This is a genomic window from Stenotrophomonas bentonitica (assembly GCF_002887735.1).
GTDB classification, from domain to species: Bacteria; Pseudomonadota; Gammaproteobacteria; order Xanthomonadales; family Xanthomonadaceae; genus Stenotrophomonas; species Stenotrophomonas bentonitica_A.
The window spans coordinates 57,672-114,818 of the sequence record NZ_PKQP01000007.1 but is presented as its reverse complement, the minus strand read 5'-3'; the positions used below and the strand labels follow the sequence as shown (position 1 = coordinate 114,818).

The 57,147-nt window shown below is 67.6% G+C and carries 52 protein-coding genes and 1 pseudogene (2 of these 53 running past the window's edge); 33 read left to right on the top strand and 20 right to left on the bottom strand.

From position 1 onward, the window contains the following. From C0R07_RS13930 to C0R07_RS13855, 16 genes are all read left to right on the top strand, one after another. Positions 1–244: the end of a GGDEF domain-containing protein gene (locus tag C0R07_RS13930; protein WP_070473279.1), read on the top strand. 1,256 nt of this gene lie to the left of the window's left edge; only the last 244 of its 1,500 coding nucleotides appear in the window; the start codon falls outside the window, past its left edge; it ends in the stop codon at positions 242–244. A 133-nt stretch (positions 245–377) separates the two neighbouring features. Then, positions 378–1,106, top strand: coding sequence for a UMP kinase (gene pyrH / locus C0R07_RS13925; protein ID WP_019184398.1), 729 nt, complete (start codon positions 378–380; stop codon positions 1,104–1,106). 99 nt (positions 1,107–1,205) lie between these two features. Continuing rightward, entirely contained in the window at positions 1,206–1,763 is a 558-nt protein-coding gene (gene frr / locus C0R07_RS13920) for a ribosome recycling factor (RefSeq protein ID WP_046272044.1), read from the top strand. Positions 1,764–1,804: 41 nt separating this feature from the next. Further along, entirely contained in the window at positions 1,805–2,539 is a 735-nt protein-coding gene (uppS, locus tag C0R07_RS13915) for a polyprenyl diphosphate synthase (protein WP_087947514.1), read from the top strand. Continuing rightward, positions 2,536–3,360, top strand: a complete 825-nt coding sequence (locus C0R07_RS13910) for a phosphatidate cytidylyltransferase (protein ID WP_070473281.1) — start codon at positions 2,536–2,538, stop codon at positions 3,358–3,360. Before uppS ends, C0R07_RS13910 begins: the two co-directional genes overlap by 4 nt. A gap of 2 nt (positions 3,361–3,362) precedes the next feature. Beyond that, entirely contained in the window at positions 3,363–4,553 is a 1,191-nt protein-coding gene (locus tag C0R07_RS13905; RefSeq protein ID WP_102789181.1) for a 1-deoxy-D-xylulose-5-phosphate reductoisomerase, read from the top strand. Between the two features lie 34 nt (positions 4,554–4,587). Next, positions 4,588–5,946 carry an RIP metalloprotease RseP gene (gene rseP, locus C0R07_RS13900; protein WP_102789229.1) on the top strand — a complete coding sequence of 453 codons (1,359 nt, stop codon included), beginning with the start codon at positions 4,588–4,590 and terminating at the stop codon, positions 5,944–5,946. A gap of 73 nt (positions 5,947–6,019) precedes the next feature. Further along, positions 6,020–8,386 carry an outer membrane protein assembly factor BamA gene (gene bamA / locus C0R07_RS13895; protein WP_070426936.1) on the top strand — a complete coding sequence of 789 codons (2,367 nt, stop codon included), beginning with the start codon at positions 6,020–6,022 and terminating at the stop codon, positions 8,384–8,386. A 482-nt stretch (positions 8,387–8,868) separates the two neighbouring features. Next, a complete protein-coding gene (gene lpxD / locus C0R07_RS13890; protein WP_046272048.1) occupies positions 8,869–9,891 on the top strand; it encodes a UDP-3-O-(3-hydroxymyristoyl)glucosamine N-acyltransferase in 1,023 nt (340 codons plus the stop codon). Continuing rightward, positions 9,888–10,343, top strand: a complete 456-nt coding sequence (gene fabZ / locus C0R07_RS13885) for a 3-hydroxyacyl-ACP dehydratase FabZ (protein ID WP_019184406.1) — start codon at positions 9,888–9,890, stop codon at positions 10,341–10,343. The genes lpxD and fabZ overlap by 4 nt, the downstream gene beginning before the upstream one ends. 19 nt (positions 10,344–10,362) lie before the next feature. Continuing rightward, the gene (lpxA, locus tag C0R07_RS13880) at positions 10,363–11,154 is read left to right on the top strand and encodes an acyl-ACP--UDP-N-acetylglucosamine O-acyltransferase (RefSeq protein WP_102789180.1); all 792 of its coding nucleotides are present in this window, start codon (positions 10,363–10,365) and stop codon (positions 11,152–11,154) included. A 59-nt stretch (positions 11,155–11,213) separates the two neighbouring features. Then, the gene (gene lpxB, locus C0R07_RS13875; protein WP_428991910.1) at positions 11,214–12,431 is read left to right on the top strand and encodes a lipid-A-disaccharide synthase; all 1,218 of its coding nucleotides are present in this window, start codon (positions 11,214–11,216) and stop codon (positions 12,429–12,431) included. Further along, the gene (locus C0R07_RS13870) at positions 12,428–13,090 is read left to right on the top strand and encodes a ribonuclease HII (protein ID WP_070473288.1); all 663 of its coding nucleotides are present in this window, start codon (positions 12,428–12,430) and stop codon (positions 13,088–13,090) included. Before lpxB ends, C0R07_RS13870 begins: the two co-directional genes overlap by 4 nt. A 203-nt stretch (positions 13,091–13,293) precedes the next feature. Further along, the gene (gene dnaE / locus C0R07_RS13865; RefSeq protein ID WP_070473290.1) at positions 13,294–16,875 is read left to right on the top strand and encodes a DNA polymerase III subunit alpha; all 3,582 of its coding nucleotides are present in this window, start codon (positions 13,294–13,296) and stop codon (positions 16,873–16,875) included. A 35-nt stretch (positions 16,876–16,910) separates the two neighbouring features. Then, positions 16,911–17,783, top strand: coding sequence for a hypothetical protein (locus tag C0R07_RS13860; protein ID WP_102789178.1), 873 nt, complete (start codon positions 16,911–16,913; stop codon positions 17,781–17,783). A gap of 113 nt (positions 17,784–17,896) precedes the next feature. Continuing rightward, positions 17,897–18,856, top strand: coding sequence for an acetyl-CoA carboxylase carboxyltransferase subunit alpha (locus C0R07_RS13855; protein WP_019184412.1), 960 nt, complete (start codon positions 17,897–17,899; stop codon positions 18,854–18,856). Between the two features lie 222 nt (positions 18,857–19,078). Here C0R07_RS13855 and C0R07_RS13850 read toward each other — a convergent pair whose 3' ends face one another. Further along, positions 19,079–19,534 carry a CopD family protein gene (locus C0R07_RS13850; RefSeq protein WP_102789177.1) on the bottom strand — a complete coding sequence of 152 codons (456 nt, stop codon included), beginning with the start codon at positions 19,532–19,534 and terminating at the stop codon, positions 19,079–19,081. A gap of 160 nt (positions 19,535–19,694) precedes the next feature. On the opposite strand from C0R07_RS13850, the gene C0R07_RS13845 reads away from it, so the two are divergent. Together C0R07_RS13845 and C0R07_RS13840 are read left to right on the top strand one after the other, a co-directional pair. Beyond that, a complete protein-coding gene (locus C0R07_RS13845; RefSeq protein ID WP_046272054.1) occupies positions 19,695–20,291 on the top strand; it encodes a class I SAM-dependent DNA methyltransferase in 597 nt (198 codons plus the stop codon). Between the two features lie 57 nt (positions 20,292–20,348). Continuing rightward, entirely contained in the window at positions 20,349–21,704 is a 1,356-nt protein-coding gene (locus C0R07_RS13840; RefSeq protein ID WP_172838054.1) for a polyhydroxyalkanoate depolymerase, read from the top strand. 116 nt (positions 21,705–21,820) lie between these two features. Here C0R07_RS13840 and C0R07_RS13835 read toward each other — a convergent pair whose 3' ends face one another. After that, the gene (locus C0R07_RS13835) at positions 21,821–22,801 is read right to left on the bottom strand and encodes a sensor domain-containing protein (RefSeq protein WP_070426931.1); all 981 of its coding nucleotides are present in this window, start codon (positions 22,799–22,801) and stop codon (positions 21,821–21,823) included. Next, positions 22,798–23,163: a PadR family transcriptional regulator gene (locus C0R07_RS13830; RefSeq protein ID WP_102789176.1), complete on the bottom strand. Its 366-nt coding sequence runs from the start codon at positions 23,161–23,163 to the stop codon at positions 22,798–22,800. Before C0R07_RS13830 ends, C0R07_RS13835 begins: the two co-directional genes overlap by 4 nt. Before the next feature lie 149 nt (positions 23,164–23,312). Here C0R07_RS13830 and C0R07_RS13825 point away from each other — a divergent pair, with 149 nt between their 5' ends. Further along, positions 23,313–24,212 carry a peptidylprolyl isomerase gene (locus C0R07_RS13825; RefSeq protein WP_102789175.1) on the top strand — a complete coding sequence of 300 codons (900 nt, stop codon included), beginning with the start codon at positions 23,313–23,315 and terminating at the stop codon, positions 24,210–24,212. Between the two features lie 79 nt (positions 24,213–24,291). Here the strand turns inward: C0R07_RS13825 and C0R07_RS13820 are convergent, their stop codons facing one another. Beyond that, positions 24,292–25,170: a DMT family transporter gene (locus C0R07_RS13820; RefSeq protein ID WP_102789174.1), complete on the bottom strand. Its 879-nt coding sequence runs from the start codon at positions 25,168–25,170 to the stop codon at positions 24,292–24,294. A 159-nt stretch (positions 25,171–25,329) separates the two neighbouring features. On the opposite strand from C0R07_RS13820, the gene C0R07_RS13815 reads away from it, so the two are divergent. Together C0R07_RS13815 and C0R07_RS13810 are read left to right on the top strand one after the other, a co-directional pair. Then, complete coding sequence (locus tag C0R07_RS13815) at positions 25,330–26,280, top strand: LysR substrate-binding domain-containing protein (protein WP_102789228.1); 951 nt, start codon at positions 25,330–25,332, stop codon at positions 26,278–26,280. 87 nt (positions 26,281–26,367) lie between these two features. Continuing rightward, on the top strand, positions 26,368–26,661 hold the full coding sequence (locus C0R07_RS13810) for a hypothetical protein (protein WP_019184421.1): 294 nt from the start codon (positions 26,368–26,370) through the stop codon (positions 26,659–26,661). Positions 26,662–26,706: 45 nt separating this feature from the next. Here C0R07_RS13810 and C0R07_RS13805 read toward each other — a convergent pair whose 3' ends face one another. Continuing rightward, the gene (locus C0R07_RS13805) at positions 26,707–27,477 is read right to left on the bottom strand and encodes a DUF4349 domain-containing protein (RefSeq protein ID WP_083279873.1); all 771 of its coding nucleotides are present in this window, start codon (positions 27,475–27,477) and stop codon (positions 26,707–26,709) included. A 156-nt stretch (positions 27,478–27,633) separates the two neighbouring features. Between C0R07_RS13805 and C0R07_RS13800 the strand changes: the two genes are divergently transcribed. Continuing rightward, on the top strand, positions 27,634–29,442 hold the full coding sequence (locus C0R07_RS13800; protein ID WP_102789173.1) for a DUF885 domain-containing protein: 1,809 nt from the start codon (positions 27,634–27,636) through the stop codon (positions 29,440–29,442). Between the two features lie 128 nt (positions 29,443–29,570). On the opposite strand, the gene smrA is transcribed toward C0R07_RS13800, so the two are convergent. Next, complete coding sequence (smrA, locus tag C0R07_RS13795) at positions 29,571–31,403, bottom strand: multidrug efflux ABC transporter SmrA (protein WP_070473305.1); 1,833 nt, start codon at positions 31,401–31,403, stop codon at positions 29,571–29,573. Between the two features lie 89 nt (positions 31,404–31,492). After that, positions 31,493–33,070, bottom strand: coding sequence for a serine hydrolase (locus C0R07_RS13790; protein WP_070473307.1), 1,578 nt, complete (start codon positions 33,068–33,070; stop codon positions 31,493–31,495). Between the two features lie 111 nt (positions 33,071–33,181). Here C0R07_RS13790 and C0R07_RS13785 point away from each other — a divergent pair, with 111 nt between their 5' ends. Continuing rightward, positions 33,182–33,622 carry a VOC family protein gene (locus C0R07_RS13785; protein WP_019184426.1) on the top strand — a complete coding sequence of 147 codons (441 nt, stop codon included), beginning with the start codon at positions 33,182–33,184 and terminating at the stop codon, positions 33,620–33,622. Next, on the top strand, positions 33,619–34,437 hold the full coding sequence (locus C0R07_RS13780; RefSeq protein ID WP_102789172.1) for a DUF72 domain-containing protein: 819 nt from the start codon (positions 33,619–33,621) through the stop codon (positions 34,435–34,437). The genes C0R07_RS13785 and C0R07_RS13780 overlap by 4 nt, the downstream gene beginning before the upstream one ends. 4 nt (positions 34,438–34,441) lie before the next feature. On the opposite strand, the gene C0R07_RS13775 is transcribed toward C0R07_RS13780, so the two are convergent. Further along, positions 34,442–35,098 (bottom strand): Pr6Pr family membrane protein, encoded by a 657-nt coding sequence (locus C0R07_RS13775; RefSeq protein ID WP_070473311.1) that lies wholly within the window; start codon positions 35,096–35,098, stop codon positions 34,442–34,444. Between the two features lie 77 nt (positions 35,099–35,175). Between C0R07_RS13775 and C0R07_RS13770 the strand changes: the two genes are divergently transcribed. Next, positions 35,176–36,123: a DMT family transporter gene (locus tag C0R07_RS13770; protein ID WP_019184429.1), complete on the top strand. Its 948-nt coding sequence runs from the start codon at positions 35,176–35,178 to the stop codon at positions 36,121–36,123. A gap of 49 nt (positions 36,124–36,172) precedes the next feature. Here the strand turns inward: C0R07_RS13770 and C0R07_RS13765 are convergent, their stop codons facing one another. From C0R07_RS13765 to C0R07_RS13745, 5 genes and pseudogenes are all read right to left on the bottom strand, one after another. Next, positions 36,173–37,243, bottom strand: coding sequence for a GGDEF domain-containing protein (locus C0R07_RS13765; RefSeq protein ID WP_019184430.1), 1,071 nt, complete (start codon positions 37,241–37,243; stop codon positions 36,173–36,175). Between the two features lie 68 nt (positions 37,244–37,311). Further along, entirely contained in the window at positions 37,312–38,034 is a 723-nt protein-coding gene (locus C0R07_RS13760; protein ID WP_019184431.1) for a pseudouridine synthase, read from the bottom strand. A 56-nt stretch (positions 38,035–38,090) separates the two neighbouring features. Then, complete coding sequence (locus C0R07_RS13755; protein WP_102789171.1) at positions 38,091–39,725, bottom strand: sensor domain-containing diguanylate cyclase; 1,635 nt, start codon at positions 39,723–39,725, stop codon at positions 38,091–38,093. 102 nt (positions 39,726–39,827) lie between these two features. After that, a pseudogene (locus C0R07_RS20250) lies at positions 39,828–42,256 on the bottom strand (putative bifunctional diguanylate cyclase/phosphodiesterase). Positions 42,257–42,431: 175 nt separating this feature from the next. Next, positions 42,432–44,375 (bottom strand): DEAD/DEAH box helicase, encoded by a 1,944-nt coding sequence (locus C0R07_RS13745; RefSeq protein WP_070473318.1) that lies wholly within the window; start codon positions 44,373–44,375, stop codon positions 42,432–42,434. 268 nt (positions 44,376–44,643) lie between these two features. Here C0R07_RS13745 and C0R07_RS13740 point away from each other — a divergent pair, with 268 nt between their 5' ends. Continuing rightward, entirely contained in the window at positions 44,644–44,874 is a 231-nt protein-coding gene (locus C0R07_RS13740; RefSeq protein ID WP_019184435.1) for an RNA-binding S4 domain-containing protein, read from the top strand. 23 nt (positions 44,875–44,897) lie between these two features. Here the strand turns inward: C0R07_RS13740 and ubiM are convergent, their stop codons facing one another. The 4 genes from ubiM to C0R07_RS13720 all read right to left on the bottom strand — a co-directional run bounded on the left by ubiM (position 44,898) and on the right by C0R07_RS13720 (position 48,300). After that, entirely contained in the window at positions 44,898–46,070 is a 1,173-nt protein-coding gene (ubiM, locus tag C0R07_RS13735) for a 5-demethoxyubiquinol-8 5-hydroxylase UbiM (protein ID WP_102789170.1), read from the bottom strand. An 89-nt stretch (positions 46,071–46,159) separates the two neighbouring features. Next, positions 46,160–46,549, bottom strand: coding sequence for an MAPEG family protein (locus tag C0R07_RS13730; protein ID WP_019184437.1), 390 nt, complete (start codon positions 46,547–46,549; stop codon positions 46,160–46,162). An 18-nt stretch (positions 46,550–46,567) separates the two neighbouring features. After that, complete coding sequence (locus C0R07_RS13725) at positions 46,568–47,098, bottom strand: DUF4019 domain-containing protein (RefSeq protein WP_102789169.1); 531 nt, start codon at positions 47,096–47,098, stop codon at positions 46,568–46,570. Positions 47,099–47,157: 59 nt separating this feature from the next. Beyond that, positions 47,158–48,300: a hypothetical protein gene (locus C0R07_RS13720; protein WP_428991909.1), complete on the bottom strand. Its 1,143-nt coding sequence runs from the start codon at positions 48,298–48,300 to the stop codon at positions 47,158–47,160. Positions 48,301–48,477: 177 nt separating this feature from the next. On the opposite strand from C0R07_RS13720, the gene C0R07_RS13715 reads away from it, so the two are divergent. Further along, on the top strand, positions 48,478–49,944 hold the full coding sequence (locus C0R07_RS13715; RefSeq protein ID WP_102789168.1) for a DNA-3-methyladenine glycosylase 2: 1,467 nt from the start codon (positions 48,478–48,480) through the stop codon (positions 49,942–49,944). Then, a complete protein-coding gene (locus C0R07_RS13710) occupies positions 49,941–50,432 on the top strand; it encodes a methylated-DNA--[protein]-cysteine S-methyltransferase (RefSeq protein WP_102789167.1) in 492 nt (163 codons plus the stop codon). Before C0R07_RS13715 ends, C0R07_RS13710 begins: the two co-directional genes overlap by 4 nt. Positions 50,433–50,499: 67 nt before the next feature. On the opposite strand, the gene C0R07_RS20155 is transcribed toward C0R07_RS13710, so the two are convergent. Next, positions 50,500–50,658 (bottom strand): hypothetical protein, encoded by a 159-nt coding sequence (locus C0R07_RS20155; RefSeq protein WP_254427854.1) that lies wholly within the window; start codon positions 50,656–50,658, stop codon positions 50,500–50,502. Here C0R07_RS20155 and C0R07_RS13705 point away from each other — a divergent pair. Then, on the top strand, positions 50,642–51,772 hold the full coding sequence (locus C0R07_RS13705) for an ectonucleotide pyrophosphatase/phosphodiesterase (RefSeq protein ID WP_254427853.1): 1,131 nt from the start codon (positions 50,642–50,644) through the stop codon (positions 51,770–51,772). The genes C0R07_RS20155 and C0R07_RS13705 overlap by 17 nt on opposite strands. A 71-nt stretch (positions 51,773–51,843) precedes the next feature. Here the strand turns inward: C0R07_RS13705 and C0R07_RS13700 are convergent, their stop codons facing one another. Both C0R07_RS13700 and C0R07_RS13695 read right to left on the bottom strand, forming a co-directional pair. Continuing rightward, complete coding sequence (locus tag C0R07_RS13700) at positions 51,844–52,026, bottom strand: 30S ribosomal protein THX (protein ID WP_019184443.1); 183 nt, start codon at positions 52,024–52,026, stop codon at positions 51,844–51,846. 118 nt (positions 52,027–52,144) lie between these two features. Next, positions 52,145–52,558 carry a MerC domain-containing protein gene (locus tag C0R07_RS13695; protein WP_019184444.1) on the bottom strand — a complete coding sequence of 138 codons (414 nt, stop codon included), beginning with the start codon at positions 52,556–52,558 and terminating at the stop codon, positions 52,145–52,147. Between the two features lie 157 nt (positions 52,559–52,715). Between C0R07_RS13695 and C0R07_RS13690 the strand changes: the two genes are divergently transcribed. The 4 genes from C0R07_RS13690 to C0R07_RS13675 form a co-directional block, all read left to right on the top strand. Further along, on the top strand, positions 52,716–54,929 hold the full coding sequence (locus C0R07_RS13690; RefSeq protein ID WP_102789165.1) for a TonB-dependent receptor: 2,214 nt from the start codon (positions 52,716–52,718) through the stop codon (positions 54,927–54,929). 151 nt (positions 54,930–55,080) lie between these two features. Beyond that, a complete protein-coding gene (locus C0R07_RS13685) occupies positions 55,081–56,319 on the top strand; it encodes an MFS transporter (protein ID WP_102789164.1) in 1,239 nt (412 codons plus the stop codon). A gap of 100 nt (positions 56,320–56,419) precedes the next feature. Continuing rightward, positions 56,420–56,986 carry a TetR/AcrR family transcriptional regulator gene (locus C0R07_RS13680; protein ID WP_102789163.1) on the top strand — a complete coding sequence of 189 codons (567 nt, stop codon included), beginning with the start codon at positions 56,420–56,422 and terminating at the stop codon, positions 56,984–56,986. Further along, positions 56,983–57,147, top strand: partial view of an MFS transporter gene (locus tag C0R07_RS13675; RefSeq protein ID WP_102789162.1) — the 5' end (the start) only. It continues 1,521 nt past the right edge of the window; 165 of the gene's 1,686 nt are visible here — the first part of the coding sequence; the start codon lies at positions 56,983–56,985; the stop codon falls past the right edge of the window. The genes C0R07_RS13680 and C0R07_RS13675 overlap by 4 nt, the downstream gene beginning before the upstream one ends.

Sequence of the window (57,147 nt, the reverse complement as noted above, 5' to 3'; positions counted from 1 at the left end):
CGAGCCGGTCGCGCTGGAAGTGGTGCGCCGGGTCCTGGCCAGCATCGTCAACACGCCGATGGCCGAAGTCGCCAGCGGCCCGCTGTTCGTGACCTTCTCGGCAGGCGTGGCGACCCAGGGGGGCTATGAGCGTTTCGCCGATGTCCAGGATCTGCTCAAGGCCGCCGACGACGTGCTGTACCGCTCCAAGAACCTGGGCCGCAACCGGGTCATCGCGCGCTCGCCCAGCACCGCACCGGCCTGAGCGTTACCCCCGCGCGGGGCCGTCATCACGGCCCCCACAGCGCCCCCATGCGCCGCACCGCAGCAAATTTATGCTGCCCGATGGCCCGGCTTCCAGTAGAATCCGGGCGTTTTCCACGCACCCAGAGATCGCCATGTCAAAGCTCGCCTATCGCCGCATCCTGTTGAAAGTTTCCGGGGAGGCGCTGATGGGAGACGAGGACTACGGCATCGACCCCAAGGTGATCCACCGCCTCGCCCGTGAGGTGATGGAAGCCCAGGCGGCCGGCGCCGAAGTGGCCCTGGTGATCGGCGGCGGCAATATCTTCCGCGGCGCCGGCCTGGCCGCAGGCGGCATGGACCGGGTCACCGGCGACCAGATGGGCATGCTCGCCACGGTGATCAACGCGCTGGCCATGCAGGACGCCCTGGAAAAGCTGGGCGCCAAGGCCCGCGTGATGAGCGCGATCAAGATCAACGACGTCTGCGAGGATTACATCCGCCGCCGCGCCATCCGCCACCTGGAAAAGGGCCGCCTGGTGATCTTCGCCGCCGGCGTCGGCAGCCCGTTCTTCACCACCGATTCCGGCGCTGCCCTGCGCGCGATCGAGATCGGCGCGGACCTGCTGCTGAAGGCCACCAAGGTCGACGGCGTGTACGACAAGGACCCGAACAAGTACAGCGACGCGGTCCGTTTCGACAGCCTGACCTACGACGAAGTGATCCGCCGGGGCCTGGAAGTGATGGATACCGCCGCCTTCGCGCTGGCCCGCGACAGCGACCTGCCGCTGCGCGTGTTCGACATGGGCCAGCCGGGCGAGCTGCTCAAGATCCTGCACGGCGACAACATCGGCACCCTGGTCCAGGGCCGCGACAACGCCTGAGCCTGAGCGGCGCCCCACGCCGGGCGCCCTGAACGGCCCGGAAAGGGTCGGTATTCGCCTATAATCGCCCGATTCCCAGTTACATCCAGGATTCGGGCGATGCTCAACGAAATCAAGCAGGACGCGCAGACGCGCATGGCAAAGAGCATCGATGCTCTGAAGCACACCCTCACCTCCATCCGCACCGGCCGTGCTTCCCCGGCCCTGCTGGACCGCATCACCGTCAAGGCCTACGGCACCGACACCCCCCTGAACCAGGTCGCCTCGATCAGCGTTTCCGAGGGCCACTCGCTGGTCATCACGCTGTTCGACAAGGGCATGATCAAGGACGTCGAGAAGGCGATCTACGCCTCCGATCTGGGCCTGACCCCGAACGTGGCCGGCACCGTCATCCGCCTGAACCTGCCGCCGCCGACCGAAGAGCGCCGCAAGGAGCTGGGCAAGCAGGTCCAGAAGGAAGGCGAAGGCGCCAAGATCGCCATCCGCAACATCCGCCAGGACGCCAACAAGGCGATCGCCAACCTGATCAAGGACAAGGCGATCAGCGAAGACGACAAGAAGCGCGGCGAAGATGACATCCAGAAGCTGACCGACAAGTCCATCAAGGACGTCGACAGTGTGGTCGCCGAGAAAGAAAAGGAACTGATGGCGGTCTGAGCCCCATGTCCCAGGCCCCGACCAGCGGCACTGCCGCGCCCATGCCGCGCCACGTCGCCATCATCATGGATGGCAACGGGCGTTGGGCACAGAAGCGTCGTCGCCCGCGCGTGATCGGCCATCGTGCCGGCGCGCGCGCGGTCAACCGCACCATCGATTTCTGCCTCGACAACGGCATCGCCGCATTGACCCTGTTCGCCTTCTCCAGTGAAAACTGGGGCCGGCCGACCGATGAGGTCGATGCGTTGATGAAGCTGTTCCTCAATGCGCTCGACCGCGAAGTGGACGAGTTGCATCGCCGTGGCGTGCGCGTGCGTTTCATCGGCGAGCGCGAGCGCTTCGGCGCCGGGCTGGTCAGCCGCATGCAGCTGGCCGAGCAACGCACCGCCGACAACCGTGCGATGACCCTGAGCATCGCCGCCAGCTATGGTGGCCGCCAGGACATCGCCCGCGCCGCACGCGAACTGGCCGCCGAGGTCGCGGCCGGCCGCCTGCTGCCCGAGCAGATCGACGAAGCGATGCTCAGCAGCCGCGTGGCCCTGGCAGACCTGCCGCCGCCGGACCTGTTCATCCGCACCGGTGGCGACACCCGCATCAGCAATTTCCTGCTCTGGCAGCTGGCTTACACCGAACTGTGGTTCACCGACGTACTGTGGCCCGAGTTCGACGCCGCCGTCCTGCAGCAGGCGATCGACGCCTATGCTTCGCGTGAACGCCGTTTCGGCCTGACCAGCGCCCAGATCGCCGCCTTGGCCACCGAGACCTCTTCCCCATGACCAAGACCCGAGTCATCGCCGCGCTGATCATGGCGCCGGTCGCCATCCTCGCCATCCTGATGCTGCCGACCCAGTGGCTGGCCGCTGCCGCTGCCGCGGTGTTCCTGATCGGCCTGTGGGAATGGCTGAAGCTGGCCGACGTGGAAGACACCCTGGCCCGCACCATCCTGCTGGTGCTGAACCTGGTGCTGATGGTGCTGATCGTGTGGGCCGATGCCGGCTCGCTGGTGCTGTACCAGATCGCCGCGCTGGTCGGCATCGGGTGGTGGTTGCTAGCCCTGCTGTGGCTGCGCTTCTTCAACTTCGGCGCCAGCCCCAGCAGCCCGGCGCGTGCCCTCAAGCTGCTCGCCGGCACCCTGGCGATCGTGCCGGCCTGGGCATCGCTGGTGCTGATCCATGCCAGTGGCGAGAACGGCCACCTGTGGCTGCTGACCGCGCTGGCCGTGGTCTGGGCCGCCGATTCGGGCGCCTATTTCGCCGGCCGCACCTTCGGCCGCACCAAGCTCGCCCCGCGGATCAGCCCCAACAAGACCTGGGAAGGTCTCGGCGGCGGCATGGTCGCCGGCCTGATCGTGGCCCTGGGCTTCGGCTGGCTGGCCGGGATCGACAGCGGCCACCTGATCGGCCTGATCATCACCGCCGTGGTGACCGTGTTCGCCTCGGTGCTGGGCGACCTGTACGAAAGCCTGATCAAGCGCCACGCCGGTGCCAAGGACTCGGGCCACATCATCCCGGGCCATGGCGGCGTGCTCGATCGTATCGACGGCGTCCTTGCCGCCCTGCCGGTGTTCGCACTCGGCAAGGAAATCTTCGGGTTCTAACCATGGCCAGCGCTTCCGCCCCCCGCCAGGTCGCCGTGTTCGGCGCCACCGGTTCGATCGGCGCATCCGCGCTGGACGTGATCGCACGCCATCCGGACCGCTACCAGGTCACTGTGCTCGCCGCCGGCCGCCAGGTCGATGCGCTGGTTGCCCTGTGCGCCGTGCATCGCCCGGCCCATGCCGTGATCGCCGATGAATCGCGGTACGCCGCCCTGCGTGACGGCCTGCGTGACGCCGGCCTGGCCACCCAGGCCCATGCCGGCGCCGGGGCGCTGGACCAGCTGGCCGCCAGCGATGTCTGCGACACGCTGGTCGCGGCGATCGTCGGCGCGGCCGGACTGTCCTCGACCCTGGCCGCCGCCGCGGCCGGCAAGCGGATCCTGCTGGCCAACAAGGAATCGCTGGTGCTGGCCGGCGAGCTGCTGATGCGCCAGGCCGCTGCCGCCGGGGCCGAGATCATCCCGATCGACAGCGAGCACAGCGCGATCTTCCAGTGCCTGCGTTCGCGCGATGCCAGCCTGGACGGTGCCGGCGTGCGCCGGATCATCCTGACCGCCTCCGGGGGCCCGTTCCGTGGCCGTACCCGCGAACAGCTGGCCCAGGTCACCCCGGCCCAGGCCGTGGCGCACCCGAAGTGGTCGATGGGCCCGAAGATCTCGGTCGATTCGGCGACGTTGATGAACAAAGGGCTGGAAGTCATCGAAGCCCACCACCTGTTCGGCGTGCCGGGCGAGCGTATTGACGTCCTGGTCCACCCGCAGAGCCTGGTGCATTCGCTGGTCGAGTTCGTCGACGGCTCGACCCTGGCCCAGCTGGGCCTGCCCGACATGCGCACCACCCTGGCCGTCGGCCTGGGCTGGCCGCAGCGCATTGAATCCGGGGTCGGCGGGCTGGACCTGCTGACCCAGGGTCGGCTGGATTTCGAAGCCCCGGACACCGAGGCGTTCCCCTGCCTGAAGCTCGCCTGGCAGGCCATGGCCGCCGGCGGGACCGCCCCGGCGATCCTCAATGCCGCCAACGAAGTCGCGGTTTCAGCGTTTCTTCAGGGGCGGGCAGCTTTCCTTGCCATTCCAGCGCTGGTCGCTAACGCTCTGTCAACACTGTCCAGCGAGTCCGCCGATACACTGGAGGGCCTGCTGACCGCCGATCAGCGCGCCCGCCAGATCACCCAAGCCGCCATCGACCACGCCTGAATGCCCCACACGCCCCCTTACAGTGCTGATCACCATGGGTGATTTCATCGGATCCGTCTGGTGGATGATCGTCAGCCTTGGCCTGCTGGTGACCTTCCACGAGTTCGGTCACTACTGGGTGGCCCGCCGTTGCGGGATCAAGGTGCTGCGCTTCTCTGTCGGGTTCGGCAAGCCGCTGTGGTCGCGCCGCAACCGGGCCGGCACTGAATTCGCGATCGCCGCCATTCCGCTGGGCGGCTACGTGAAGATGCTGGACGAGCGCGAGGTCGAGGTGCACCCGGCCGAGCGCGGTCAGGCCTTCAACCACAAGACCGTGTGGCAGCGGATCGCGGTGGTCGCCGCCGGTCCGGCCGCCAACCTGATCCTGTGCATCGCCCTGCTGTGGGCGATGTTCGTGATCGGGAAACAGGATTATTCGGCCACCATCGGCCGCACCACCGGCATGGCCCAGACCGCTGGCCTGCAGGCCGGCGACCGTGTGGTCAAGGTCGATGGCCGCAGCGTGGCCACCGCCGGCGAGGCCAGCATGGCGCTGACCACGGCGGCGATGGATCGTCACGATGCAAAGGTCGAGGTCCTCGACGGTCTGGACCAGGTGCGGACCCGCACCCTGCCGCTGTCGCAGCTGCCGGCCGGCTTCGATGAACGCCGCGTGCCCCAGCTGACCGGGTTGAGCTGGCAGTTCTGGCTGCAGCCGGCGCTGGTGGACAAGGTCCTGCCCGACGCAGCCGCCCAGGGCGTGCTGGTGCCGGGCGACCTGATCGTGGCCGTGGACGGCCAGCGTATCGAAGGTGCCGACCAGGTGCCGGCGCAGATCGCCGCGCTCGGCCAGCGTGGCGGCCCCGGCATGATCGACGTCCTGCGCGGCGGCGAGCGGCTGGCGCTGGAGATCACCCCCCGCCAGGGCGTGGACGGCCGTGGCCAGCCGACCTGGCAGATCGGCATCGGTTTCCCGGAGACCCACGCCCCGGCCTACGACGCCGAACTCAAGTTCGGGCCGTTTGCGGCAGTGCCCGTGGCCCTGCGCGAAACCGCCCGGATGGCGGGCGATTCACTGGGGATGATGCGCCGCATCGTCACCGGCAATGCCTCGCTGCAGAACATCTCCGGCCCGGTCACCATTGCCCGGGTCGCCAACGTCTCGGCCAAACGCGGCCTGGACTGGTTCCTGTATTTCCTGGCCCTGCTGTCGCTGAGCCTGTGCATCATCAACCTGTTGCCCATCCCCATCTTGGACGGCGGGCACCTGCTGTATTACCTTATCGAGTTGGTCAAGGGCAGCCCGCTGAGCGAGCGCGCCATGGCTGCCGGGCAGTATGTGGGCCTGGCGCTGCTGGCCGGGCTGATGGGATTGGCGTTCTACAACGACATCCTCGGCCTGGTCCCGCGATGAACTTTTTTCCTTTTGTCGTCGTCTTATGCGCCGGCATCCCGCAATGTTGAAATCGACTCCAACCGGACGTGACATGACGCGACTCCCCAATCGCCGCCTGCTGGCCCTCGCACTCGTTGCCGGTTTCGGCGCGCCCGCCCTGGCGCAGGCAGCCGAGCCCTTCACCGTCAGCGACATCCGCGTGGATGGTCTCCAGCGCATCACCTCCGGTACCGTGTTCACCTACCTGCCGGTGGAACGTGGCGACACCATCACCGACAACAAGGTCGGTGAAACCATCCGTGCGCTGTACAAGACCGGCTTCTTCGAAGACGTCCAGCTCAACCGCCAGGGCGACATCCTCGTGGTCACGGTCAAGGAACGCCCGGCGATCAACAAGTTGACCGTCACCGGCAACAAGGACATCAAGAGCGACCAGCTGCTCAAGGGCCTGAGCGACATCGGCCTGACCGAGGGCGGCACCTTCGACCGCCTGAGCCTGGACCGCGTGACCCAGGAACTGCGCCGCCAGTACAACGACCGTGGCAAGTACAACGTGGACATCACCCCGACGGTGAGCCCGCTGGACCGCAACCGCGTGGACATCGCCATCGCGATCAAGGAAGGCAAGGCCGCCAAGATCCAGCACGTCAACCTGGTCGGCACCGAGAAGTTCCCCGCCAAGGACATCCTGGAAACCTGGGAATCCAAGGAGCACAACTGGGCCTCGTGGTACCGCCGCGATGACCAGTACTCCAAGGAAAAGCTGTCCGGCGACCTGGAAAAGCTCAACGGCTGGTACCTGGACCGCGGCTACGTGGATTTCAGCATCGATTCCACCCAGGTCTCGATCAGCCCGGACAAGCGCGACATGTTCATCACCGCCGGCGTGACCGAGGGTGAGCAGTACAAGATCTCCGAGATCAAGGTCACCGGCGACACCATCCTGCCGCAGGAAGATGTCGAGCGCATGGTGATCCAGAAGTCCGGCGACACGTTCTCGCGTGCGCTGCTGGAATTCAGCTCGGACCAGATCACCAATTCGCTGTCCAACATCGGCTACGCCTTCGCCAAGGTGAACCCGATCCCGACCAGCAACCGTGCCGACCGCACGGTGGCCATCAACATGCAGGTCGTTCCCGGCCCGCGCGTGTCGGTGCGCCGCATCACCTTCAAGGGCAACACCCGCACCTCCGACGAAGTGCTGCGTCGTGAAATGCGCCAGTTCGAGAACAGCTGGTACTCCCAGGCTGCGATCGACCGCTCCAAGATCCGCCTGCAGCGCCTGGGCTACTTCGAATCGGTGGACGTGGAAACGCCGCCGGTCACCGGCAGCAACGACCAGGTCGACGTGGTCTACAACGTCAAGGAAACCACCTCGGGCAGCTTCGTGTTCGGCCTGGGCTATTCGCAGTCCTACGGCATGACCACCTCGGTGCAGCTGTCGCAGAACAACTTCCTCGGCGGCGGCAACCGCGTGTCGGTCGAAGCCTCGCGCAGCAGCTACCTGCAGCGCTACGGCTTCAGCTACACCAACCCGTACTTCACCGATGACGGCGTCTCGCTGGGCTACAACCTGTCCTGGCGCGAACTGGATTACTCCGACTTCAACACCGCGCAGTACAACAGCACCAACGGTGCCGCGCAGGTGGTGTTCGGCGTGCCGATCACCGAGAACGACACCGTCTCGCTGATGGTGGGCATCGACAGCAACCAGATCACCACCTACCAAGGCTCGACCCCGCAGGCGATCATCGATTACATCGACGCCATCGGCCAGCGCACGTTTCATTCCTGGCGCACCGAGCTGGGCTGGGCGCGCGATACCCGCAACGACTACTTCATGCCGACCCGCGGTACCTACCAGCGCGTGGGCCTGGAAACCACGCTGCCGGGCTCGACCGTCGAGTACTACAAGCTGAACTACCAGTTCTCCAAGTACTGGCCGATCATCCCGCAGCTGGTCATCAACACCCGCGCCGAAGTCGGCTACGGCGACAGCTACGGCAATGACACCACCCGCGTGATCACCAACCCGGATGGCAGCACCCGCGTGGTGACCGCCTCGGGCCTGCCGTTCTACGAGAACTTCTACGCCGGTGGTACCAACTCGGTGCGCGGCTTCGAGGACAACACCCTCGGCCCGCGTTCGGAACCGACCCTGAGCTACAACCGCGGCCAGCCGCTGGGTGGCTCGCTGAAGACCGTCGGTTCGGTCGAAGCCTACTTCCCGCGCCTGTTCGACAGCCCCTCGGCCCGCATCTCGGCCTTCGTGGACTTCGGCAACGTCTACAACGGCGTGGACAACTTCAAGGCCAACGAACTGCGCGTCTCCACCGGTGTGGCCCTGCTGTGGCGCGCCCCGGTCGGCCCGATCTCGATCAGCTACGCCTTCCCGTTGAAGAAGGAAGATGGCGACGAAGTCGAGCGTCTGCAATTCACGTTCGGCGGTCAGTTCTGACCGCCTAACGTGAATTGCCCAAGGTTTGCGCAGCAAACCTTGGGGCCCAACGATTCCTCCTATCCCCCGCGCCGTCGGCGCGGCCCCCTTGACAGAAGGGGGCCTCTCCACCAGACGCGGTACGCATTCGCCGGGCTTTGCCCGGCGTTTTCGTTTTGGCGCTGGGAGCGATCATGGCTCCGTGCCGATCGGGGTTCGAACCGATCATGGATCGGTGCCGCTTTGGGGTGGCACTGGTCGTTCGATGCCGCTCTGGGTAGGTGCCGACCGTTGGTCGGCACGAACGTCCGGGATCAATGCGAGCCGGCCAGCGGCCGGCACTACCCTGCCGCGCGCGGGTTGAACCATCGGGGTCCGTGGGGGCTGTCCGCCACGGAGCCGCGCGATCGCCCCGGATGCGCCGGGCCGCAACAAACCGCCCACCACACCCCGGAACCCCCGCCCCGCATGACCGTTTCGGCATCACACGGTAAACTCCCCCGGTGAACACTCCTACCTATACCGCCCAGCAACTCGCCGAGCAGTTTGGCCTGCAGGTCCATGGTGATGGCAGCACCGCCATCCATGGCGTGGCTACGCTCGCCCATGCCGGCCCCGGCCAGCTCACCTTCCTGGCCAACCCGCGCTACCGCGCGCAGCTGGCCGACAGCCAGGCCGCCATCGTCGTGCTGCGTGCCGAGGATGCCGAGGCCGCGCCCGGCGCCGCCCTGGTCGCCAAGGACCCGTACACCACCTTCGCCAAGATCGCCGCGCTGTTCGACATCGCACCGCCGCGCGCGCCGGGCATCCATCCCAGCGCCTGCATCGATCCGGACGCCCAGGTCGCCGCCAGCGCCCACATCGGCCCGTTCGTCACCATCGGTGCCCGCAGCGTGGTCGGTGAGAACTGCATCGTCGGCCCCGGCAGCGTGATCGGCGAAGACTGCACCCTGGAGACCGGCTGCGAGCTGATCGCCCGCGTGACCCTGGTCACCCGCGTGAAGCTCGGCAAGCGCGTGCGCATCCATCCCGGCGCCGTGCTCGGTGCCGACGGCTTCGGCCTGGCCATGGATGCCGGCCACTGGATCAAGGTGCCCCAGCTGGGTGGCGTACGCATCGGCGACGACTGCGAAATCGGCGCCAACACCTGCGTGGATCGCGGCGCGCTGGAAGACACCGTGCTGGAAAACGACGTGCGCCTGGACAACCTCGTGCAGATCGCCCACAACGTCCAGATCGGCGCCCACTCGGCCATCGCCGGCTGCACCGGCATCGCCGGCAGCGCCAAGATCGGCCGTTACTGCCTGCTGGGCGGCGCCGTCGGCGTCGTCGGTCACCTCGAAATCTGCGACAAGGTCGTCATCACCGGCAAATCGGTGGTGCGCAACTCCATTCATGAGCCGGGCGAGTACTCCTCCGGCACCCCACTGACCGACAACCGCACGTGGCGCAAGAATGCCGCGCGCTTCAAGCAGCTCGATGCGCTCGCCCGGCGCATCCTGTCTGTGAGCAAGGAGAAGGAATGAGCAACAACCAGAATCTGCCGGACATCAACCAGATCCAGCAGTTGATCCCGCACCGCTATCCGTTCCTGCTGGTGGACAAGGTGATCTCGCTCGATTTCGAGAACCGGAAGATCGTTGCCACCAAGAACGTCAGCATCAACGAGCCGTTCTTCCAGGGCCACTTCCCGGGTCAGCCGATCATGCCCGGCGTGCTGATCATCGAAGCCATGGCGCAGGCCGGTGGCGTACTGACCCAGCTCACCCTGGGCCGCGATGCGCAGTCCAAGCTGTTCTACATGGTCAAGGTCGACAAGGCGCGCTTCAGCAAGCAGGTCGTGCCCGGCGACGTGCTGGAAATGCACGTGGAGATCAAACGCGTGATCCGCAACATGGCGGTGTACGACTGCGTGGCCAAGGTCGATGGCGAAATCGTCGCCTGCGCCGAAGTGCTGTGCGCCGGCACCCGCGAATGATCCAGGCAGGAGATCTGCAATGAGTGACAACACCCCTCTCATCCACCCCACCGCGGTCATCGACCCGTCGGCGTCGCTGGCTGCGGATGTGCGCGTGGGTGCGTTCTGCCTGATCGGCGCGGACGTGGAGATCGGTGCCGGTACCGAGATCGGTCCGCATTGCTCGATCCATGGCCCGACCCGGATCGGTCGCAACAACCGTTTCATCGGCCACGCCGCGATCGGTGGCGAGCCGCAGGACAAGAAGTACAAGGCCGAACGCACGGAGCTGGTGATCGGTGATGACAACGTCATCCGCGAATTCGTCACCATCAACCGCGGCACCGCCGGTGGTGGCGGCATCACCACGGTCGGCAACGACAACTGGATGCTGGCCTACACCCACGTGGCGCATGACTGCCACGTCGGCAACCACTGCGTGTTCTCCAACAACACCACGCTGGCCGGCCACGTCACCGTGGGCGACTACGTGATCATCAGCGGCTTCGCCGGTGCCCACCAGTTCTGCCGCATCGGTGCCCACGCCTTCCTCGGCATGGGCGCGTTGACCAATGGCGACGTTCCACCGTTCACCATGGTCGGCAGCGACAGCCTGGGCCGCCCGCGCGGCATCAACAGCGAAGGCCTCAAGCGTCGCGGCTTCGATGCCGAGCGCATCGCCAGCATCAAACGCGCTTACCGCACCCTGTACGTGGCCGGCCTGCCGCTGGCCGAAGCCAAGGTGCAGCTGGCCGAGCAGGCCAGCCAGAGCGCCGACGTGAAGGACCTGCTGGACTTCATCGAAAGCGCCGAGAGGCCCTTGCTGCGATGACGGGTCCAGGCGGGCACACCCCGGGCATGACGACCGCCGAGATCATTCCGCTCGCTGCGATGGCGACCAGCGTCGAACAGACGCTGGCGCTGCGCACCTCCGACCGGCCGGTGCGCATCGCACTGGTGGCCGGCGAAGCCTCCGGCGATCTGCTCGGTGCCGGCCTGATCCGCGAACTGCGCCTGCGCTTCCCGAATGCCGAATTCGCCGGCATCGGCGGCGATGCCATGCGCAGCGCCGGCTGCCAGACCTGGTTCGATGCCAGCGAACTGGCGGTGATGGGGCTGACCGAAATCCTGCGCCACCTGCCGCGTCTGCTCAAACTGCGCCGCGAGTTCCGCGCGCGTGCGCTGGAGTGGCAGCCGGACGTGTTCATCGGCATCGACGCACCGGACTTCAACCTCGGCGTCGAGCGCTGGCTGAAGGACCGCGGCATCCGCACCGTCCATTACGTCAGCCCTTCCGTCTGGGCCTGGCGTGAGAAGCGGGCCGAGAAGATCGGGGCCAGCGCCGACCTGGTGCTGTGCCTGTTCCCGATGGAACCACCGATCTACGCCAAGCACGGCATCGACGCCCGCTTCGTGGGCCACCCGATGGCCGATGACATCCCGCTGCACAATGATCGCGAACAGGCGCGTGCCGAGCTCGGCCTGCCCTCCAATGCCAAGGTGCTGGCGGTCCTGCCGGGCAGCCGCCTGGGCGAGATCGGCAAGCTCGGCGAGCCGTTCTTCGAAGCCGCCTGGCAGGTCTCCGAACGCATTCCCGGCCTGCACGTGGTGGTGCCGGCGGCCAACGCCGCCTGCCGCCAGCTGATCAGCGAACAGCTCTCCGCCTCGGCCCTGCCGGTCGCCCATTCGCACCTGCTCGACGGCAACGCGCGTACCGCGATGATCGCCGCCGACGTGGTCGTGCTCGCGTCCGGTACCGCCACCCTGGAGACGATGCTGGTCAAGCGCCCGATGGTGGTCGGCTACCGCGTGGCCGAACTCACCTACCGCATCGTCAAAGCGCTGGGCCTGCTCAAGGTCGACCGCTTCGCCCTGCCCAACATCCTGGCCGGCAAGGACCTTGCCCCGGAACTGATGCAGCACGACTGCACGCCGGACAAACTGGCCGCCGCGATCCTGCAGTGGTTCGACCACCCCCAGCGCGTGATCGACCTGCACGACACCTACGAACGCCTGCACCTGCAACTGCGCCGCGATGCCTCCGCACGCGCCGCCGACGCGGTGACCGACCTGCTCGAACGCGGTCCCAACGGCGGTCGCGCCGCATGAGCCGTCGCCACGCCGCTGCCGCCTCGCTGGCCCTGTTCGACGGCGCCGCCCTGGCCACCGTCGCCCCGCGCTACGTGGCCGGCGTGGATGAAGCCGGCCGCGGCCCCCTGGCCGGCCCGGTCGCCGTCGCCGCCGTCGTATTCTGCCCCGACCGACCGCGCCTGAACGGCCTGGACGACTCCAAGCAGCTCACCGCTGCCCGCCGCGACCAGCTCTACGACAAGATCCTGGACCGCGCCCTGGCCTGGCACGTGGTGATGGTGGACGTCGGCGAAATCGACACGCTCAACATCTACCAGGCCACGATGCTCGGCATGCGCCGGGCCGTCGAAGGCGTCGCCCACGTCGCCCAGTTCGCCCGCATCGACGGCAACGTGGTCCCCAAGGGCCTGCCCTGCCCGGCCCAGGCGTTGATCGGCGGCGATGCCCTGGACCGCGCCATCATGGCCGCCTCGATCCTGGCCAAAGTCAGCCGCGACCGCTTCATGCAGCGCCTGCACGACGCCCATCCCGAGTACGGCTTCGACCAGCACAAGGGCTACGGCACCCCGGCCCACCTCGCCGCCCTGCGCAGCCACGGCCCCTGCCCCCAGCACCGGCGCAGCTTCGCCCCCGTGCGCGCGTGCCTGGAACCTGCGCTGAGCAGCCTCCCCGCCTGAGCGCTGCCATGGCCGGACGGCACCCGGCACCACAGCGCTGGACATACGGGGGTTGCCCGCCACCGCGCATCGGCCAGCGGTGGCGTCGGATGCCCCGGCAAACCTGAACCCCAGCGCCCGCGCGCGCCCCCGCAACACCCCTGTCAAGCCTTGTTAGCGTCCACCACCACCGCTACCCTGACCGGGCATCACATTGGTTCGGCATGTCCACTTCCCGTTTCGTACATCTCCACGTCCACACCGAATTTTCGCTGGCGGATTCGACCATCCGTGTCCCGGCGAAGCCGGATCAGGCTGACCCGAAAAAAGCCAAGCAGGCCAACCTGCTCAGCCGCGCGGTCGAACTGAAGCTGCCTGCACTGGCAGTGACGGATCTCAACAACCTGTTCGCGCTGGTCAAGTTCTACAAAGCCGCCGAAACCGTGGGCATCAAGCCCATCGCCGGCGCGGACATCATGATCGCCGAAGAAGGCATGACGCCCTGGCGCATGACCCTGCTCTGCCGCGACCGCGAAGGCTACCTCAGCCTCTCCAGGCTGCTCACCCGCGCCTGGATGGAAGGCCACCGCCCCGAAGGCGGCGTCGCTGTGCACCCGGAGTGGCTCAAAGCCGGCTGCCACAACCTGTTTGCACTGGCCGGCCGCGACAGCCTTGCCGGCCGCCTGGCCGGCGATGGCCGCCATGACCTGGCCGAGCAGCAACTGGCCGACTGGCAGCGCGTGTTCGGTGATGGCCTGCACCTGGAGCTGACCCGTACCGGCCGCGACGGCGAAGAAGCCTTCAACCAGTTCGCCCTGCAGGCCGCCGGCCAGCGCGGCCTGCCGGTGATCGCCAGCAACGATGTGCGCTTCCTGCAGCCGGAAGACTTCAACGCCCACGAAGCCCGCGTGTGCATCTCCTCCGGCCGCGTGCTGGACGACCCCAAGCGCCCGCGCGACTACAGCGACCAGCAGTACCTGAAGTCCGCCGAGGACATGTGCGCGCTGTTTGCCGACATCCCCGACGCGATCGACAACACGCTCGCGCTGGCCGAGCGCTGCAACATCGAAATGCGCCTGGGCACCTACTTCCTGCCCAACTACCCGGTGCCCGAGGACGAAACCCTCGACAGCTGGATCTGCAGCGAATCGCGCAAGGGCCTGGAAGCGCGCCTCGAAAAGAATCCGCTGGCGCCGGGCAAGACCCGCGCCGATTATTTCGAGCGCCTCGAGTTCGAACTGGCCACCATCATCAAGATGGGCTTCCCCGGCTACTTCCTGATCGTGGCCGACTTCATCCAGTGGGGAAAGAACCAGGGCATTCCGATCGGCCCCGGCCGCGGTTCCGGTGCCGGCTCGCTGGTCGCCTGGGCGCTGCAGATCACCGATCTGGATCCGATCCCGTACAACCTGCTGTTCGAGCGCTTCCTCAATCCCGAACGCGTGTCGATGCCCGACTTCGACATCGACTTCTGCATGGACCGCCGCGACGAGGTCATCGACTACGTCGCGCGTAAATACGGGCGTGACCGGGTCAGCCAGATCATCACCTACGGCACCATGGCGGCCAAGGCCGTGGTGCGCGATTCCGGCCGCGTGCTCGGCTTCCCGTACGGCCTGGTCGACGGCGTTTCCAAGCTGATCCCGAACATCCTGGGCATTTCGCTCAAGGATGCGATGGGTGAAGGCAAGGATTCGGAAATGGCCTCGCCGGAGCTGATCCAGCGCTACCAGAACGAAGACGACGTCCGCGACCTGATCGATCTGGCCCGCCAGCTCGAAGACCTCACCCGCAACGCCGGCAAGCACGCCGGTGGCGTGGTGATCGCGCCCGAGCCGCTGGCCGAATTCTGCCCGCTGTTCGCCGAACACGACGAAGGCGGCCGCGGCCGCAACCCGGTTACCCAGTTCGACAAGAACGACGTCGAAGAAATCGGCCTGGTGAAGTTCGACTTCCTCGGCCTGCGCACGCTGACGATCATCGACTGGGCGGTCAAGGCGATCAACAAGCGCCATGAACGCGCCGGCATCCCGCCGGTGGACATCACCGCGCTGCCGCTGGATGACGTGCCCACCTACAAGGACATCTTCGCCAACGGCAACACCGGCGCGGTGTTCCAGTTCGAATCCTCGGGCATGCGCCGCCTGCTCAAGGACGCGCGCCCCGACCGCTTCGAAGACCTCATCGCGCTGGTGTCGCTGTATCGCCCCGGCCCGATGGACCTGATTCCCTCCTTCAACGCGCGTAAGCACGGGCAGGAAGAAATCATCTACCCCGATCCGCGCACCGAAGCGATCCTGAAAGACACCTACGGCATCATGGTGTACCAGGAGCAGGTGATGCAGATGGCGCAGATCGTGGGCGGTTACTCGCTCGGCGGCGCCGACCTGCTGCGCCGTGCGATGGGCAAGAAGGTGCCGGCCGAAATGGCCAAGCACCGCGAGATCTTCCGCGAAGGTGCGGCCAAGGACGGCGTCGTCGAAGCCAAGGCCGACGCGATCTTCGACCTGATGGAGAAGTTCGCCGGCTACGGCTTCAACAAGTCGCACGCCGCCGCCTACGCGCTGGTCAGCTACCAGACCGCCTGGCTCAAGCGCCATTACCCGGCCGAGTTCATGGCCGCGACGCTGTCCTCGGACATGGACAACACCGACAAGGTGGTCGGCTTCCTCGCCGAAGTGCGCAACCTCGGCCTGACCGTGCTGCCGCCGCGCGTGAACGAATCGGCCTACATGTTCGAAGCCTCCAGCGCCGACACCATCGTGTACGGCCTGGGCGCGATCAAGGGCGTCGGCCAGGGCGCCTGCGAAGCGATCGTGGAGGAGCGCCAGCGTGGCGGCCGCTATGCATCGCTGCTGGATTTCTGCATGCGCGCCGAGTCCGGCAAGCTCAACCGCCGCACGCTCGAAGCGATGATCAACTGCGGCGCGATGGACGGGCTCGGCAAGAACCGCGCCTCGCTGATGCTGCAGCTGCCCGAAGTGCTCAAGGCCACCGACCAGATGGCACGCGAGAAGGCCTCCGGCCAGAACTCGCTGTTCGGTGCGCCCGATCCGGTCACCACCGCGATGCAGCTGGAACTGCCCGAAGCCAAAGAGTGGGCGCTGGGCCAACTGCTGGAAGGCGAACGCGAAACGCTGGGTTTCTACCTCAGCGGCCACCCGTTCGATCCCTACGCCGATGACGTCAAGGATCTGGTCGGCACCGACCTGGGCATGCTCGAGAAGCTGATCCCGCCGGCACGCCCGAGCAAGGATGGCGAGAAGCGTGCCTGGCGCCAGGAAACCCCGGTGATCCTCGCCGGCCTGGTGGTCGGGGTGCGCCGCAAGGGCGAGAGCCAGATCTTCATGCAGCTCGAAGACGGCAAGGGCCGCGTGGAGTGCAGCGCCTTCACCGATGGCCTGGCCGAGTTCGGCCACCTGATGACCAAGGACCGCATCCTGGTGGTCAAGGGTGGCCTGCGCGAAGACGAGTTCAACGGTGGCTACGCGCTGCGCATCCGCCAGGTCTGGGATTACGAAGACATCTGCGCCAACTACGCCACGCGCCTGTCGCTGCGGCTGGACCTGCGCCAGGACGGCGCCGTGTGGAACCGCATCAACGCCCTGCTCGACCGCCATCGCCCGGGCCGCACGCCGCTGCGCCTGGACCTGCTGCTCGGCTCGGCGCAGGGCCCGGTGGCGGGCATGCTCGATGTGGCCGGTGAGATCGCCGTGCGCGTGGACAGCCAGCTGGTCGATGCGCTGCGCGCCGACCCTGCGGTGCGCACGGTGAAAGTGCGCTACAGCCCGCCCTGGGCGAACTGATTCTTTTTTTTCTGTTGCAACACAGGTGTTTTGTTTTGATCAAGCGTTTTACCGGGCTGCTGATCGCAGCCGCTGCCCTCACCGGCTGTTCCAGCCCCGCCCAGACGTTCGAGATCGACAACCCGGGCGATACCCCGCTGACCCTGCGCATCGATGGCAACGAACTGCCGATCGCCGCGCACGCCTCGCGCCCGGTCAAGCTCAAGCCCGGTGAACATCATCTGCAGACCGAACGCCTCGGCGACGTGCGCTTCATCGTCTACGCCAAGGGCAAGGGTGGCCTGATCAACCCGACCCTGGCCGAGTACGTGATCGCCAACGAGATCTACGTCACCGGCGAAGACAAGCTGAAGAACTTCGGCGACCTCAACAACCAGATCGAGCTGGGCGGCGTCAACTTCGAGGGGCCGTACCAGAGTACCCACGCGCTGTTCATCGACAAGACGTGGACCTTCGGCGTCCACGAGCCGTTCCCCGAAGAGCAGACCGTGATGCACGTGGACGCCAGCGGCGGCCGGATCAACGCCAAGATCTTCACGGCCCCGGCCTTCATCGACTATGTCGAAGACCACCTGGGCGACCCCGGCGTCTATGTACGCCACCAGCCCAAGGGCTATGTCGCGCCCACCTACACGCTGGAAGCCGCTCCGACCGCCCTGCCCGCGCTGGACCCGGCCTTCGAGGCCCATGCCGGCCCGCTGCGCGAGCTGTACACCCGCTACCTGCATGCCACCACCGCCGATGCGCAGCTGCAGCTCCAGCAGGAGGCCTTCCAGGCGCAGATGGCCTTCACCGCCGCGACCGCCACGCTGGGCTCGGGCCTGCCCAAGGAGGCCAACGAGGGCTACAACACCTTCGTGCAGACCCGCAGCAGGCTGATGGGCAGTGCGGCGCTGGTCGTGCCCTGACCTGACTGGCGCCCCTGGCCCCGCTGCGCTACCGTCGGTTTCCAGACGACGGCGTACGGGGCTTTTCGGCGCATTCGGCTACACTTTCCCTCTTTTCTTCACGACGGTTTCCGATGAATCCGAACTACCTCGACTTCGAGCAACCCATCGCTGATCTGGAGGCGAAGATCCAGGAACTGCGCAGCGCCAGCGCCGGACCTGCGGTCAATGTCGAGGCCGAGGTCAATGCCCTGCAGGACAAGCTGCGGGTGCGCACCGCGCAGATCTTCCGCAACCTGACCTCCTGGCAGGTCCTGCAGCTGGCCCGGCATCCGTCCCGCCCGTACACCGAGGACTACATCCGCATCATCTGCGATGAGTTCCAGGAACTGGCCGGCGACCGCGCCTTCGCCGACGACAAGGCGATCATCGGCGGCCTGGCCCGTATCGGTGGCCGCTCGGTGATGCTGATCGGCCATCAGAAGGGCCGCGACACCAAGGAAAAGATCAAGCGCAACTTCGGCATGCCCAAGCCGGAGGGCTACCGCAAGGCGCTGCGCCTGATGAAGATGGCCGAACGCTTCGGCCTGCCGGTGCTGACCCTGATCGACACCGCCGGTGCCTGGCCGGGCATCGACGCCGAATCGCGCGGCCAGTCCGAAGCGATCGCACGCAACCTGATGGAAATGGCCGAACTGAAGGTGCCGGTGGTCTGCACCGTGATCGGTGAAGGCGGCTCCGGTGGCGCACTGGCGCTGGGCGTGGGCGACCGCACCGTGATGCTGGAATACAGCGTCTACTCGACCATCAGCCCGGAAGGCTGCGCCTCGATCCTGTGGAAGGACCCGGCCAAGGCCAAGGATGCCGCCGAACAGCTCGGCCTGACCGCCCCGCGCCTGAAGAGCCTGGGCCTGGTGGACAAGGTCGTGCGTGAGCCCACCGGCGGCGCCCACCGCAACCCGAACCAGATGGCCAAACGCCTGAAGGCCGTGCTGCTCAACGAGCTGGACGTGCTGGAGAAGCTGCCGGTCGATGAGCTGCTGCAGAAGCGTTACGAGCGCCTGCGCAGCTACGGGACCTACGAAGTAGCCTGACCGGGCTGCGGCGGAAACGAAAAAGCCGGACGCGCGAGCGCCCGGCTTTTTTTGTGCTGCACGCCGGCGGGCTGGCTCGGCGGTCGTGCCGGCCGCTGGCCGGCTCCTCCGTTATCCGGCATCCCCGGCATCCCGGTGAGCCGGCCAGCGGCCGGCACTACCCGGTTTCGCACGCGGGTCCGAGGTAGTTGGCCTGCGGCCGGCACCACCGCTGCGGATCGCTTAGAACGGCTTGGCGATCACCAGCCACACCACGCCGATGAACAGCACCAGCGGCAGTTCGTTGAACCAGCGCAGCGCGCGCGAGGACGGCAGCACCCCGCCCTTCACCGCGCCTTTCAACAGCCGGCCGGTCCACGAGTAGTACACCAGCAGCAGCACCACCAGGCCGAGCTTGGCATGCAGCCAGCCTGCCGCACCGGGGGCGACCATGGTCGGGAAGTCCGGAATCACGCGATAGCCCAGCCACAGCACCACGCCCAGGATCAGCGCAAGGCCGAACATCATGTGCCCGAACCTGTACAGGCGCAGGCCCATCAGCTGCAGCCGCTCGGTCACCGGCAGCTGGCCGGCGGTCTCGCTGAGGTTGACCAGGATCCGGGGCAGATAGAACACCGCCGCCATCCATGCCACCACGAACAGCAGGTGGAAGGTCTTGACCCAGTAATAGGACTGCATGCGCTTGCTCCCGCGGCTGGCGTAGGTTGGCCGCCATTCTCGCATGCCCGGTTGCGCCGCCCCACGGGTGGCCGACGCGACCCTTCGCCGCACCCCGGCTGCGCATCCGCGCGCGCCACACCGTACGATAGGCGCCGCTTTCGCCCACCTGCAGATCCCCATGGACAAAACCTACGACGCCGCCTACTTCCAGCGCTGGTACCAGCCCGACCAGACCGGTGGCGCCGCGCGCCTGGCGCGCAAGGTGGCACTCGCCGTGGCCAGTGCCGAGTACTACCTGGAACGCCCGATCCGCAGCGTGCTGGATATCGGCTGCGGCGAAGGCGCCTGGCGTGCGCCGCTGCTCAAGCTGCGTCCGCGCGTGCAGTACCTTGGGTTCGACAGCAGCGATTACGCGGTGCATCGCTACGGCCGCAGCCGCAACCTGCACCCGGCCAGGGTCGGCGATTTCGCCTGGCTGCGTCCGTGCGCGCCGGTCGATCTGCTGATCTGTTCGGATGTGATGCACTACGTGCCCAGCCGCGAACTGCGCCCGGCCTTGGAAGGCTTCGCCGAACTCACCGCCGGCGTCGCGTTCCTGGAGGCGTTCACCGCCGAGGATGACTTCGATGGCGACCATGAAGGCTTCCAGGCCCGTCCGGCGCGCTGGTACCGCAGCCAGCTCAAGCGGGTCGGATTCACCGCGTTGGGCTCGCATTGCTGGTTGTCGCCCGCACTGTCCGGACAGGCGGCGGCACTGGAACGCGGCGCGCCTTGAGTCTCTATAACAATTGAGACAGCCCCCGCATTAACGCGCCCGCGCGACGGGTGCGCTATGCTGCGCGGCAACATAAGACCATACATATCGGACGTCATGCTATATCAGCTGCATGAGTTGACCCGCAACCTGCTCGCCCCGTGGGTGCACCAGGCCCAGGCCAACGCGAAGTTCTTCGCCAATCAAGGTCATTGGTGGTCGCAGATGCCCGGCGCGGATCGCCTGGCCGCTGTGAACGAGCTGTTCCACCGCATTGGCAAGGATTACGAGAAGCCCGAATGGGGCATCAACGAGATCGACGTCGAGGGCGAGCGCGTCCCGATCGTCGTCCACGAAGAGGTCAGCAAGCCGTTCTGCAAGCTGCTGCGCTTCAAGCGCCACAGCAATGAAGCCGACCAGCTGCACACCATGCTCAACCAGCCGTTCGTGCTGGTGGTGGCGCCGCTGTCCGGCCACCACGCCACGCTGTTGCGCGATACCGTGCGCACCCTGTTGCGCGACCACCGCGTGTATGTGACCGACTGGGTCGATGCGCGCATGGTGCCCGGCAGCGAAGGCGAGTTCGGGCTGGAGGATTACATCGCCTATGTGCAGGAATTCATCCGCCACCTCGGCGCGGAAAAACTGCACGTGGTCAGCGTCTGCCAGCCGACCGTGCCGGTGCTCGCCGCCGTCTCGCTGATGGCCAGCCGTGGTGAAGCCACGCCGCGTTCGCTGGTGATGATGGGCGGCCCGATCGATGCGCGCTGCAGCCCGACCGCGGTCAACAACCTGGCCACGCAGAACCCGATGTCGTGGTTCGAAAACAACGTCATCCACACCGTGCCGGCCACCTTCCCGGGTGCAGGCCGCCGCGTGTATCCCGGCTTCCTGCAGCATGCCGGTTTCCTCTCGATGAACCCGAGCCGCCATTTCAGTTCGCACTGGGATTTCTATGCCGACCTGGTCAAGGGCGACATGGAAGATGCCGACGCGCACCGGCGTTTCTACGACGAGTACAACGCTGTGCTCGACATGCCGGCCAAGTACTACCTCGATACCATCCGCGTGGTCTTCCAGGAGTTCCTGCTGCCGCGCGGCGAGTGGTACGTGCAGGGGGAACGGGTGGATCCCAGCGCGATCACCGGCACCGCGCTGCTGAGCATCGAAGGCGAGCTGGACGATATCGCCGGCCTTGGCCAGACCGAAGCGGCGCAGGAACTGTGCACCGGCATTCCGGCTGCGCACCGCGAGCATTTCATCGTGGAAGGCGCCGGCCATTACGGCATTTTCAGCGGCCGCCGCTGGCGCGAAACCGTCTACCCGAAGGTGCGTGATTTCTTCGCCGCCCATGCGCAGACCGTGGCCAGCAAGCCGAAGAAGGCCGCGAAGATCGCGAGCAACGTGACGCCGCTGCGGCGTAAAGCCGGCTGACGCCAGCGCGATATGCGGTAGTGCCGGCCGCTGGCCGGCACTACCGGATCCTCGGGTTCTGCAGCGCCGGTAGGTGACGACCGTTGGTCGTCACCCTCGCCATCCTCGTGTCCCGTTTACAACCGCACCAGCAGATGCTTGGCCATCATTCCGTGCAGGCGGCCGATGCCGCGGGCCAGGTGCAGCGTGGCGAACAGCAGCAGCACGCCGACCACGGCCAGCAGCGGCGTGACCCAGACCGGCAGCATCTGGATGCCGTCGATGTGGATGCCCACGTAGTCGCTGGAGAACAGCGCCGCCACCGGCGCCCAGATGAAGCCGATCGAGGTCGACAGCAGCGTGGTGGCGATCGTGAAGTAGACGATGCCCAGCGGCAGCATCAGCACGAAGTACAGCAGGGTCAGCCAGGTCCGCCCGTCGGTGAACATGTCGCCGATGCGCTGCAGCCAAGTGCGGCTGCGGTCGGAGTACGTCGGCCGGCGCGGCATGCGCTCGCCCAGCAGCGCTTCCACCAGGCGCCCTTCCAGCAGTGACAGCCCGCGCACCGAGCCGAAGAACAACACCGCCACCGGGATGCCGATGATCAGCACCATCAGGCCCAGCGACAGCGACAGCCCGGTCACCACCCAGGTGAAGAAAAACGTGCCGGTGGCCAGCGACAGCAGCATGTAGAACAGCGCGCCGTAGGTGCGCGCCTCCAGTGCGACACCGAAGAAGCTGGCCAGCGCAGAGCGCGGCCTGGGCGGGGCATGCGGGGGCGGCACGGCGCCCATGCCGGGGCCGCTGGGCGCGGCCTGGCGCAGCGGTGCCGCGCCGGCGCTCGGCGTGCGCAGCGCGCGGTTCACCGTGATCTCGGTTTCGCGGTAGATCTCGGCAACCTCTTCCGGCGCCCCGTAGCTGCCGGCGACATCGGCGATCACCTCGGCCTCGCTGCGGCCCGGCTGCGCGGCCAACTCCGAGCGCAGGTACTCCTCGGCGTCGTAGAGCGCGTCCTGCACCATGGCCGGATCGGCGTCGTGCAGTGCCGCACGCAGCTGCGCCAGATACGCGGGAATGGTGGTCGGCAAGGCCCGACCGGCCACGGATTCGATGTTCATTCGGTTACCCCTTCCAGGACGGAATCGACGGAATCACGGGTGGCACGCCACGCGGCGGTCCAGTGCCGGAGCACTTCGCGCCCCGTGTCATTGATGCGGTAATAGCGACGCGGCGGACCGGCCACCGACGGTTCAACATGGCTTTCCAGCAACCCGGCCCCTTCCAGGTTGCGCAGCACCGGGTACAGCGCGCTCTGCTTGCCGCTCAGCACCCCCTCGCCGACCCGCTCCAGCTCCTTGGCGATCAGGTAGCCGTACAGCGGCTCGCCCGCCCTGGCCAGCACCGCCAGCAAGGCCAGGGAGACCGTGCCGGAGCTGAGCTCTTTCTGGAACTTCTTGAGATGGACCTCGGGGTCGCTCATGGCGGTCTCCGCTATCGTGGAGTCCACACTAGTCCGAAGTTCGCTATAGCGGATGTGTCGTTAGTCACCGTGCCGGTTGGGCAGGCCGGGTGGCGGTGGCCGACGTGCTTCGCGCACAATCGGGGAACACCTTCCTGAACGGGTCTGCCATGTCGCCACGTCGTCCTGCCCTGCTTGCCCTCGCCCTGGCCTGCCTGCTGCCCCCCGGGGCCAGTGCGGCCACGCCCTACCGCAGCCCGCAGCAGATTCTGGACGCCTCGCCGGACAGCGACTGGCGTACACCGGACCCGGCCAACCTGCTGTACATGAACCTGCCCACTGGCCGGGTCATCATCGAGCTGGCCCCGGCATTCGCGCCGCAGCATGTGGCCAACATCCAGACGCTGGCCCACGAGCACTTCTGGGATGGCGAAAGCATCTACCGTGCACAGGACAACTTCGTGGTGCAGTTCGGCGATGCCGACGCTGATGATGCCGCCAAGGCAAAGCCGCTCGGCAGCGCCAAACGCAAGCTCCCCGCCGAGTTCCAGCGCGACAGCAAGGGGCTCACGGTCAGCCTCCTGCCCGATCGTGACGGCTGGGCCGACCAGACCGGCTTTGTCGATGGTTTCCCGGTGGGAAGGGACCGCAAGGACGGCAAGACCTGGCTGGCGCATTGCTATGGCGCGCTGGGCGCTGGTCGCAACAACGAGGAAGACAGCAGCATCGGTGCCGAGCTGTACGTCGTGACCGGGCAGTCACCGCGCCAGCTGGACCGCAACATCACCCTGGTCGGCCGCGTACTGCAGGGCATGGAGCTGCTCAGCGCGCTGCCGCGTGGACCGGCACCGATGGGCTTCTACACCGACCCGGCGCAGCGCACCGCGATCCAGTCGATCCAGCGCGCCAGCGATGTCCCGGCTGCGCAGCGACCCAGACTGCAGGTGCTGCGCACCGACTCCAGGACCTTCGCCGAGGCGACCGAAGCGCGCCGCAACCGCGTCGACGATTTCTACAAGCGCCCGGCCGGTCACATCGACCTGTGCAACATCCCGGTGCCGGTGCGCTGAGGATGAGATAGCCGACGCGTCAGCGTCCGGATGCCTCGGTGGAGCCACCCCATGGGTGGCTGCACGCGGACCCGACGGCCTATCGCTGCGACACCGCCACGCTCCCAAGAATCAACACGCCCGCGATGATCATCGCGCCGGTCACCGGTTCGCCCAGGAACAGCCAGGCGAACAGGGCGCCGAACATCGGCACCAGGTAGGTCACGGTCGAAGCGCGGGCCGGGCCGATGCGGGCGATCAGGCGGTAGAACATCAGGAACGCCAGGCCGGTGCAGACCACGCCCAGCGCGATCGCGCAGGCCCAGGACAGCATCGGGATCGGTGCGGCCGGCCAGTGGGTCAGCGCCATCGGCAGCAGCAGGATCGCCGCGCAGCCCAGCGTGGCACCGGCAGAGGCGGCCGGCGGCAGGCCGGTCATGTGGCGCTTCACCAGGTTGACGCCCAGCCCGTACAGCAACGCGGCCAGCGCACCGGCGACCACCGCTGCGCCGATGCTCAGCCCGGCGACCTTGGCCGTGGCCAGCACGACCACGCCGGCAAAGCCGACCAGCAGGGCGATCGCGCGGCGCACGCCGATCTTTTCGCCGAAGAACAGGAAGGCAATCAGCGCGGCAAACAACACGGTCATGGCATTGCAGATCGCGCCGATCGCGGCCGGGGCGCGTTGTGCGGCCCAGGCGAACAGCACGAACGGAATGGCCGAGTTGATCACCCCGATGGGCGCCAACCACAACCAGCGCCGCGCCGGGAACTGCACCCGCGCCTGCCACAGGAACGGCAGCAGCACCAAGGCACCAAGCAGCAGCCGTACCTCCACCAGCGCATAGGGCCCGAAGGCGGGCACGGCCACGCGCATGAACAGGAACGAGCAGCCCCAGATCGCGCCGAGCACGGTCAACTCCAGCGGCGTGCGCCAATCACGATCCACGCTGCCCGCCGCCAGCGGCGCCCCGCTCACGCCGGGTCTCCGCAAGGACGCTGACACGCTGGAGTAGCGGTAAAGGACGGCAACATGCGCGTGGATCCGGAGAGGAAGGGCGACAGCATCCGCCTGCCGTCACGCGCCCACAAGCGCGTAGTATCCGTGCAAGCCACAAATATGATTTGGGTCTCGACCATGATCCTTCGCCCTGCCCTGCTGCCCGCGCTGGGGGTGTTCGCGGTGGCTGCACGCCATCAGAATTTCGCCCATGCCGCCCAGGAGCTGCACCTGACCGCCAGCGCGGTCAGCCACCATGTGCGCCGGCTGGAAGAGCTGCTGGGCACGGTCCTGTTCCAGCGCCACGCGCGCGGCGTGCGGCTGACCGCCGAGGGACGCCAATTGGCCGATGCGGCGGCCGCCGCGCTGAGCGATCTCAATGCCGTGGCCGGCAACCTCCACCCGCAGGCGGACATCGTGCCGCTGCGGGTCACCACCATCCGCTCGCTGTCGTACTGCTGGCTGATCCCGCGGTTGCCGCGCTTCACCCGACAGCATCCACGCATGCGCATCGAGCTGCAGACCAGCACGGAGCTGGTGCGCTTCGACGAGAGCGGCCCGGAGCTGGGCATCCGTTACGGCCTGGGCCAGTGGCCGGGCATGACCGCGCACCACCTGATGGACGATGAACTCTGCCCGGTCGCCTCGCCGGCATTGGCGGGGGTTTCGGCGCTGCGCGACGCCGCGCAGATCGCCGCGCTGCCCCTGCTCAGCGACATGTCCCCGCAGGGCTGGCGCGACTGGTTCCGCGCTGCCGGTGTCCGCGGCCTGGACCTGCCCTCGCTGCACACCTTCAGCGACAGCACCGATGCGATGCGCGCAGCGGTGTACGGCATCGGCGCGGTGCTGGCGCGCAAGCACATCGCGCAACCCTATCTGCAGCGTTACGAACTGGTGCGCCTGCCTGGCCCTGCGCTCAAGGCACGCTACGCTTACTACGTGGTGCACGCCGAGCACCGTCCGCTCAGCCCGACCGCGCAGGCCTTCATGGATTGGCTCAAGCGCGAAGCGCTGGATGAGCGCACCCCGCTGCCGACCCTGCCTGACGAACTGCTGGGCCTGCCACCCGCCGACCCGACGCGCGACTGAACCGGACACCACGGCCCAGCGCGCATCCTCACCCGACCTTTTCCGCCCGCTGGCTAGGCTGGAGTCCCTTTCCCCGAGGCTCACCCCATGGCCCTGTTGCGACTGCGAATCACCGGCACCGAAGACGATGCGCGTGCCATCACCGACCTGCTGCAGAGCATCGAGGGGATCGAACACGTCGAAGAAACCGACGACCTGATGCCGCACATGGACGACGACGATTCCAGCTCGGCCGGCCTGTCCGATGACATCGGCCCGGGCACCCACGAACTGGAAGTGGAAGTCGGCAATGCGCTCGGCGCCCAGCGCGTGCGCGACGCCGTGCAGGAACTGGCGCTGGAGCTGGACGTCTTCGTGGAATACGAGCAGGACGAAGGCTGACTCGACCGTCGTGCCGCGCTGTCACGCGCGGCACGACAGGCAGGCTCAGCGTGCGGCCGCCGCAGCCTTGCGTCGCTTGCGGCGGCGCCACAGCGCCACGACCACGGCACCGACTGCCCAGGCCACCACACCAACCGGCAGCAGCGCGGCAACCGCGCGGATCACGAACGCGATGCTGGTGGTGACGATGGAGCCGAACTCACTGACCGCCTTGCCGATCTCGCTGCGGCTGCGCTGCCCGGCCGGGCCTTCGAAACGCATCGTGACCAGCTGGGTATCGATCCGGCGACGCTGCTGCGCGGCGTCCTTGTTGGCCTGTTCCAGCCCCGCTTCAATCTCGGCCATGCGCTGTGAGACCGCCAACAGATCGGCAACCTTCATGTCGCTGCGCTGCTGGTACGCCTGCAACTGGGCATGCTCCTTCTGCAGCCGCGCCTGGGTCAGCGCGGTATCGGCCACCTGCTGGGCAAGATCTTCGGCATGGGTATTGCGCGAGGCCACATCGCCGCCTTCACCGGCCAGGGCGATGATCGGCTCGACACCCTTGGGCGCGATGCGCACGCGGATCGAGCCGGAGCGGGTCTCACCGCCCTCTTCGCCCACCTGCAGCACGGCGCAGTCGCCGAACCGGTTGCTCTGGCACGCCTCGGACACGGCCTTGACCCGCTCGCTGATGCGCTTGGCATCGAGCTGGATGCGGAGGTCATGTTCATAGGCCAGGAACGCACCCTCCGGCGAGGCAACCGCTCCGGCGGCCGCATCGGCCGCGTAATCCTGTCCGCCGCGGCCACAGGCCACCAGGCCCAACAACAGCATCCCTGCCAGCCCGGCGCGGGCCCGTCGTGTCCATCCAGTCACAGTGCAGCTCCAGTCAATGCGATGATCTTCACGGCGCATGGTAATCCAATGGCACGGGGACAACGGGGGCCATCGGCCCTATGCTCGGGGATTGTCCCCAGTACAGGAACACCGATGCGCCAGCATCTGCTTGCCCTCGCCCTGATCGCCGCCCTTGGTGGCTGCCAGCAGGCCGACTCCCCTGCGCCCGCCACCGGCACCGAAACGGCTGCCCCCGCCGGCGATGCCGCGGTCGATACGGCCTTTGCCGATCTGTCCAAGCGCGCCCTGGACACCTGGATGCAGCTGTCCCCGATCAGCGCCACGCAGATCGGCGACCACCGCTATGACAGCGAGATCGATGACCTGAGCGCCGCCGGCCAGCAAAAGGTGCTGACCGCGTACAAGGCCCTGCTCGCCGACCTGGACAAGATCGACGTGAGCAAGCTCTCGCGCGAGAACCAGGTGGACGCGGCGATCCTGCGCAACCAGCTGCAGTCCGAAGTCTGGACCGCCGAAGTGCTGCAGTCGCCGAAGTGGGACCCGCAGATGTACAACGGCATGGCCGGCAGCGCGCTGTACGGCCTGATGGCGCGTGAGTTCGCGCCGCTGCCCGAGCGCCTGAAGTCGGCCACCGCGCGCATGGAGAAGCTGCCGCAGATCTTCGCCCAGGCCCGTGAGAACCTGGACCCGGCCCGCGTGCCGAAGATCCACGCCGAAACCGTGGCCAAGCAGAACCGCGGCATCCTGAGCATCGTCGATACCTTCATCACCCCGCATATCGGTGAGCTGCCGGCCGAAGACCAGAAGCGCCTGCAGGCGGCGATCGAGGGCCTGAAGAAGGCCGTCGAGGAGCAGCAGACCTGGCTGGAGAAGACCCTGGTGCCGAATGCCAAGGGCGACTTCCGCATCGGCGCGGACCTGTATGACCAGAAGCTCAAGTTCGCGCTGAACTCCTCGCTGTCGCGTGCCGAGATCGGCGAGCGCGCGCGTGCCGAACTCAAGCGCGTGCGCCAGGACATGTACGGCATCGCGCAGACCGTGCTCAAGGACAAGCCGGGCGCCCCGGCGCTGCCGGCCAACCCGAGTGACGAGCAGCAGCAGGCGGCGATCGAAGCCGCGCTGGAGCTGGCCTATGCCGACAAACCGGCCCGCGACAAGGTCGTTGAAGACGCCAAGGCCGCGCTGGAACAGTCCACTGAATTCGTGCGCAGGCATGACCTGATGACGCTGCCGGATTCACCGGTGGACATCATCCTGATGCCGGAATTCCAGCGCGGCGTGGCCGTGGCCTACTGCGATTCGCCGGGCCCGCTCGACAAGAACCTGAAGACCTTCTACGCGGTCTCGCCGATTCCCGACGACTGGACCGACAAGCAGGTCGATTCGTTCCTGCGCGAATACAACAGCCGCATGATCCACCTGCTGAGCATCCACGAAGGCACGCCGGGCCACTACCTGGAAGGCTGGCACTCGGGCAAGTTCCCCTCCACGCTGCGCGCGGTGCTGCGTTCGGGCCTGTTCGCCGAAGGCTGGGCGGTCTACACCGAGCGGATGATGCAGGAGCAGGGTTACCTGGACAACGATCCGCTGTTCCACCTGGTGCAGCTGAAGTTCTACCTGCGCACCATCTCCAACGCGATCCTGGACCAGGGCGTGCACGTGGACAACTGGACGCGCGAGCAGGCGATGCACCTGATGACCCACGACGCCTTCCAGCAGGAAAGCGAAGCCTCGGGCAAGTGGGTGCGTGCGCAGCTGACCTCCGCGCAGCTGCCCACCTACTTCGTCGGTGCGCAGGAGCACTTCGACACGCGCAAGGCCGTGCAGGACAAGCAGGGGGCCAAGTTCAACCTGAAGGCCTACCACGACCAGATGCTGTCCTACGGCGCGCCGCCGGTGCGTTTCGCGCGCCAGCTGATGCTGGACCAGCCGATCGAGTAAGTACTGCCTGGTTCCTCGTCAGACAGGCAAACGGCCCGGGGTGACCCGGGCCGTTTCTTTATCTGCACAGCGCCCGTGGATGCAGGTAACGGGCACGTGGGGCGAGTGCGACGTGGGTGAATCGAGGGTTACGCGTCGGCGGCCACGAATCCACCGGTCTGCCGCGCCCACAGACGGGCATACAAGCCGCCGGCCGCGATCAGTTCGGCGTGCGTGCCGGTCTCCACGATGCGGCCATGGTCCATCACCACCAGCCGGTCCATGCGCGCGATCGTGGACAACCGGTGCGCGATCGCGATCACTGTCTTGCCGGTCATCAGTTCGTCCAGGTTGTCCTGGATCGCCGCTTCCACTTCCGAATCCAGCGCCGAGGTCGCCTCGTCCAGGACCAGGATCGGGGCGTCCTTGAGCAGCACCCGCGCGATCGCGATGCGCTGGCGCTGGCCACCGGACAGCTTCACCCCGCGTTCGCCGACGTGCGCGTCGTAACCCTGCCGTCCTTCGCCATCACGCAGGGTGTCGATGAAGGCCGACGCCCGTGCCTTGGCCACCGCGGCATGCAGCTGTTCCTCGGTCGCGTCCGGGCGGCCGTAAAGCAGGTTGTCGCGGATCGAGCGGTGCAGCAGCGAGGTGTCCTGGGTGACCACGCCGATCTGGCGGCGCAGGCTTTCCTGGGTGACACCGGCGATGTCCTGGCCGTCGATGCGGATCTGCCCGCTCTCCAGGTCGTACAGCCGCAGCAGCACGTTGACCAGGGTCGACTTGCCGGCACCGGAGGGGCCGACCAGACCGATCTTTTCACCGGGCTTCACCTGCAGGTCCAACCCGGCGATCACGCCACCGCTTTTGCCGTAGTGGAAATGGATGTGATCGAAATGCACGGCGCCCTGGCTGACCACCAGCGGCACGGCATCGGCGCGGTCCTGCACGGTGAGCGGCTGGGAGATGGTGGTGATGCCGTCCTGCACCGTGCCGATATCCTCGAAGATGCCGTTGATCGTCCACATGATCCAGCCGGACATGTTGTGGATGCGGATCACCAGGCCGGTGGCCAGGGTGATCGCACCGACCGTGATGTGCCCGCCGTTCCACAGCCACAGCGCCAGGCCGCAGGTGCCCACGATGAGGAAGCCGTTGACGATGGCGATGGTGACTTCCAGCCCGGTGGTGACCCGGGTCTGGCCGCGGTGCTTGACCGCCAGTTCGTCGATCGCCTCGGCCACGTAGGCCTGCTCGCGGCCGCCATGGGCGAACAGCTTCAGCGTGGGCACGTTGGTGTAGCCATCCACGATGCGGCCCATCGCCTTGGAGCGCGCCTCCGAGGCGATCCACGCGCGCTCTTTGGCCCGCGGCACGAAGTACCACATGATTACCGCATAGCCGGCCATCCACAGCCCCAGCGGAATCATCAGCCGCCAGTCGGCCTGCGCGAACAGGTACAGCGCGGTGCCGGTGTAGACGATGATGTACCAGAGCGAATCGACCATCTGCACGGCCGATTCGCGCAGCGAGGTACCGGTCTGCATGACCCGGTTGGCCATGCTGCCGGCGAAATCGTTCTGGAAGAAGCTCAGGCTCTGCCGCACCACGTAGTTGTGCATCAGCCAGCGCGAGCGGTTGCTCAACCCCGGCACGATCGCCTGGTTGACCAGCAGGCTGTGCAGCGAGACCAGCAGCGGCCGCGCAATCAGGGTGATGCCGGCCATCCACATCAACGTGTTGGCATGCCGGGCGAAGAAGTCGCTGCCGGGCTGCTCGGCGACCATGTCGACGATGCGGCCCAGGAAATCGAACATCGCCACTTCCACCAGCGCCAGCAGCAGCCCGGCGATCAACGTGGCCAGCAGCACCGGCCACACCGGACGCAGATAGTGGATGTAGAACGGCACCACCTTGCGCGGCGGCATGCGCCCATCGATCGGCGGGAAAACCGGAATCAGCGATTCGAACCAGCGGAACATCGCAGTGCACCGAAAACAAAACAGGCCGCGATTATCCCACCGCGGCCTGCCCTTTTACTCTCACCTCCATCACACGCCGGCGACGGGGTTCAGCCCTTGGTCTCCGGCGCGATCGGGGTCAGCAGCAGGTCCTGGAAATCGAAGCTGAAATCGGTCAGCGACGACACCGCCTGCATGCGCACCTCGCGGACCTTGCCGTCCGGATCCAGGCTGAAATTCACGAAGGCATCGGCATTGAGCGAACGGTCGTCCCAGCGCACCAGGAAGGTGTCGTGCTGCCAATGTTCCAGCGTGCCGATCAACTGCGCGGTCCTGCCGAAGCGCAGGCGCAGTTTGCCGCCCTGCTGTTCAACGAATACGTCGCCGTACCACGCGTCGCGGTAACCGCCCGCGTAGCGTGCCAGCGGCAGCGACGGCGTGGATTTCGCATCGCGCGCCGCCTGGTGCCTGGCCCAGCCCTCGTCCGCCTTCTCCTGCGACTTGGCCACGGCGGCCGCATAGGCGGCGACCCAGTCGGTGGCCGGCGCCTGCAGGTAGGCGTCCAGCGCTTCCATGGTGATTGCGTTGAAGGCGGCACCCACTTCCTGGTTGGTCAGCACCACGATGCCGAGCTTGTGCTCCGGCACCAAGGTCACGCGCGAGACCATGCCGGGCCAGCCGCCGGTGTGCCAGACCAGCTTCTGGCCGCGGTAATCACTCAGGCTCCAGCCCTCGCCATAACCGGCGAAATTCGGCCGTGCCGCCGCAAGCTGCGGCACGCTCGGCTCGGGCACGACCTGCGGGGTGATCATCTGCCACATCGCCTGCTGGGTCTTGGCGGTGAACAGCGCCTGGCCGTTCTCCAGCGTGCCCTGGGCCAATTGCACGTTCATCCAGCGCGCCATGTCATGCACGCTGGAATAGATGCCGCCGGCGCCGGCATTGTTGGACCAGGTCAGCGGTGCGACGGTGCGCAGCTGGCTGAAATCGTACTTGGCATGACCGACCGCGGCGTTGTCGCCGGGCTGCAGATGATCGGCGTTGTAACGTGTGCCGCGCATCCCCACCGGGGTGAAGATGTGCTGCTGCAGGAAGTCTGCATAGGTCTGCCCGGAGACCTGTTCGATCACCTGCTGGGCGACCGCGTAGAGAATGTTGTCGTAGGCGTAGCGATCACGGAACCCGGCCTTGAGCGGCACCTTGCCCAGACGCTGCACCACCTCTTTGTTGCTGTAGGAGGTGGTCGGCCAGAACAGCAGGTCGCCCGCGCCCAGGCTCAAGCCACTGCGATGCGAGAGCAGATCGCGGATCCGCATTTCGCCGGTCACATACGGATCGGACATGCGGAAGCCCGGCAGATGATCGATCACGCGATCGTCCATCTTCAGCTTGCCCTGCTCGGCCAGCAGGTTCAGCGAGGTCGCGGTGAACGCCTTGGTGTTGGAGGCAATCGCGAACAGCGTGTCGGCCTGGACCGGCGCCGGCTTGCCCAGCTCGCGCACACCGTAACCGCGTTCCATCACGACCTTGCCGTCCTTGACCACCGCCACGGCGATGCCGGGGATGTCGAACTCGGCGCGGGCCCGTTCGATGGTGGCGTCCAGCCGCTGCAGTTCGGCCGGCACGGCGGCCGATGCCAAGGGTGCGCATGCGAGCAGCACGGCGCCTCCGATCCAGGATGTGTTCAAGCAGTGTCTCCGGTTGCGTGTGGCGGGGGCGTCGAAGGTGCCGATGCCCCGGTTTCGCACGATGGTAACGCGGGCCGGATCAGGCTCGCCTGTGCCAGAAGGAGGCCCGCCATGACCGCGCCCGCGCAGACCACCGCTACGATCATTCCCTGCCTGCGCTACCGCGATGCACACGCCGCCATTGCCTGGCTGCAGCGCGCGTTCGGGTTCCAGCAACAGGCGGTGTACGCCGAGGGCGATATCGTCCACCACGCCCAGCTGGTGTATGGCCACGGCATGATCATGCTCGGGTCGGTCGACAACGCCAGCGAATGGGGCCGCTACAGCGTGCACCCCGATGAGGTCGGCGGCCGCCAGACCCAGACGGCCTGCGTGATCGTGGCCGACCCGGATGCGCATCATGCGCGCGCGGTTGCCGCCGGCGCCCGGATCGTGATCGACATCGCCGACCAGCCCTATGGCGGCCGTGGCTATGCCTGCCGCGATCCGGAGGGCTACCTGTGGTGGTTCGGCAGCTACGACCCGTGGGCCGGCCACGCGGGCGGCGCATGAGCGCACCGCCCGGCATCATCCGCACCGGTATCGGCGGCTGGGTCTTCCCGGCATGGCGTGGTGGCACCTTCTATCCGGCCGGGCTGCCGCAGCGCGAAGAGCTGGCCTATGCCAGCGAGCAGCTCGGCTGCATTGAAATCAACAGCACCTTCTACCGCGCGCAGAAGCCGGCCATCTATGCACAGTGGCGCGAACAGACGCCCGAGGGTTTCCGCTTCTCGGCCAAGGCGCCGCGCACGATCACCCAGACCCATGACCTGACCACCGTCGGCGAACGTGCCGAGCGCTTCATCGAGGGTATCAGCGCGCTGGAGGACCGGCTGGGGCCGCTGATCTGGCAGTTCGGCGAAAACCATCCGGCGACCGCGGCCGAGTTCGATGCGTTCCTGGGCATGCTTCCGCGCAAGGTTGGCGGCGAGCGCCTGCAGCACGCGCTGGAGGTTCGCAACCCGGCTGCCTGGACACCGGACCTGCTGGCTGCTGCCCGGGCGCACGGCGCCGCGCTGGTGTTCAGCGGCTCGGACGATTACCCCAGCTTCGCCGACCCGACCGCGGACTTCATCTATGCGCGGCTGATGCGCTCACGCGCCAACCTGCGTGCCGGCTATCCAGCGCGGGCGATGGAGCAGTGGTGCCTGCGTGCGATGCGCTGGGCGCGCGGCGAGGACAATGCAGACCTGCCCCACCTCGCCGCCGACGTGCCCGCGCAGTCGCCGCGCGAGGTCTATGTGCTGTTCATTGGCGCCGCCAAGCAGCGCAATCCCGGCGCGGCGATGGCCCTGCGCGACCAGCTGCGGCAGCTCGGCGGCGGCTGACCGTTCACCGCTGCCGGCGGCGCGCCGCGAGCGCCGCATCCAGCCACCACAGCAGGGCACCGGCCACAATGAACACCACCGCCACGGCCAGCACATTGCGCGCGACCAAGCCGATGCCCAGCGCGCCCAGGTCCAAGAACGGGTACGGGTACTGCCCGCTGAGCCGCCCGACCAGCAGCGCCCAGCCCAGATAAACGATCGGAATCGCCAGAACGCCGGCCAGCCCGCGCCGAGGCAGCCGGCCGTGCGGCCCGGCCAGCCAGCCCAGCAGATACATCACGGGCACCGCGTAATGCAGGCCGGCATCGGCCCACCATTGCGCGCCCTGCGGGTGCCACAGCGGACGCAGGATGATCACGTAGATCAACCCGGTGATGCCGATGAACAGCGCCACTGCCACGCGCGGGACCGGCGCGGCCAGGCCAGTGCGACGGCCGCAGGCCAGGGCAACGCAGACCACGGCCACCCCGATGTTGCTGAGGATGGTGAAGTAGCCCAGGTAGCGCAGCGTCGCCTCCGCTGCACCCGGGCCGGGGATGCGCAGCAGCAGGTGATACTGCAGCAGCAGCGAGGCCACTGCGACCACGGCGGTGAGGCCGGCCCAGGCGCGCAGCGCGGGTGGCGTTGTGGGGGCAAGGGAATCGCTGTGCAGAGGTGTCATGGGCGCAGGATGCCACGGCCCGGAAAAGATCACGTGGAAGGCGTCCGCCACGTCGCGGCTTGTCGCACAATACGCCGATGCCGATGACCGATACCCGCAGAGCCCTGCTGCAAATCCATTTCTGTGTGCTGCTGTGGGGCGTCACCGCCATCCTCGGCAAGCTGATCACCCTGCCCGCCCTGCCCCTGGTGTGGTGGCGCATGCTGCTGGTGGTGGCCATGCTGGCGCTGGTGCCACGGGTGTGGCGCGGGCTGCGGCAACTCTCGCCGCGATTGGTCGCCGGGTACTGCGGCGTCGGCGCGCTGGTCGCGCTGCATTGGCTCACCTTCTATGGCGCCGTGAAACTGGCCAATGCCTCGGTGGCCGCGACCTGCATCGCGCTGGCGCCGGTGTTCACGGCGGTGATCGAACCGTGGGTGGCCAAGCGACCCTTCCAGTTCCGCGAGCTGGCCTTCGGCATCCTGGTGCTGCCCGGCGTCGCACTGGTGGTGGGGGGCGTTCCCGATGGCATGCGCCTGGGCGTGCTCATCGGCGCACTGTCGGCATTGCTGGTGGCCGTCTTCGGCTCGCTCAACAAGCGCCTGGTCAGCCATGCCGACCCGCTCACCGTGACCGCGCTGGAACTCGGCGCGGGCACGCTCACCCTGACCCTGCTGGCGCCGGTGCTGCCCTTCCTGCTGCCAGCGCTGGCCAGCGACCTGTGGGTGATCCCGGACCTGCACGATGGCCTGCTGCTGTTGGCCCTGGCCGGTCTCTGCACGCTGCTGCCGTTTGCGCTGGCCCTGGTCGCGCTGCGCCACATCAGCGCCTACACCTCCCAGCTGGTGACCAATCTGGAACCGGTCTACGCGATCCTGCTGGCGATGGTGCTGCTCAGCGAGCAGCGTGAGCTGACGCCGCTGTTCTACGCCGGCGTGGCGATCATCGTCGGGGCGGTGTTCCTGCACCCGCTGCTCAACCGCCGTCGGAAGGTGCAGCACCCGGAAATCCTGGCAACCTCGGAAGCGCGCAACATCGCCGATTGAGCGCGCGTACCGGCCAACACCCGGCACGCCACGGACAAGGCCGTGCGCTTCAGTCGGCGCGCAGGACCCGGTTGCGGCCCTCGCCCTTGGCCCGGTACAACGCCGCGTCGGCCCGTGCCAGGGTCTGCTCGATCGCATCGCCATGGCGGTGCGCGGCCACCCCGATACTGATCGTCAACGGCAGGCCCAACGGCAGGTCGGCCACCGCCATGCGCAGGAAATCACACTGCAACTCAGCGGTGGCCAGCGGCGTATCGGGCATCAGCACTACGAATTCTTCGCCACCGTAACGCGCGGCCAGGCCGTGCCCGGCGAAATGCGCACGCAGCAGCCGGGCCAGTTCGGCCAGCACGTGATCGCCGGTGGCATGGCCGTAAAGATCGTTGACGGTCTTGAAGTGATCGATGTCCAGCAGGGCGACGGCCGTGGCGCGTGGCTGGCCGTCGGCGTCCACCACCGCCGCTTCCAGCGCAGTGCTCATCGCACGGCGGTTCGGCAGGCCGGTAAGCGGATCGGTGCGGCTCTGTTCGGCCAGGTCGGCGTTCTGCTGTTCCAGCAGTTCGTTGTACTCGGCCAGGCGCTGCTCGTACCAGGCGCGGTCGGTCATGTGCTGCTGTATCTCGTGCGCGTAGCGGCGCAGCTCCATCACCAGCGAGACCTGCCGGGACAACGCGGACAACGCATCGCGCTGGCCCGGGCTGAGCTGCCGGGGCGCCGCATCGAACACGCACAGGGTGCCCAGTGGCAGCCCCTCGCTGCTCAGCAGCGGCGCACCGGCGTAGAAGCGGACGTGCGGGTCATCGACCACCACCGGGTTGTCGAAGAAGCGCGGATCGTTGCGGGCATCCTCGACCACCATCACCTGGTCCGGCTGCAGGATGGCGTGGCCGCAGAAGGAGATGTCGCGACTGGTTTCGGCGGCCTCCAGCAGCTGGCGCGCCTTGAACCACTGGCGGTCCTGGTCGACCAGGGTGACCGCGCCCATGCGCGTGCCGCACAACGCCGTGGCGATCGTGACCAGATCGTCGAACGACCGCTCGCGGGGGGAATCCAGGATCTGGTAGCGCTGCAGCGCCAGCAGGCGCTGCGCTTCGTTGTCCGGCTTGGACGGCTTGATCATCGTGGCAGGCAGTAGCGTGTGCCTGCGCAGTCTAGCCCGAGTATCGCGCCATCACGTGACGCACAGCATCACCAGTCCAGCTGTTTGGGCAGCAGGCCCTTGAGCTCGGCGTCGGTGAGGTTGCGCCACTGGCCCGGCTTGAGCGCCCCGAGTTTGATGTTGTCGATGCGCACGCGGCGCAGCTGGGTGACCCGGAAGCCGAACGCAGCCGCCATCAGGCGGATCTGGCGGTTCAGGCCCTGCTGCAGGGTGATCCGGAACCCGAACTTGGCCAGCTTGCTGGTCCGGCACGGCAATGTGACTTCGTCACGGATGCGCACGCCGCGGGCCATGCCACGCAGGAACTCATCGGTGACGGCCTTGTTGACCGCGACCATGTATTCCTTCTGGTGGCCATTTTCGGCGCGCAGGATCTGATTGACGATGTTGCCGTTGCTGGTGAGCAGAATCAGACCTTCGGAATCCTTGTCCAGGCGGCCGATCGGGAAGATGCGCTGCTCGTGGCCGACGAACTCCACGATGTTGCCCTTGACCGAGCTTTCGGTGGTGCAGGTGATGCCCACCGGCTTGTTCAGCGCGATGTAGACGTGCTTGCGGCCACCGGCCTTCTTCGCTTCACGGGCGCGCAGCGGCTGGCCGTCGACCAGCACCACGTCCTGTTCGCCCACCACCGCACCGGTACCGGCCGGATGGCCGTTGACGGTGACGCGGCGCTCGCCGATCAGGCGGTCGGCTTCGCGGCGGGAACAGAAGCCGGTATCGGCGATATGCTTGTTGAGTCGGGTTGTCATCGGCCCATTATCGGGCAAAAGGTGGCCGCCGCTGCGTTTTTCCGCGTGCCGGTGGTTCAGGCCGGCAATGGATCGCAGGCGGTCGTGGTGCGTTCGCCGTCGTGGATCTGGTTGCGGCCGTTGCGCTTGGCGCAGTACATGGCGTGGTCGGCCCGGCGCAGCAACCCGGCCAGATCGTCGCTGCCCGGCTGGAGTACCGCCAGGCCGATGCTGGCCGAGACGGTCAGGCCCGGGATGCCCAGCGTCTGGGTCACCGCCGCCACCTGCTGACGGACCGTCTCCAGCCGGGCCACGGCCGCAGCATGGCCGGCACCGGGCAGCAGCACCAGGAATTCCTCACCGCCCATCCGGATCACATCGTCATGGTTGCGCACCGAGCCGCGCAGCGCGCGCGCCACCGCGACCAGCACCTGGTCGCCCACCTCATGCCCGAACTGGTCGTTGATGTCCTTGAACAGATCGATGTCCAGGAAGCCGATCGCCAGCGCATGCGGCTGCTGGCGCGCCCGTTCCAGGTACTGCGCGAGCAGCCGCAGGCCGGCGCGACGGTTGGGCAGGCCGGTGAGCACGTCGGTGTCGGCCAGCTGGCGCATTTCATCGCGCTGGCGGCGCAGCCTGCCCAGCCGGAGATTCAGGGCGTAGGCGGCCATCATCAAGAACCAGGTGGCCGACAACTGCAGCGCTTCGATCCGATAGGCCATCAGCCAGCGCGCGTCCAGCGCGTCGGCCCCGATCATGATCCACCAGGGGGCCAGCGCGGCCAGCCCCGGCAGCGCATGCGCATCGCCCCGCCACAGCCCCCACAGGCCCGCACCGAGGCACAGCGTGCAGACGACCAGGAAACTGCCTTCCAGCGCTGCCGCCCCGGCGCTCAGCCCGTCCAGCCCCCAGAGCGGCACGCTCAGCCCGAGCGCGATCAGGCCCCACAGCACGAGGTGCTGTGCCGGACGCGAGCGCGGCCAGCGCCGGTCACCGCCGGTGAGGCGCCACAGGATCGGCAGCAGCAAGGCCTGGCTGAACGCGGTGAGTGCGATCAGCCACCAGGAGGCGCGGTCGTGCACCGGCAACCACGGCTCGGGATAGCCGCTCAGCCCGCCAAGCACCGCCTGCCAGAGCACGAACACAATGCAGGCGCCGACATACACCAGGAAAGACCGGTCGCGGGTGGTGGCCCAGCCCATCAGCGCAGACAGCGCCAGGGCGATCGCCACGGCGATGCAGGCTGCGCGCACCAGCAGCCGGGCGGTGTCGTTCTGCTGCACCGGACTGGGCGCGCCAAGCTGGATGGTCGGTACCCAGCGCGGCTTCAGCGGCCGGGTCCAGGACACCACGATCGGCTCGTGATCGCCGGCCTTGGGCACCACCACCAACCCGACCCCGGCCCGGAAGCGCGAATCGCGCGTGCGGGCATCGTGCATGCTGCCGCAGATCTCGCGGTCGCCATGGCTGATGCGGACCTCGCCGGTGAGGACCCCGAATACGTCCACGGCCTGTGGCTTGCCCGACCAGCCGGCGGCGGGCGCCGGGATCGAGAGCACTTCCTGGTGGCGTGCCAGTACATCCGGCGCGCAGGCGCGCTGCGGCGTCACCTCATCGGTGGCCCCGCCCAGCAACAGGAAGTCCTGCCCCACGCGCGGCGCCGCCTGCAGGCTACAGGGCAACAGCCACAGCAGCACCAGCGCGAACGCCATCCACCCGATTGAGTCACCGCCCCCGTTGCTCACACCTGCGTCCTGCCCGCCCGTGTTCGTCCGCGCACACCGTGTCCGGAACCGTCGGCGGCGATTATCGCATCATGGCATGCCCCGCCAGGCGTCGGAGGACAGGCCCGCGCGCACCGGCCGTATCGCCAGCTGGGTCATCCGCTCCAGCGGGATCGGGCGCTCGATCGCATACCCCTGCAAACCCTCCACGCCCATCTGCGCCAGCTGGTCGGCCACCACCGCCGATTCGACCCACTCGGCGACGACCATCATGTGCAGCTCGCGGCCCACCTCGGTGATCGCGCGCACGGCGGCGCGGTTGACCGGATCCACGTTCATGTCGCGCACGAACACGCCATCGATCTTGAGCATGTCTGCCGGCAACTGGCGCAGATAGCCGAACGAGGACAACCCCGAGCCGAAATCATCCAGCGCCATGCGGCAGCCGCGCGCCTTGACCGCGTCGATGAAGGCACGCGCCTGGGCCAGGTTGCTGACCGCGGCGGTTTCGGTGATTTCAAAGCAGAGCTTGCGGGCCAGGCCGCGGTTGCGTTCCAGCAGATCGGTGACGAAGGCCAGGAAGCTGGGCTCGGCGATCGACTGCGCCGACACGTTGACGTTGCACAGGCCCAGTTGCTGCACGTGGCTCGGGCACACCTGCAGATGCCGGAACAGCAGCGACAACACGTGCCGGTCCAGCGCCATACCCATGCCGTAACGTTCCACCGCGCCCATGAACTCGGCCGGCCCCTGCAGGGCACCCTCCGGGCTGCGCATGCGCACCAGCACTTCGTAGTGCAGGAACTCCGGATCGCCGACCCGCTCGATGCGCTGGGCATACAGCAGCATGCGGTTCTCGGCCATCGCGCTGGAGACATTGGCCAAGCGCTCGGCTTCGCGCCGACGTTCGTCCAGCGCCATGCGGCTTTCGTTGTAGCAATGCACACGGTTGCGACCGGCCTCCTTGGCGGCATAGCAGGCGCTGTCGGCCGCGCTCATCAGCCAGTTCACATCCGGTACCTCGGCAGTCACTTCCACCACGCCGACGCTGCAGCTCACCCGGGGGGCGCCGTCGCCGTGATGCAGGCTGACCTGGCCCAGCGTGCGGATCACCCGTTGCAGCACCTGCTTGGCCTCGTCCTGGCCGGCGTTGGCCAGGAACAGGGCAAACTCGTCCCCGCCCAGGCGGCCCACCCAGTCGCCATCGCGCACGGCGCCGACCAGGTAATCGGCGAAACTGCGCAGCAGCTGGTCGCCCGCGGCATGGCCGAGCCCGTCGTTGACCAGCTTGAAGTAATCCAGATCGATGTAGCACAGCGAGTGGATCCCGCCCTCGGCGCGTACCGCCACAGCGCCTGATCGAGCAGCCGCTCGATCTCGCGGCGGTTGATCAGCCCGGTCAGCGGGTCATGACTGGCGTGGTGTTCCACTTCCCGCGCCAGCGCATGGTTCTGCGAGACATCCTCCACCAGCGCGAACACCGCCGGCGCGCGCCCCCGGGTATGCACCACCGTCCCGCTCCAGCGCCCCCACATCAGGCTGCCATCGGCGCGCAGGAAGCGCAGCTCGCCCGGGCGCAGCTGGCGTGGCCAGTCGATCCGGCCGCGCTCGTCCAAGACCAGCTCCCCCTCCACCAGCAGATCGGCCAGCGACAGGCTGAGCAGCGCCTCACGGCGATGGTCGAGGATATCGGCCATGGCCTGGTTGGTCTCCATGATGCCGCCCTCCTCGTCGAGCTTGAGCATGCCGACCGTGGCCTGGTAGAACGCCGCGCGGAACCGGCTTTCCTGCTCGGTCAGGTCGTTGCGCACACGCCGCGCGAGCAGCACCGCGATCAGCGTGATCGCCAGCACCGACAGCCCCCCGACGATGAAGGTGGTCATGCGCACCATCGCCGCGGTATGCAGCAACGCGCTGGAGAACGCCCGCGCCTGGTTCTGCATGTCCACGTCCAGCGCCTGCACCCGGCGCAGCAGTGCCTGCTGTACCGCCGGGGTCAGGCTGCCGGCGGCATGTCCGGCCTGGACCCGGTCGGTGATGGCCACCAGCTGCAGCAGATCGTCGTCGGTGTCGCGCCACAGGCGCACCGCGTCGCGGAAATACGGCTGATCGCGCAGGTAGCGATACGACAGGATCAACCGGTTGATGTCGCCGCGGGCGTTGCCGCCTTCGATGAAGCCCCGGCGTGCGGCGGCGATGTCCGGGGCGGCCTGTTCCAGTGCACGGCGGGCGATGAGGTCGCCCAGCGGCACCCGCAGCTCCTGCCGGGTCAGCGCAAGATCGGCCGGATCGGCCGAGGTGATGTACCGCGACAGCGCGTGGGTGGCCTGTTGCTGGCCGCGCGACCAGTGGCTCTGGCCCATGATCCATGCGGTGGAGGCCGCCTGCAGCTCCTGGATCAGGGCGGAAATGCCGACCAGGCCGATGGCCATGCCGGTCAACAGCACGAAGCGCAGGGTCAGGCCCCGCATGGAATACGGTATCGCGGTGCCGCCACTCTCCCTGCGACCTCCATACATCGCCGATCCCCCCCGGGGCTGCGGATGTGGAAACTCATTCCATTGGAGCATGGTCCAACCCGCAGGCTAGGGCCAGTGTTGTTGAGACGGCGCGAAACCGGCAGCCAGGGACGCGGGGGCCGGAAACGACGACGCCAGCCCGGAGGCTGGCGTCGCGTCGATCACCCGAGGGGGATCAGAAGTTGCGCGGACCGCGCGGCTTGAAGCCATCACGGCGCGGCGGACGGTCGTTGCCGCCGGGACCGCTGCGCGGGCCACCCGGACCACGCGGCTTGCCCTGGCCGAACTTCGGCTTGAACGCCGGACGCGGCGACGGGGTCAGGTCTTCACCCGGCTCGACCTTGCGCATCTGAAGCTGCTGGCCCGAGACCCACACCTTCTTCAGGTGGGTCAGCAGGTCCTGCGGCATTTCGGCCGGCAGGTCCAGCACCGAGAAGTCGTCGTGGATGTCGATGCGGCCGATGAAGCGGCTTTCCAGCCCGGCTTCGTTGGCGATCGCGCCGACGATGTTGCCCGGCTTCACGCCGTGCACGTGGCCCACTTCGATGCGGAAGGTTTCCATGCCCGGCTCGGCGGCACCGCGCGGGGCGATGTCACGGCGCGGGGCGCGCTCGAAGCCGCCTTCGCTGTTGCCGAAGTCGCCTTCCGGACGCGGCGGGCGCGGGCCGCGGTCGTCTTCACGACGCGGGCCACGCTCGAAGCGCGGCTCGAAACGGGCCGGGCGCTCGCCACGGTCGTTGCTGCGCTCGTTGCGCTGGTGCGGCGCACGCTCTTCACGGGCACCACGCACCGGCGGGGTCAGCAGGAACGGCGAATCGCCCTGCAGCAGCTTGGCCAGCGCGGCGGCGATGTCGATCGCCGGCACGTTCTTCTCGCCTTCCAGCTTCTGCAGCAGGTCGCGGTAGAACTCGGTACCACCGGCATCCAGGACATCGCTGATGCGGCTCATGAACTTGGTGATGCGGGTATCGTTGACCGCATCCACGCTCGGCAGCTGCATTTCTTCGATCGGCTGGCGGGTGGCGCGCTCGATCGCACGCAGCATGCCCTTTTCGCGCGGGGTGGCGAACAGGATCGCGTCACCGGTGCGGCCGGCACGACCGGTACGGCCGATGCGGTGCACATAGCTTTCGGTGTCGTACGGGATGTCGTAGTTCAGCACGTGGCTGATGCGCTCCACGTCCAGGCCACGGGCAGCCACGTCGGTGGCCACCAGGATGTCCAGCTTGCCTTCCTTGAGCATGCCGATGGTGCGTTCGCGCTGGGCCTGCTGCATGTCGCCGTTGATGGCGGCCGCGGCCAGGCCACGTGCCTGCAGCTTCTCGGCCAGCTCTTCGGTGGCCGCCTTGGTACGCGAGAAGATGATCATCGCGTCGAAGGGTTCCACTTCCAGGATGCGGGTCAGCGCGTCCAGCTTGTGCATGCCGCTCACCCACCAGTAGCGCTGGCGGATGTTGGCCGAGGTCGTCGTCTTGCTGACGATGGTGACTTCAGCCGGGTTCTTCAGGTAGGTCTGCGCGATGCGGCGGATCTGCGACGGCATGGTGGCCGAGAACAGGGCGACCTGGCGGGTCTCCGGCAGCTTCTTCAGCACGGCTTCGACGTCGTCGATGAAGCCCATGCGCAGCATTTCATCGGCTTCGTCCAGCACCAGCGTCTTCAGCTCGGACAGGTCCAGGGTGCCGCGCTCGAGGTGATCGATCACACGGCCCGGGGTACCGACGATGACGTGCACGCCACGGCGCAGGGCCTGCAGCTGCTGGCCATACGGCTGGCCGCCGTACACCGGCAGCACGCGGAAGCCCGGAATGCCGGAGGAATAGGTCTGGAACGCCTCGGCGACCTGGATGGCCAGTTCGCGGGTCGGTGCCAGCACCAGCACCTGCGGCTTGGTCTGGTTGAAATCGAGGTTGGACAGCACCGGCAGTGCGAAGGCGGCGGTCTTGCCGGTACCGGTCTGGGCCTGGCCCAGCACGTCACGGCCTTCCAGCATCGCCGGAATGGTGGCGGCCTGGATCGGCGAGGGGGTTTCGTAACCGACGGTGGCGACGGCCTGCATGACAGCGTCGGACAGGCCGAGATCTGCAAACCGCAGCGGCGTGGTGGAATCTTGGGACATGGGGAACTCCGAAACACCGCCGTTTTACGCGGCAGTGAGATAAAAAAGGGGGATGGTCCGCGCTTTGGGCGCCCTTTCTTATTGCGTGCCCTGGCGCTGCTCGGTCGGAGGAGAATTCACTCACTCAGGGGGCGATGATACCGCATCGTTCCTGAACAACGCGTACAGATTGCCACGTGGATGCCGTTCTGCCGCGTGCTGGCGCACAATACGCGCCCTCTCCCGGCCGGGCCCAACGCCCGCGCCCCTTCCCAGGATACCCGTTTTCATGCAGACCCTCGAATTTGAACTGGACCGCGACTACGTCGAGCTCAAGCAGCTGCTCAAGCTGGCCGACCTGGTCACCAGCGGGGGCGAAGCCAAGACCGTGATCGGCGACGGCCAGGTCCTGGTGGATGGTGAAGTGGAGCTGCGCAAGGCCTGCAAGATCCGCGCGGGCCAGCAGGTGCAGTTCGCCGACACCGTCATCCACGTGATCGCCGACAGCGACGCGCCCTGACCCTGTGTGACGACCAACGGTCGTCACCTACCGGTGAGGTGGGCGGCGATCAACTGGCGGAACGGGGCCACGCCGTGCGCCAGCCGCAGCCCGGCCCGGCGCAGGAGCCGCGCCGGCAGGCGGTCATTGGTATACAGCGAGGCGATCGCATTGGTCGCCTCGTAGAGCGGCCGGGAGGCCAACCGGTGGCCGCGCTCGTACGCGGCCAGCCCGGACGGCGCGGCGATGTCGCGCCCCTGCCCCGCCGCCCTGCGCACGATCCCGGCCAGCCGATGCTGGCTCCGCAGGCCCAGATTGAAGCCATGGGCCGTCACCGGATGCATGCCGACCGCGGCATCGCCGATCAACGCGCAGCGATCGCCGGCAAACGCGTGCGCGTAAACGCCCACCAGCGGATACGCGACCGGCGTGGCCAGCGGCCGCATCGCGCCCAGTCGATGCTCGAAGAACGCGCTGATGCTGCGGCCGAAGTCGCCTTCGTCCTGGGCGATCAAGCCTGCGATCTGGCGCGGCGGCAGGGTGATCACCGCCGAGGCCTGGTCGCCGTTGAGCGGCAGCAGCGCCATCGTGCGGCCATAGCCGAACCACTCCCAGGCCGTGTGCCGGTGCGGCACCTCGATCTGCATCCGGCACACCAGCATCGATTTGCCGAAGTCGCGCATCTGCGCCCCGATCCCCAGCAGGCGCCGGGTCGCGGAGAAGCGGCTGTCCGCAGCGACCACCAGGCGCGCGGCCAATTGGCGGCCATCGGCCAGGGTGACCGTGCTGTGGGTGGGGCCGGGGGCGACGGCCGTCACGCTGGCCTGGTCCACGATGTCCAGCCCGGCCTGGGCCTGCACGCTCTGCCACGCGGCGCGGCGGATCAGATGATTGGGCACCAGCCAGCCCAGGTCATCGCCGGTACGCTCGTGCGCAGCGAAGGTCAGCGCGAACGGCGAGCCGCCGTCCATCACCTTGGCATCGCGCAGCGGGGAAATCTCGGCCGGGTCCAGCCGCTCCCACAGGCCCAACGATTCCAGGATCTGGCGCGAGGCGTGGGTCAGCGCGATCTCGCGGCCATCAAAGGCCGGATCGGCCAGCGCAGCGCGCGGCTGCTGTTCGATCAGCGTCACGCTCAGGCCGGTATCGGCCAGCGCGCGTGCGAAGCACAGCCCGGTCGGGCCGGCACCCACCACCACCACATCCACAGACTGCATGATCCCATCCTGCCGTTACGTGTCAGGTGCAGCTTAGCGCCGCGGCGTCGGCGCCGTCCTTGATCTGGATCAGGCGCGCCAGCACCGGTTCACAGCAACGCCCACAGCAGCATCACGATGCCCAGCAGCGAGACCAGCCACACCAGGCTGCGCACATAAGGCACGCCGGCGGCGTACAGCGGCAGGTAGATCAGGCGCGCCCAGAAATACAGCTGCACGGCCACGGCGGTCATCCCATCCTGGCGCTGGGTCAGCACCACCGCCAGCACCGCGGCCGCGAAGAACGGGAAGGTTTCCATGAAGTTGCTCTGCGCGCGCTGCAGGCGGCCGGCCAGCGGGCCTGGCGGTGGCATCGGCTGATCGCGCGCGGAGGCGTTCCAGCCGATGCCGCGCTCGCGGGTGATCAGCGTGGAGGGCGCGAACACGTGCACCAGGCCGAGCACCATCGACCACACCAGCATCTGGATCTCGATACTCATCTGCGCAGGCTCCGGCAATCAGGGGGTGGCGGCACGCACGCTGTAACCGGCCAGGCGCCAGATGCGGTCTTCGTCGAACCGGAAGGAGACCAGTTCGCGCACCGGCTGGGCACTGTTGGCAAAGCGTGTGGGGAAACTGACGTTGATGTAGAGCCCTTCGGGAACGGTTGCCCCGGCGGCGTACTTGACCCGGGTCACCACCGGTTGGCCGCGCGAGGCCAGTGCGCCAAGACGTTGGCGATCAGCGGTGAGCTGGCTGACGAACGCCTGCTCGGTCACCGACTTCTTCGCCACGGCCGAAGCGCCTTTCCACGCCTCGCCGGCGCGGTTGGCATCGACCAGCTTGGCCACCTGCAACGCGGCGGCGGTCATTTCCGCATCCTGCTTCTGCACCTGCGCCTGCTGCGCCGGGCTCAGTGCCGGACGCGCTGCGGGCGCAGCCGCAGGCGCGGGGCGTGCCGGCGCGGGTGCAGGGGTGGCCGGTGGTGGCGCCTGGGCCAGCGTGGCGAAAGGCAGCAGAGCGGACAACAGCAGCAGCGGAACACGCATCAGGACACCGTTGGCTGGAAGGAACGGGCCCAGTCTACGGGAAGCACGTGAGTCCTCCGTCAGTTGCGTTCGGCGGCCTCGCCCGATGCCGGACGGGCGTCACCGAGGGTCCGCTCGGCGGTCTCCGGCTGGTCCGGGGCCACGGTGGTCGGCAGCAGAGTGGAGACATCGATTTCCGACAGCGGACTCTCGTCCGGACACGTCTCGTCGGGGAAACCGAAGCGCTGCTTAAGCGCCTGCCCGCAGCTGTTGACGGCCTCCAGCTCGCTGCCCTCGCGCTTGCACTCCTGATCGAAGGCGACCAGGAAGGCATCCTTGCGGCGCACGAACGCATCGCCGCATTTGCGCATCTGCTTGATCCGCTCCAGATCGTCCTGCACGGCGTTGGTGCCGTCCAGCCCGAACTGACGCAGCTCCTCGGCGGTCAACAGGCGCAGGCTGCGGTTGGGCACGGTCATCATCAGGTCGGCCACGCCCACCGCCACGCCGTTGCGCTGCAGGTAATCCTTCACGTTGTCATAGACCTCGTGGAGTTCGCGGTTGAGTTCAGCGCGCGAGGTCGCCTTGGAACTGATCCGCATCATGCGATGGATGCCGACCTTGCCCGAGACCAGCCGGTTATCGCCGGCGGCGAGCACGAACACGCAGGCACTGTGGCAGACCGAGCCTTCGCGCACCCAGATCGTCCAGTTGGATTCACCGATGCGGTCGCCGGCCACGATGGCGGCTTCGACCTGGCCACCACTGGAATCCAGGTCCAGGATGCGCCGCGAAATCCGCTGCGCATCGGCGACCACCGCCAGCCGGGCGACCAGCTCGGAGAAGCCCGGATTGATCTTGCCCACATAGCGCACGCGCAGCAGGCCGCGCTCGGCGCAGGGCTGCAGCGCGGCCTCGATGCTGGCCCGGTCCAGCGCCTCCAGCGGGGCGCCATCGCCGGCGTCACCGGCGTAGTCGGTATCGCAGCTGATCCACGCCTTGCCGTTTTCCAGCGCGGCCTGCGGCCAGCTCAGGTCGCCCCGCTCGGGCGCGGGCGGCGGCGGTGGCGGCGCATCGGCTGCATTGATGGACACCATGTGATCGCCATCGGCCGTCTGCGCCCGCACGGCCTTGTCGGCGGCGGTGACATTGCCCGGGTTCTCCAGCTGGCTGCAACCGGCCAGGCCCAGGTACAACAACGGCAACCACCACGACTTGAGCAACATGGACAACCCGGAATCCTCGCAAGGGGGGAATGCGCGGCAAAATGAGCGCGCACGCACAGTCTAGTGCGCGGCCGGCGCATCGCGGCAACCTGCCCTGAACCGGGCGACCCCGGCATGGCATTGCTGTCCGAAAATGGCGAGCCAGGCCCGGGCGGCGGGCATAGACTGGCCCCCATGGAGAACGCCCTGCCCCTGGACCACACCGCCTGCGAACGTGCCCGCCTGGCCCGCGACGCGCGCTTTGACGGGGTGTTCTTCACCGCCGTGCGCAGTACCGGCATCTACTGCCGTCCGGTCTGCCCGGCACCGGCGCCGAAGCCTTCCAATGTCATCTACTACCCGACCGCGGCCGCCGCAGCGGCAGCCGGTTACCGCCCCTGCCTGCGCTGCCGTCCCGAGCTGGCGCCCGAGGCCCAGGACGCGCTGGACAATGAAACCCTGCAGCGCGCGTTGGCGCTGATCCATGAGGGTTATCTGCAGGATCAGCCGGTCGCCGATCTGGCCGCGCACGTCGGCCTGAGTGCCCGCCAGCTGCAGCGCCTGTTCGTCGCCCGCCTCGGCGCCGCACCAGCGCAGATCCACGCCACGCGGCGGCTGCTGCTGGCCAAGCAATTGCTGACCGAAACCGCGCTCCCCGTGACCGATGTCGCGATGGCCTCGGGCTACAACAGCCTGCGCCGGTTCAACGCGGCCTTCCTGGATGGCTGCGGCATGCCCCCGACCGCGATCCGCCGCCAGCGTGGCGCGCTGACCGATGGCGCGCTCACGCTGCGCCTGGGCTATCGGCCGCCGCTCGATTTCACCGCGATGCTCGGTTTCCTGCGCCGCCGCGCGATTCCCGGCATCGAGCAGATCGGCACGGACAGCTACCAGCGCGTGATCGGGCCGCCCGAGCGCCCCTCACTGCTGAGCGTGACCGCCGATCCACGGCGCCCCGAACTGCTGCTGCGGCTGGGCCAGGTCGATCCGCGCGCGATTCCGGGCATCGTCCGGCGCGTGCGGCGCATCTTCGATCTGGATGCGGATCTGCTCAGGGTGCACGCCACGCTGATGCAGGAGCCGCTGCTCGCTGCGGGCATCGCGCAGCGCCCGGGGCTGCGCGTGCCCGGCGGTTGGGATGGCTTTGAAGTGGCCGTGCGCGCCGTGCTCGGCCAACAGGTCAGCGTGGCCGCCGCCGCGACGCTGGCACGCCGCGTGGTGGACCGCTTCGGGGCCACCCTGGAAGGCATGCCGGCAGGACTGGACCGCCAGTTCCCCTCGCCCGCGGTGCTGGCCCAGGCGCCACTGGAAACGATCGGCCTGCCGCGTACCCGGGCCGCCACCGTGCGCGGTGTCGCCCAGGCGGTGGTCGAGGGCCGGCTCGATTTTGGCGCCGGCCAGTCGTTGGCCGGCTTCGTCGAACGCTGCGTCGCCCTGCCCGGGATCGGCCCATGGACCGCGCATTACATCGCGCTGCGCGCCTTGGCCCTGCCCGATGCGTTTCCCGCCGGCGATCTGGTCCTGCAACAGGTGCTCGGCGATGGCACGCGCTTGAGCGAGCGCGCCACCGAGGCACGTTCGCAATCGTGGCGCCCCTGGCGCGCCTACGCCGTTCTGCACCTGTGGCACATGGCCACCCCTGCTCCGGGAGTTCCCTCATGACCCTGCTCCACGACACCTTCGACAGCCCGATCGGCGCCCTTACCGTGGCCGGCGACAGCCAGGGCATCCACCACATCCTGTTCGAGAACAACCGTTACGACGCCAAAGGCCGCGAGCACTGGCAGCGCGACGCCCATGCGTTGCGCGGCGCACGCGGGCAGCTGCTGGAGTACCTGCGCGGCGAACGCACGCGCTTCGATCTGCCGCTCGCCCCGCACGGAACGCCGTTCCAGCTGCGCGTGTGGAAAGCGCTGGCCGATATCCCCTTCGGCCAGACCTGGAGCTACGTCGAACTGGCACGGCACATCAACCACCCCACCGCCAGCCGCGCGGTCGGTGCCGCAAATGGCCGCAATCCGCTGCCGATCGTGCTGCCCTGCCACCGCGTGATCGGCAGCAGCGGGGCACTCACCGGATTCGGCGGCGGGCTGGCCACCAAGGCGGCCCTGCTGCAGTTGGAAGCCCGGCGCGATTCATTGTTCGCGTAGCTGCAGGTCATGCGTCATGCGTGGCGTGTGCCATTGGTTGTCTTCGACGCGTCACCGCCACGCACTATCATGGCGCGATGATTTCCGCTCGCCTTTCCATGGCGCTTGCCGCCGCTCTTTCGTTGGCCGCCTGCGCCACGACATCATCCACCCCGCCTGTCGCGCCTGTCGCCAGCGCAGCGCCGAGTGTCCCGGCCGCGCAGCAGAAAGTGCTGTTGATCTCCATCGATGGCCTGCGGGCGGACATGCTCGATCGGGGCATCACCCCGAACATCAGCCGGCTTGTCCACGAGGGTGTGCGGGCGCAATGGATGACACCGTCGTATCCGGCACTGACCTTTCCCAATCACTACACGATCGTGACCGGACTGCGCCCGGATCACCACGGCATCATCCACAACAGCATGCACGAGGACGGACTGGGCCAGTTCCAGCTGCACATGCGCGATTCGGTGGCCGACTCGCGCTGGTGGGGCGGTGAGCCGATCTGGGTCGGTGCGGAAAAGGCCGGCCTACGTACTGCCGTGTGGTCCTGGCCTGGCAGCGAAGCCGCGATCCAAGGCACCCGCCCCAGCCAGCTGCATGGTTACGATGAAGCCGTGGCCCTGCCCGATCGCGTTGACCAGGTGCTGGGCTGGCTGGGCCAGCAGGGCCCGCAGGCGCCGCGCCTGGTCACGTTGTACATGGAGCAGGTCGACAAGGCCGGCCACAATCACGGCCCGGAATCTCCGGCGTACGCCGCCGCGGTGGCATTGGCCGACAGCGCGCTGGGTCGCCTGCTCGATGGTCTGCAGGCCGATGGACTGGCCGACACCACCAACGTGATCCTGGTGTCCGATCACGGGATGGCCAGCGTACCGGCTGGCCACGTGGTGGCGACCGAAGACATGATCGATCCGACGATTGCCCGCGACATTTCGGTAGGGCAGTCGATCGGGTTCGCGCCCTTGCCAGGCAAGCAGGCCCAAGCCGAGCAGATCCTGCTGGGCGCGCATGCGAACTACGATTGCTGGACGCGTGAAACCCTGCCGGCGCGTTGGAAGTACGGCAGCAACCCGCGCATTCCACCGATCATCTGCCAGATGCATGAGGGCTGGGATGCCCTGACCCGGGAGCGGATAGCCAAACGCGGCCCAGGTGACCGGGGTTCGCACGGCTATGACAACGCCCTGCCGTCGATGCGCGCGGTGTTCGTCGCGCGCGGTCCGGCATTCAAGCAGGGGCAGTCGCTGCCTGCCTTCGACAACGTGGATGTGTATCCGCTGCTGACCCGCCTGCTCGGCATTCCGGCCGCACCCAATGACGGCAACCCCGAGCGCCTGCTGCCCGCATTGCGCTGAGGCGATCCCGGCGCGCAGGCAAAAAAAACGCGGCGCAAGCGCCGCGTTTTTCATGGACCCGCCTGGCTGGATCAGCCGGCCTTGGCCACCGCTTTCTTGGCAACGGCCTTCTTGGCCGGCGCCTTCGTCACGGTCTTCTTGGCAACCGGCGCAGCTGCGCCCACGGCCGCCTTGCTCACGACGTGCGAACGCGAATTGCCGTAGCTGGCATTGAAGCGCTTGCCCTTGGCGGTCTTGCGGTCACCCTTACCCATGTCGTAACTCCTTAGTCTGAATGCTGCGAAATCTGATTACCCCGTACTGACACGGGTTCGGCGGGGCCGCCCTCTCAGGCGCCCCCGCGCACGATCGGAAAGCCTACCATGCGCGCTCTCAATGAGCACAGCTGGCATCGTGGACGTGGCCGTGGTTCAGCCGCAGATTCACCAGATGGGCCACACCGACCAGCACGCCGCCCAGGGTCATCACCACCGCATGCGGCACCGCCGAGTGGTGCAGCGGGTCGTACAACAGCCCCGCCCAGAGGGCGCTCAGGCCTGGAATCAGGAAGCCCAGCGCGCGCAATGCGCCATGACGGCGCCAGCCCCAGACCAGGCTGAACAGGCCAAGCAGGGTCACGAAGCTGACCAGGGCCAGCTCCACCCCGTCGCTCATCCACACGGACAGGCCGAGCGATGGCGCAGCGGCCAGCAGCACCGGAAGCACAGCGCAGTGCACGGCACACAGCAGCGAGCCGGTGGCACCGAAACGATCCAGCAGATGGCGAACTCGAGCGAACAGGGGCATGACTTCCAGCAGGGTCGGCGAAGCGTTATGGAATAATATAACATCAATCCCGACGCGCACCCTGCCTCCCCCTGACTTGCCCTTTACCCGTCCCATGACGGGATTCGCGCGCCCCACCATTGATATATTGTAACAATTGACCGAAGGCCCTTGCCCTATGCGCTCCAGCTCCCTCCTGCTCAAACCCCATGCCCTCTCCCTGGCCCTTGCCGCGGCAATGCTGCCTTCGCTGGCGCTCGCCGCCGATGACGCCAGCAGCCACCGCGACCGTCACCTGACCGAACTGTCCACCGTGAAGGTCACCGCCTCGCCGCTGCAGGGCGATGCCGAATCGCTGGCCCGCCCGGTCGACGTGCTGGCCGGTGAGCGCCTGGACGAGCAGAAGGCCGGCACCCTTGGCGACACCGTGGCCAAGCTGCCCGGCGTGCAGAGCACCTTCTTCGGCCCCGGCGTCGGCCGCCCGATCATCCGCGGCCAGGAAGGCCCGCGCGTGGCGGTGCTGTCCAATGGCATGGGCAACATGGATGCCTCCACCGTGAGCGCCGACCATGCCACCAGCATCGAACCGTTCCTGGCCGATCAGATCGAAGTGCTCAAAGGCCCGGCCACCCTGCTGTTCGGCAGCGGCGCAATCGGTGGTGCGGTGAACGTGGTCGATGGCCGCATCGCCCGCGAATTGCCGGACCGTCCGCTCAGCGGCCGCGCCGAACTGCGTGGCAACTCGGTCAACGACGAGCGCAGCGGGATGTTCCGGCTGGATGGTGTCAGTGGCAACGTCGTGCTGCATGTCGATGGCCTGGTCCGCAATGGCGATGACTACCGGATTCCCGGCTATGCCGTGATCGATGGCCTGGAAGACCACAGCGGCCACGACCACGAGGAAGGCGATTCGGACGAGCCGCGCCGCGGCCGCCTGGACAACAGCTCGGTCCGCACCCGCGCCGGCGGCGTCGGTGCCACGTGGCTGGGCGATGACGGCTACTTCGGCGTCTCGGCCAGCACCTACCGCACCAACTACGGCATTCCCAACGGTGCGCACGTGCATGCCGAGGACGACCACGGTCATGACCACGATCATGATCACGATCATGATCACGACCATGGCGACGAGGAAGAAGGCGACGAGCATGACGTCCGCATCGACATGGTGCAGAACCGCTTCGAGACCAAGGCCGGCATTTACAACCCGGTCTCGTTCCTGAAGAACATCAACGCACGCGTGGCCTATACCGATTACGAACACGTGGAGCTGGAGGCCGGCACCCCGGCCACCCGCTTCACCAACCGGGGCATCGAAGGCCGCTTGGAAGCCGTGCAGGAGCAGATCGGCGGCTGGGATGGCGCGTTCGGCCTGCAGTTCGGCAACAGTGATTTCGGTGCCAAGGGTGAAGAGGCGTTCGTGCCGGATACCGGCACGAAGAACATCGGCCTGTTCGTCCTGCAGGAAAAGCAGTTCGGCCCGTTCAAGCTCGAACTCGGCGGTCGCCATGACCAGGTGAAGCTGGACCCGACCGGCGACTACCGCGCGCGCAAGTTCGATGCGACGAACCTGTCCGCGGCCGGCATCTGGACGCTCAACGACGCCGTGGATCTGCGCTTCGGCATCGACAGTTCCGAGCGCGCCCCGACCAACGAAGAGCTGTATGCCGCGGGTGCGCACATCGCCACCCGTTCGCTGGAAATCGGCGATGCCAACCTGAAGACCGAGCGCGGCCAGCGCGTCGAGCTGGGCATCCACACCCACAGCGACCGCGTCGACTTCTCCGCCTCGATCTACCAGACCAAGTTCAAGGACTTCATCTACCTGGCCGACACCGGCGTGGTCGAATCGCTGCCGGTCCGCCTGTGGACCCAGCAGGACGCCACCTTCAAGGGTGCCGAAGCCGAAGCCCTGTTCCATCTCTTCGAAGGCAACGGCGGCGACTGGGACCTGCGCGTGTTCGGCGATTACGTGAAAGCCGAACTGGATGGCAGCGGCAGCCGCAGCGTCGACATCGCCGTCCCGCACGGTGACCACAACCACAATTACAGCGTGGAGCTGGCCAACACGGGTTACCTGCCGCGGATCGCCCCGGGCCGCGTGGGCGCGGACCTGCGCTGGTCGCGTGACGGCTGGCGTGCGTCGGTCGGTGCCGTGCGTTACAGCAGCCAGAAGGACGTGGCCCAGAACGAGGAACCGAGCAACGGCTACACCCTGGTCGACGCGCACGTCGCCTACCGTTGGGACCGTACCGGCAGCAACAGCTACGAAGTCTTCCTGGATGGCAGCAACCTGACCAACCGCGAGGTCCGCCCGCATACCTCCCTGCTGCGCGACTATTCGCCGCTGCCGGGCCGCGGCGTCGCGTTCGGCATCCGCGCGTACTTCTGATCGATTCATTGGGTGGTTGTGTTACCCGAGGGGGCCGAAAGGCCCCCTTTTTTGTGCGCGGCCATCGGCGTGCTTTGCCCTGCCCGCACACTGTGGCAACGTGCACACCGAGCGTGCCGTTCGCCCACGCCCTGCCTGCCGGAGCCGACGCATGAGTACGTCCACCGCCGCCACGCGTGCCCCCTCCATGCACTGGGGGCTGTTGGTCGCCGCCTCGGCGATCCTGATGGTCACCATGGGCGTACGCCAGACCTCCGGCCTGTATGTCGATCCCATCCACCGCGGCACCGGCGTCAGCATCGTCGAGATCAGCTTTGCGCTGGCCATCGGCCAGTTTGTCTGGGGCGCGGTGCAACCCGTCTTTGGCGCCGTTGCCGACCAGCGCGGCGCAGTGCCCGTGCTCATCGTCGGCGCCCTGCTGCTGGCGGCCGGGCTGCTGCTCGCGCCGCTTCTGACCAGCCCGCTGGGGATCACCTTCACCCTTGGCCTGCTGATGGCCGCCGGTGCCGGAGCTGGCAGCTTCTCGGTGCTGATCGGCGCCACTGCCCACCGTCTGCCGGCCGAGAAGCGATCATTCGCCGCCGGTCTCATCAATGCGGGCGGCTCGCTGGGCCAGTTCGTGTTCGCGCCGCTGGTCCAATGGATCATCGGCACCGCCGGCTGGGCGCGCGCCATGATCACCATGGCCGTCATCACCCTGCTCTCGCTGCCCCTGGCCTGGCCGCTTCGGCGTCGCGCCGGCGACCATGCGTCCATTGCCGGGGCGGCCGACGATGACGGCCTGGGCGCGCAGCTCCGCATCGCCGCCCGCGACCGCAGCTACTGGTACCTGCATCTGGGCTTTTTCACCTGCGGCCTGCACATTGCCTTCCTCGTCACCCACCTGCCCGGTGAGATCGCCCTGTGCGGCCTATCGCCGACCGTCGCCTCGTCGTCGATCGCCCTGATCGGGCTGTTCAACGTTGCCGGCAGCCTGATCGTCGGCGCCCTCGGCCAGCGCTACCGCATGAAGTACCTGCTGTTCTGGATGTACGCCAGCCGCGCCGTGATGATCGGCGTCTATCTCGTCTCGCCGCCGACCGCGCTGACCTTCTACCTCTTCTCCGCCGCGCTCGGCTTCACCTGGCTGGCCACGGTGCCGCCCACCGCCGGCCTGGTCGGCAAGCTGTTCGGCCCGCGCTATCTGGGTACGTTGTTCGGGCTGACCCTGCTTTCGCACCAGTTGGGCGGCTTCTTCGGGGCGTGGCTCGGCGGCCTGGCGCTGGCCCACACCGGCAACTATCTATGGATGTGGTATGCGGACATGGGCCTGGCCGTGATCGCCGCGCTGATCAACCTGCCGATCCGCGAAGCCCGCCTCGGCTGCCACGGCCTGCCTGCGCCGCGCTGAACTCACCCGCCATCGACATTGCCCAGCGCGCGCCAACCAGGACGCGCCGAACCCGACACGCCCCCTTCCGCGCCGGACAATTCTGTCCGATGATGCGTACATGCCTACCCAACGTGCCGATGCGGCGGCCCGCCGCGCCCAGATCCTCGACGCTGCCGATGCCGTGTTCGGCCAGCATGGCGTGAACGCACCGCTGGACCTGGTGGTCGAACGCGCCCAGGTCGGCCGGGCCACGCTGTACCGCAACTTCCCCGACCGCACCGCACTGGTCGAGGCGCTGCTCCAGCGCACTGTCAACCGCATCGCGCGCCAGGTACAGAGCCTGGGCGATCGCGACGACGCGCTGTTCGAGTTGCTCGAAGGCATGGCCAACCGAATCGTCCAGTCGCCCGTGCTGTCGGACTACTGGCGCGCGGTGGATCCCGATCAGATACCGATCCGGGCCGCGCGCGAGACCATCTACGAACTGCTGCGCGAACCGATCGCCCGCGCGGTCGGCGCCGGCCTGTGCCGCCCGGACCTGGAAACGACGGACATTTCACTCATCTCAGGCATGCTGGGAGCCGCGCTGCGTGGCAAGACGCGTGACGAACGCGCCCGGCTGGCCACGCGCGCCCTGCAATTGCTGCGTGGCGGATTGCGGGGGCCTGCCGACGGGGAGGGATGATGCCGCAGTACCTCAAGCCGGTTCCGGACTGGGAGGAGCACGAAAAACCGACCCTGCCGGGCTCGGCTTCGATGCCGTGGCATCCGCCGCACCGCCGCCTCGCATATGCCCTGGTCGCGCTGCTGGTCGGCATCACCGGCGGCCTGGGCAACGCCCTGGTC

Coding starts and splice junctions, on each gene's coding strand:
- C0R07_RS13810 (WP_019184421.1), top strand. CDS start 26,368: ATGGCCCTGTTGCGACTGCGAATCACCGGCACCGAAGACGATGCGCGT.
- C0R07_RS13870 (WP_070473288.1), top strand. CDS start 12,428: ATGAGCCGTCGCCACGCCGCTGCCGCCTCGCTGGCCCTGTTCGACGGC.
- C0R07_RS13825 (WP_102789175.1), top strand. CDS start 23,313: ATGTCGCCACGTCGTCCTGCCCTGCTTGCCCTCGCCCTGGCCTGCCTG.
- C0R07_RS13845 (WP_046272054.1), top strand. CDS start 19,695: ATGGACAAAACCTACGACGCCGCCTACTTCCAGCGCTGGTACCAGCCC.
- C0R07_RS13690 (WP_102789165.1), top strand. CDS start 52,716: ATGCGCTCCAGCTCCCTCCTGCTCAAACCCCATGCCCTCTCCCTGGCC.
- C0R07_RS13805 (WP_083279873.1), bottom strand. CDS start 27,477: ATGCTGTTGTTGGGCCTGGTGGCCTGTGGCCGCGGCGGACAGGATTAC.
- C0R07_RS13760 (WP_019184431.1), bottom strand. CDS start 38,034: ATGACAACCCGACTCAACAAGCATATCGCCGATACCGGCTTCTGTTCC.
- C0R07_RS13815 (WP_102789228.1), top strand. CDS start 25,330: ATGATCCTTCGCCCTGCCCTGCTGCCCGCGCTGGGGGTGTTCGCGGTG.
- C0R07_RS13800 (WP_102789173.1), top strand. CDS start 27,634: ATGCGCCAGCATCTGCTTGCCCTCGCCCTGATCGCCGCCCTTGGTGGC.
- fabZ (WP_019184406.1), top strand. CDS start 9,888: ATGAGCAACAACCAGAATCTGCCGGACATCAACCAGATCCAGCAGTTG.
- rseP (WP_102789229.1), top strand. CDS start 4,588: ATGGGTGATTTCATCGGATCCGTCTGGTGGATGATCGTCAGCCTTGGC.
- C0R07_RS13700 (WP_019184443.1), bottom strand. CDS start 52,026: ATGGGTAAGGGTGACCGCAAGACCGCCAAGGGCAAGCGCTTCAATGCC.
- C0R07_RS13840 (WP_172838054.1), top strand. CDS start 20,349: ATGCTGCGCGGCAACATAAGACCATACATATCGGACGTCATGCTATAT.
- frr (WP_046272044.1), top strand. CDS start 1,206: ATGCTCAACGAAATCAAGCAGGACGCGCAGACGCGCATGGCAAAGAGC.
- C0R07_RS13830 (WP_102789176.1), bottom strand. CDS start 23,163: ATGAGCGACCCCGAGGTCCATCTCAAGAAGTTCCAGAAAGAGCTCAGC.
- lpxB (WP_428991910.1), top strand. CDS start 11,214: ATGGCGACCAGCGTCGAACAGACGCTGGCGCTGCGCACCTCCGACCGG.
- lpxA (WP_102789180.1), top strand. CDS start 10,363: ATGAGTGACAACACCCCTCTCATCCACCCCACCGCGGTCATCGACCCG.
- C0R07_RS13680 (WP_102789163.1), top strand. CDS start 56,420: ATGCCTACCCAACGTGCCGATGCGGCGGCCCGCCGCGCCCAGATCCTC.
- C0R07_RS13765 (WP_019184430.1), bottom strand. CDS start 37,243: ATGATCAAGCCGTCCAAGCCGGACAACGAAGCGCAGCGCCTGCTGGCG.
- uppS (WP_087947514.1), top strand. CDS start 1,805: ATGCCGCGCCACGTCGCCATCATCATGGATGGCAACGGGCGTTGGGCA.
- ubiM (WP_102789170.1), bottom strand. CDS start 46,070: ATGCAGTCTGTGGATGTGGTGGTGGTGGGTGCCGGCCCGACCGGGCTG.
- pyrH (WP_019184398.1), top strand. CDS start 378: ATGTCAAAGCTCGCCTATCGCCGCATCCTGTTGAAAGTTTCCGGGGAG.
- bamA (WP_070426936.1), top strand. CDS start 6,020: ATGACGCGACTCCCCAATCGCCGCCTGCTGGCCCTCGCACTCGTTGCC.
- C0R07_RS13785 (WP_019184426.1), top strand. CDS start 33,182: ATGACCGCGCCCGCGCAGACCACCGCTACGATCATTCCCTGCCTGCGC.
- C0R07_RS13695 (WP_019184444.1), bottom strand. CDS start 52,558: ATGCCCCTGTTCGCTCGAGTTCGCCATCTGCTGGATCGTTTCGGTGCC.
- C0R07_RS13775 (WP_070473311.1), bottom strand. CDS start 35,098: ATGACACCTCTGCACAGCGATTCCCTTGCCCCCACAACGCCACCCGCG.
- C0R07_RS13730 (WP_019184437.1), bottom strand. CDS start 46,549: ATGAGTATCGAGATCCAGATGCTGGTGTGGTCGATGGTGCTCGGCCTG.
- C0R07_RS13725 (WP_102789169.1), bottom strand. CDS start 47,098: ATGCGTGTTCCGCTGCTGCTGTTGTCCGCTCTGCTGCCTTTCGCCACG.
- smrA (WP_070473305.1), bottom strand. CDS start 31,403: ATGTTCCGCTGGTTCGAATCGCTGATTCCGGTTTTCCCGCCGATCGAT.
- C0R07_RS13855 (WP_019184412.1), top strand. CDS start 17,897: ATGAATCCGAACTACCTCGACTTCGAGCAACCCATCGCTGATCTGGAG.
- C0R07_RS20155 (WP_254427854.1), bottom strand. CDS start 50,658: ATGGAGATCAACAGCACTTTCTGCTGCGCGGCCGGGACACTCGGCGCT.
- C0R07_RS13905 (WP_102789181.1), top strand. CDS start 3,363: ATGGCCAGCGCTTCCGCCCCCCGCCAGGTCGCCGTGTTCGGCGCCACC.
- C0R07_RS13835 (WP_070426931.1), bottom strand. CDS start 22,801: ATGAACATCGAATCCGTGGCCGGTCGGGCCTTGCCGACCACCATTCCC.
- C0R07_RS13740 (WP_019184435.1), top strand. CDS start 44,644: ATGCAGACCCTCGAATTTGAACTGGACCGCGACTACGTCGAGCTCAAG.
- C0R07_RS13715 (WP_102789168.1), top strand. CDS start 48,478: ATGGAGAACGCCCTGCCCCTGGACCACACCGCCTGCGAACGTGCCCGC.
- C0R07_RS13755 (WP_102789171.1), bottom strand. CDS start 39,725: ATGGCGTTCGCGCTGGTGCTGCTGTGGCTGTTGCCCTGTAGCCTGCAG.
- C0R07_RS13780 (WP_102789172.1), top strand. CDS start 33,619: ATGAGCGCACCGCCCGGCATCATCCGCACCGGTATCGGCGGCTGGGTC.
- C0R07_RS13745 (WP_070473318.1), bottom strand. CDS start 44,375: ATGTCCCAAGATTCCACCACGCCGCTGCGGTTTGCAGATCTCGGCCTG.
- dnaE (WP_070473290.1), top strand. CDS start 13,294: ATGTCCACTTCCCGTTTCGTACATCTCCACGTCCACACCGAATTTTCG.
- C0R07_RS13910 (WP_070473281.1), top strand. CDS start 2,536: ATGACCAAGACCCGAGTCATCGCCGCGCTGATCATGGCGCCGGTCGCC.
- C0R07_RS13685 (WP_102789164.1), top strand. CDS start 55,081: ATGAGTACGTCCACCGCCGCCACGCGTGCCCCCTCCATGCACTGGGGG.
- C0R07_RS13770 (WP_019184429.1), top strand. CDS start 35,176: ATGCCGATGACCGATACCCGCAGAGCCCTGCTGCAAATCCATTTCTGT.
- C0R07_RS13710 (WP_102789167.1), top strand. CDS start 49,941: ATGACCCTGCTCCACGACACCTTCGACAGCCCGATCGGCGCCCTTACC.
- C0R07_RS13850 (WP_102789177.1), bottom strand. CDS start 19,534: ATGCAGTCCTATTACTGGGTCAAGACCTTCCACCTGCTGTTCGTGGTG.